Genomic DNA, 57671 nt, shown 5'->3' on the forward strand with positions numbered 1-57671 from the left:
TCGAACGACGGGCAGCACCGAGGTGAGAGGCGGCGCTGAACAACCCTGAACTTGACGCAAACTGAAAACTGATCCCTAGAAGGAATACAACATGACTAACTTCATCAAAGCATTCGCACGTGACGAAAACGGCGCAGTAACAGTTGACTGGGTTGTTCTTACAGCTGCAGTTGTTGGCCTTGCAGTTGCTGCATATGGCTCGATCCAGACTGGTGCGTCCAGCTTGACAGCGTCTACAGACACAACATTGTCCGGCATGACTGTTGGTGCAGTTGCACTGCCAGCGGCTGAGTAATTAGTGATCGCAGCTTAGCTGCACGTTACTTAGACGGCTCATTCTTCCTTCCGAAGGATGGGCCGTTTTTGGTGAAGCCAGGTCACCTTGCTTTACTGGTACGGTCAACAACTCCCCCTGTTTCGACCCCATTCATGCCACATTTTGTCCTTACGGATATTTATTGTGACCCCCCCGGATTTGATATGAAGGTCCGCTTAACTAGACCCTCCAGTTTCGGAGGAACGGAGAATAAAATGCTGCACTCTTTTTCAAATTTCATCTCCCATGAAGACGGCGCTGTTACCGTTGATTGGGTTGTTCTTACAGCTGCGGTTGTTGGCCTCGCGGTCGCGGCCTATGCGACGATCAGCAGTGGTACTGGCACGCTCACCGCAAGCACAGATACGACGCTAAGCGGCATGACTGTCGGCAACGTGTCGATCAGCGAATAAGTTGAACTAAAATCAGCGCATCAGCGTGTCACCCAAAGTGAAATGCTGATCGCGAACCGCTCAAAACAGAAAAAGCTGCTCTTGCTGGGCCGCTCTTCTAACTGGGCGCATTAACTACGGTTGAACCACCCCCTACCCAATTTGGGGCTATAAGTTGAAAGGGTAATAACATGCGTATGATCTTTGGTGTCGTTTTGCTGATTGGAATTGCCCTAGCTGGCTTTGCGGTTCACATGACGCAAACCTATGTGAACGAGCAAAAAGATGCATTGCGCCTCGCTCAGGCCAACAAAACACCAACCGTGCCGACCGTTGGCGTTTTTGTCGCCAACAAAAAACTGTCTTACGGCGACGAATTGTTACTGAAAGACATTGTTGTCGCGCAATGGCCGCAAAACGCGTTGCCCGAAGGGATATTCACCTCTGTTGAAGAACTATTCCCGAAAGACAAAACCGGAAAGCGCTACGTTATGCGCGCCACAGAGAAATTCGAGGCTATTCTAGCCGTTAAAATAACCGAACCCGGTAAAGAAGTCGGCCTACAATCGCGCCTGGAAGAAGGGCAAAGCGCCTTTACGATAAAAGTTGACGTGTCTTCGGGCGTGTCAGGCTTTTTGCGCCCAGGCGACAGCGTGGATGTATATTGGACGGGTAAGGTTCAAGGCTCTGACAATCGCAACCAACGCACGGTGACTCGCCTGATCGAAAACGCGGTAAAGATCATCGCGATTGATCAAAGTTCGAACGAAGAGATCCAAACCTCCTCAATTGCACGTACCGTTACGGTTGCAGTGACCAAGCTACAAGGTGCCTCGCTCACGCAGGCTCAGAGCACGGGTCGCCTTAACTTGTCACTCGTCGGTCAAGGCGACACCAATGTCGCTGGTCTGATCGAAGTAGACCAGAAACAGTTGCTTGGCATCGAGGATGCACAACCTGTAGCGCAGCAACCTACGAAAAAGGTCTGCACCATCCGCATGCGAAAAGGCGGCGAAACCGTCAATATGCCGATCCCTTGCGCTGAAGGATCTTAAACAAATGAGCTCTGGCAACGCGGTCGCGATGCCAGAGCTTTGCACCTATGTTGCTTAAGACACACAGCAAGGACACATCAGAAGTCATTGATTCTTGCAATAAAAACCAAAGTCGCGCATCTTGCTGGTTAAAGCAGGCGATAGACCTGCTCCTGAGGCGTGATCGGAGAGGCAGGTCACATGAAAAAGTTGAACGCATTACGGGCAACCCTTTTGGGTTGCGCTGTCTTATTCACTGCATCCGTCGCACCAGCGCATGCGGATACTCTGCGCATTGTGCGATCTGGTAGCAGCTCTACGCTGCCCATCCCGATGAATCGCGCGGTCGTTGTAGAAAGCGACGTGCCCTTTGCGGAGCTGAGCATCGCTAACCCTTCCATCGCTGACATTTCCACGCTTTCTGATAGAACCGTCTATGTCCTCGGCAAGTCGCCGGGTCTAACGACGCTAACATTGCTGGATGAAGCGGGTCGTTTGATTACCAACGTTGACGTGCGCGTCTCGGCAGATGTGAGCGAGTTTAAAGAACGGTTGCGTCAGATTTTGCCTAACGAAAAAATCGAAGTCCGCACAGCAAACGACGGTATTGTTCTGTCGGGTACGGTTTCTAGTGCAGGCAAAGTTGATCGCGCTATGGACCTCGCGCAGCGTTACGCGCCTGAGCGTGTAACCAACTTGCTCACGGTCGGCGGCGTTCAGCAGGTGATGCTAAAGGTTCGCTTTGCTGAAATGCAGCGTTCGGTTTCAAAATCACTTAGCTCCTCACTTGCCCTTGGTGGCAGCAGTCTTGGTGGCAACCTCGGCGTGTCTGGCGGAACGGGAACATTGAATACAACAGGCGCGCAAACTGCGGGCCTAGCTGGCACACTGCCTACTGCGAATTCGAATAATGGTGCGACCTTGTTTGGCTTTAACGCTGGCGGCTTGGAAGTTGGCATTTTGCTTGAAGCCCTAGAAAGCAAAGGCGTCGTGCGCACATTGGCCGAACCAAACCTAACGGCCCTTTCTGGGCAAGAAGCAACATTTCTTGCAGGCGGTGAATTTCCGATTCCAGTTGTTCAGGCGGACGGTTCTGTTTCGGTTGAGTTCAAACCCTTTGGCGTTGACCTCAAATTCATCCCACGCGTTCTGGATGACAAAGTTATCAACCTTGAACTTGGCGCATCTGTATCATCGCTCGATCCGTCAAACGGCGTCACGACCAATGGCTTTAGCATCAGCGCATTAAAGACTCGCCGCACCACGACAACCGTTGAAATGCGTGATGGCGAGAGCTTTGCTATTGCTGGACTTTTGCAAGATGATTTCACAGACCTGAACGGACAAGTGCCGTGGCTTGGCGATATTCCGGTCCTAGGCGCACTTTTCCGTAGCGCCGATTATAGCCGTAGCCAATCTGAGCTGGTCATCATCATCACTCCACATTTGGTAACACCTACGCGCGGCGAAGCCCTTGCTTTGCCAACCGATCGGGTCAGCCCTCCGACAGAAAAAGATCTCTTTCTATTTGGACGGGTGACAGGAGACTCGCGCCGTCCTAAGAAGGGCGCAGCTGCTGAAGTTGCTCGACAAGACTTCACAGGCTCATACGGATACGTAATGGACTGATTATGGCAAAGCGCACCTCTCACACATACGCAGCCATCTTGATTAGCTCCGCCGCTTTGCTGGCGGGCTGCAATTCTGGTGACCCAGTCTATAGCTCCTTCGGCAACGAAGCAGGCTCCCTGCTCGATTCAGGAACATTCGGCAACGCCACGATGAACAACACGCAGATTATGAATGGCGAAAAGCAATACGCCTATGATCTGTCTTCCCGTTTTGCCAATGAAGTGCTGACAACTGTACATTTTGCCTTCGGCAGCGCCGAACTTGATGGCGGTGCGCGCGATACATTGCGTGAACAGGCGGCATGGATTCGTCAGTTCCCTGAAGTGCGCTTCCGCGTTTACGGTCATGCTGACGCAGTTGGTAGCAACAGCTCGAACAAATCACTTGGTTTGCGGCGCGCGCGCGCTGTCGTAAATTACTTGGCGTCTCAAGGCATTGGGAAAGCACGACTTGAGGCCGTTGATTCATTTGGTGAAGAACAGCCATTGGTCGTCAGCCAAGGTCGCGAGCGGCGCAATCGCCGAACTGTCACCGAAGTCAGCGGCTTTGTGGGCAGCCACCCAACGGTTATGGATGGCAAATATGCGCAAATTATCTATCGCGAGTATGTCGCCAGCGGAACCGCCAAATCGGTCTGGCAGCCAGGCCGATCCGGATCAACAAAATCCGAATAGACACTATAAACACCTCGACAGAAATCAAGCGGCCCTAGCGATAAGGCCGCTTGTTTTTTGTCTTCGCACAATCGCGCTCATTCGGCCCTAATGTTGCCTAGATTGACCTAGATATCTGTCTCAGCGGGGCAAGTGTGTCCTGCATAAGAAAGAGAGCGACACAGCATTTGCAAAACGCAAACTGCGATATCGCCAAACAGGATTTAGGTTATGTCAGGTAGTGACACACAGCATGTTGATGATACCGCGCTCAGAGCGTGCACCATCAGCAGAGACGTTCAGAATTTCGAGCTTCTTATCGAAGATATGGAAGCCGTTATGGGAGAAGCTTGGGGCGATCTGGGCTTTGCTGATTCCATTGCCTTTATCCAGCAACTTCAGCCACGTGGTCTCGAATTCATCGCTTTGACGATTGATTATGAGGACGAAGAGAACCTGCCGCTTCTTGAGCAAGTGATCACCGCGGCGAAATCGCGTGAGATCAAGGTTATCGTGATTGCCGAAGATGTAACGCCTGCCTCGCTTCACCAACTTTTGCGCGGCGGTGCTGATGAATTTATCCCCTACCCGCTTCCTGAAAACGAGTTGCGAAACGCTGTTGAACGCCTGCGCAAACCTGCGCCCGTGGCCAATGACGTCCAGCCTGATGCGCGCGCAAGTTTGCAAGGCGGCGGAGGTCAGAACGGGTCAATTATTGCGGTTCATGGCCTTGCTGGTGGAACCGGTGCCACGACCCTAGCGGTCAACCTTGCATGGGAATTGGCAACGCTGAACAAAGAAAAGTCACCGAAGGTCTGCATTCTCGACTTTGATCTCCAATTCGGATCAGTGTCCACCTTCCTCGACCTACAGCGCCGAGATGCAGTGTTCGAACTGCTGACCGACACAGAAAACATGGACGAAGAGAGCTTTGCCCAAGCCTTGCTGACGCACGATGAGGTGCTGCATGCTCTGACCTCTCCGGCGGATGTGATCCCACTGGATATGATCCGTCCTGAAGACATCGAAGCGATCTTGGATCTAGCAAAGGCCCATTTTGACTATGTCATCGTGGACATGCCAACGACCCTCGTTCAGTGGACCGAAACAGTCTTGAATGCCTCACATATCTACTTTGCGACGCTCGAAATGGATATGCGATCGGCCCAGAACGCCTTGCGTATGAAGCGCGCACTTCAATCCGAGAACCTGCCATTTGAAAAAATGCGTTTTGTTCTGAACCGCGCACCAAAGTTCACCGACTTGAACGGCAAGACCCGAGTAAAGCGTCTCGCCGAGAGCCTTGGCATCACGATTGAAGTGCAACTGCCGGATGGCGGAAAACAAGTGGTTAACGGTGCAGATCACGGTCAACCGCTCGCGGTGACTGCGGGCAAAAATGTGCTTCGCAAAGAAATTAACAAACTCGCGGCGTCTCTTCATGAGCTCAGCCAACAAACAGACACAGCCGCTTAAGGGGACACTTCGGGATGTTTTCCAGATATAAAAAACCAGAGGCCGCAACGCCAGCACCTGTCGAAGACGCAGCCTTAGCAGCGCCCAGTTCTTTAGAAGCCGCGCAGCCAACCCCCAGCGTGACCATGCGCCGCCCGGCGCCGAAAGCGCCTGCGCAAAGCGTCACTGCGGATAAGGACAAAAAGCGCAAAGAACGCCTCGCTGAAATCAAGCTAGAGCTACACCGCGAATTGCTCGACAACCTCAACTTGGCAGCGCTTGAGAATGCGACAGAGTCTGATCTTCGCAATGAAATCAATGCGATTGCCGCTGAGGTCTTGCAGGAAAAAGGCATTGTTCTTAACCGCGAAGATCGCACAAGTCTTAGCCAGGACCTCTTTGACGAAGTGACGGGCCTTGGCCCTTTGGAAACTTTGTTAAAAGACGATGACGTCAACGATATTCTCGTGAACGGGCCACAGCAGGTTTTTGTTGAAAAACACGGTAAACTGCAATTGTCCGATGTGACCTTCAAAGACGAAAAGCACCTACTGCGGATCATCGACAAGATCGTTTCCGCCGTTGGCCGCCGTGTCGACGAAAGCAACCCTTATGTTGACGCCCGCCTCAAAGACGGCTCGCGTTTCAACGCAATGGTGCCCCCTGTTGCGGTTGATGGAAGCCTTGTTTCCATTCGTAAATTTAAGAAAGACAAGCTTGGCATTGATGATCTGGTAGACTTCGGCGCGTTCTCCGAAGAAATGGCTGCCTACCTTCAAGCAGCTGTTGCAACCCGTCTGAATGTCATCGTTTCGGGTGGTACTGGCTCTGGTAAAACAACCACTTTGAACGCTCTCTCGTCGTTCATTGACGACGCCGAGCGGATTTTGACGATCGAAGACACCGCCGAACTCCAGCTTCAACAGACCCATGTTGGCCGAATGGAAAGCCGCCCACCGAACGTGGAAGGTAAAGGCGAAGTCAGCCCGCGCGACTGTTTGAAAAACGCCCTTCGTATGCGACCTGATCGCATCATCGTGGGTGAGACGCGTGGCGAAGAAGTGATCGACATGCTACAAGCGATGAACACTGGCCACGATGGATCGATGACGACGATCCACGCCAACTCTGCGCGTGATGGTGTGTCACGTTTGGAAAACATGATTGCAATGTCGGGTATTGAAATGCCCCTCAAAGCGATGCGTAGCCAAATTTCTTCCGCTGTGAACCTCATTGTGCAGGCATCGCGCCTTCAGGATGGATCGCGCCGCATGACCTCCATCACCGAGATCACGGGTATGGAAGGCGAAGTCATTTCCATGCAAGAACTCTTCCGCTTTCAACGCGTCGGCCTAACGCCCGAGAACAAAATCATCGGTCATTTTACCGCAACAGGCGTGCGTAGCCACTACGCTGAACGCTTCCGTATGTGGGGATATGATCTACCGACCAGCATTTACGAGCCCACGAAACTCGAAGGATAACCCTATGAGCCTTACAGCCGAACCGATTATCTACGGCCTTGTCTTTATTGGCGTTCTTGTCTTGGTCGAGGGCGTCTATTTGACCATGTTCGGGCGTTCTATTTCGCTGAACAATCGGGTAAATCGCCGTCTTGAAATGCTTGAAAAAGGCGGGAACCGCGAAGAGGTTCTAGATAAACTCCGCAAGGAGATGAACCAGCATATCAAGGGACGCTCTATCCCGCTTTATTCTATGCTTGCGGACAAAGCGAACAAAGCTGCAATCGCCTTTACGCCTAAACAGTTGATGATGATCATGGCTGGTCTTTGCGTGTTTGCGTTTTTTGGCCTGACGATTGGCACAGAAACCGGGCTGCCTATCCGCATTATTGCGTCGGTTGGCATTGGCGTTGGCGGCGTGTTCATGTGGGTTGGCCACAAGGCGAAAAAACGCATGGCGATGCTGGAAGAGCAATTGCCAGACGCTGTTGAATTGATGGTGCGCTCCCTTCGTGTCGGGCACCCATTTTCATCCGCCGTTCAGATCGTTTCCAAAGAGGTACAAGATCCGTTGGCTTCTGAAATGGGCGTGATCGCTGACGAAAGCGCCTACGGCCGTGATGTTGGCGAGGCGCTCAAATCAATGGCAGAACGTTTGGACAATCAAGATTTGCGCTTTCTTGCGGTTGCCGTGACCATCCAGCAGCAATCTGGTGGTAACTTGGCCGAAATTCTCGCAGGTCTCGCCCAAGTGATCCGCGCGCGGTTCCGTTTGTTCCGCCGCGTGAAAGCAATTACGGCAGAAGCGCAGTGGTCAGGCAAGTTCCTGTCCAGCTTCCCGCTGATGGCACTTGTTGCGATCAATCTTGGCGATCCGAATTATTATGATCCGGTTATCGACCACCCTTACTTCATCTATGGATGTTTCCTCGTAGCAGCATTTCTCGGCGTTAACCTAATCGTTATGCGTATCCTTGTGAACATTAAGGTTTAAGGCTCAGACTATGAACTTTTTCAACAACTTCATGGACATGATGTTCGCAACTTTCGGCGCTCAAGCGCAGCTTGTGCTGCTTGGGGTGCTGGGCGGTTTGCTCTTACTTCTTGCCATTCCTTTTATCATGTCGAAAGAGGCCGACCCCCTCGACAAGCTCAAGGAACAAGGCAAAAGCAAATTGGGTTCGGGCGAAGAGCGACAACGCTTGCGTCAGGCGAAGGGCAACAAACAGCTTGGTAAATACGCCAAGCTGCTTGAGCCAAAAAACGAAGAAGAATACTCCGCTATTCGTCTAAAGCTCATCCAAGCGGGCTATCGCGACAAAGATGCCGTGCGCATGTTCCACTTCATGCAATTTGCTTTGGGGATCGGCTTTCTTGTCCTCGGTCTTTTGTATTACACGCTGGCGATAAGCGGCGAGAACGTCAGCACCCAGAAAATGTTGATGTATGTGCTTGGCCCGGGCGGCGCAGGTTACATGCTGCCAAAATACTGGATCACCCGCCGTATCGATGCGCGTAAAGAGCAAATTGAAAGCGGATTTCCAGACAGCCTTGATATGATGCTGGTCTGTGTCGAAGCGGGTCAGTCACTTGATCAATCAATTGTTCGCGTTGCGGCAGAGCTACACCATTCCTACCCGTTCCTTGCCGATGAGTTTGAAATCGTGGCTCAGGAAATGAAAGCCGGCAAAGACAAGATCATGGTTTTAAACGATATGTCCGAACGCTGCGGCGTGCAGGACGTCGCAAGCTTTGTGACTGTTTTGATACAATCGACCAGCTTTGGCACCTCGATTGCCGAAGCCTTACGGGTTTATGCGGGCGAAATGCGTGACAAACGCGTGATGCGCGCCGAAGAAAAGGCAAACAAGTTGCCAACCAAGATGACCCTTGCCACAATGATGCTAACTGTGCCGCCGCTGTTGCTCATTCTTGTGGGCCCCTCAGCCGTTGGCATTATGGAATTGGGTAATATGGGAAAATAGGACATGTCGCATTCGCGTAGGGCAAACGCCCTGCTCTGCACTGTCGCAAGCCTTGCTTTGGCCGCCTGTTCTTCGGGCGGCTTTGGCACGTCATTGGGGCCAAACAAAGAAAGCCCCTATGCACCATCTATTAAGCGCAATGCAGAGGGCGAAGATCCACTGGTTGTCGGCCATCGCTTAACTGGCGTTGGTGAATATGAACTCGCGCTGAAGTCCTTTCGCCGCGCGGCTGCGGATCAAGGGTTAACGACCGAGATCATCTCGGCGATGGCGTCTGCCAACCTCGGTCTTGGGCGTTTAGGACAAGCCGAAAGCCTTTTGCGGCGTGCAACAAACGCCGAAGATGCGACCCCTGAAGATTGGAATAATCTTGGAGTTGTCCTGATGGAGCGCGGCAAAACCGCCGAAGCGACGCAGATTTTCCGCAAGGCCTTTGCGCTTGATAATGGCAGAAGTGACTCAGTCCGCGAAAATCTCAGAATTGCGCTCGCAAAATTGGAAAATACCGACTACGGTGATCCGCAAGAACAAGACTATAAATTGGTGCGACGGGGATCGAGTGACTTCCTGATCCGTAAGACACCATGACGAACAGAGGCAAGAGCAGTAAAAGGACGCAGAAAAATGCGCCACCCTTTCCTTTTTTCGCTGTGCATGTTGGGCATCGTTGCGACGGCAGCGTGTAACAAACACAGTGAAGATACCGTCAACCGCAAGGTTGCTGGAATAAACGTTATTGACGAGAGCAATCTCAACGACGTCATGTTGACCGTCGCTGATCCGAATGAGGCTGTCTCGTATTTCCAACGCGCTGTTGAAGATGATCCCAAACGGATTGATCACCAGCGGGGCCTCGCAGGCTCGCTTGTGCGCGCGCGCCGCGTGACCGAAGCCGTGGGCGCATGGGAAAACGTCGTCAAGCACCCTGATTCAAATGAAGCGGATCAAGTTGATCTTGCGGATGCAAAAATTCGTAACAATGACTGGCAAGGCGCAGAAGCTGTGCTTGACCAAATCCCGCCAACACATGAGACTTACAAACGCTACCGCTTGGAAGCGATGATCGCAGACAGCAATCGCGAGTGGAAAAAGGCCGATAGCTTCTACGAAACTGCGGTTGGCCTAACGACCAAACCTGCAGGCGTGATGAACAACTGGGGCTATTCCAAGCTCACACGCGGCGAATTCAAATCTGCTGAACGTTTGTTCGGGGATGCAATCCGACAAGACCAGCAATTGTTCACCGCAAAGAACAACCTGATGCTCGCACGCGGCGCTCAGCGAAACTACGAATTGCCCGTCATTCCAATGGACCAGATTGAGCGCGCGCAGCTGTTGCACACGCTTGGCCTGTCAGCGGTCAAACAAGGTGATATCGAAACCGCCAAAGCCCTGCTGCGCGATGCGATCGAAACACATCCTCAGCACTTTGAAGCCGCTGTGCGTTCCCTGCGCGCGCTAGAGCAAAGCTAAGAGCGCGTTAGATGCTATTGGATTTTCTGGACATCGACCTGACTAACTCCGCGCGCTTTGCGCTCTGGAGTCTGCCTTTCATACTTCCGATCTGCTTTTTGGTGGCTTGGTCAGACATGCGCGCTATGCGCATTCCTAACTGGTGCGTGTTAGTGATGTTTGGGGTCTACATCGTCATTGGTGTTTTGACCTTGCCATTCACAATGTTCCTTTGGGGCTTCGTAAGCTTGTTAGTCGTGCTCTTTATCGGCTTCTTCATGAACGCGGTTGGCATGATCGGAGCAGGAGATGCCAAATTTGCCGCCGCCGCTGCACCCTTCATTGCAATGAGCGATTTTCGCTTTGTCATCGCACTGTTCGCAGCCAATATCCTCGCGGCCTTTATGACCCACCGAATGGTTGCGAAAACCAAGATGACTGGCCTTGCCCCGTCTTGGGATAGCTGGGAGCGGACATGGGAATTTCCGATGGGTCTATCGCTGGGCGGAACGCTTGCGATTTATCTCATCCTGAGCGCGCTCACTGGTGTCTGATCTGGCCGCGCTTGCGCCATAATTTGCCCTAACTTATCCGCTATTCCTACCTGAACACGATCACGGTACGGGGCAACAAAATGAACATGCAAACCAGCACGGTTATGGCACCTCCTCCCCCTAAGGGGTTGGAAAACATGAAGCTTTCCATCGTTATGATGCGAGACATCATGCTAAAGACGATGTTTCGCAAAAATCTTGATGTGGCCACCGATATTGCCAAGGCAATCTGCCTACCCTTGCAAGTGACCCAAGAATTGATCGACATGTCGCGCGAGCAAAAGTTGCTGGAAGCAACGGGAACGCTCAACGCGAACAACGGCGGAGAGATGGGTTTTCAACTCACGGATCAAGGCAAAGCGCGTACAATGGACGCGCTGCAACAATCTGAATATTTCGGCGCGATGCCTGTTCCGCTCGAAGTGTATCGCGAGCAGGTCAAGCGCCAATCTATCCGCAATATCATGATCACACGCGGTCAATTGACCGACGCAATGGGGCATTTGATCTTGCCTGACGATCTTCTGAGCAACCTTGGCCCTGCCGTCAGCTCTGGCCGCTCAATCCTGATGTATGGCCCTCCCGGCAACGGTAAGTCCTCTATTTCAAACGGTATTCGCGATGCGATGGGTGACAAAATCTACGTGCCGCGCGCCATCGAATACGCAGGTCAGGTCATCACGGTTTATGATCCTATCGTTCATTCCGCCGTTGAAGAACAAGTCGATGATCCAAACCAACTGCGCCGGCGCACCAAATTCGATACGCGCTATGTAAAGTGTCAGCGACCGACAGTGATCACGGGTGGTGAGCTGTCGCTCGACATGCTCGATCTGGTCTACAATCCAACTGCGCGCACTTATCAGGCCCCTCTTCAACTGAAATCCACTGGCGGCATCTTCATCGTTGACGACCTTGGCCGTCAGGCCGAACCACCGCAATCTTTGGTGAACCGTTGGATTGTTCCACTCGAAGAAGCCAAAGACATCCTTGCGCTTCAATCGGGCGAGAAGTTCGAAGTGCCTTTTGATACGCTGGTGATTTTCTCCACCAACTTTCATCCGAATGAAATTTTCGACCAAGCCGCTTTGCGCCGAATTTTCTACAAGATCAAAATCGACGGTCCAAATCAGGAAAACTTCCTGAAGATCTTCGCACTTGTCGCAAACAAGAAGGGTGTGCCTTTGCAAGAAGATGCCCTGATCCACTTGCTACAGGACAAATACCCGACAATCGACAACATCTATGCGAACTATCAGCCAGTTTTCTTGATCGATCAGATGATCGCGATTTGCGAGTTCGAAGGCATCCCGAACCAGATGAGCCCAGAACTCATTGATCGAGCGTGGGCGAATATGTTCGTGAAAGACGAAACAATTGTGAAATAGAGGCTGGCGCGTCTGCACCTCTAGGGTAACTTACCCAGATGCAGGCGCTCCATCCTATCATTTCTGCTTGGTTCACCGATCAAGGTTGGTCCATTCATCCGCACCAACGCGATATGTTGGCGCGCGCAAATGATCCGGCGACTTTGCTTATTGCTCCAACGGGTGGCGGCAAGACGATGGCGGGCTTTTTGCCAACGCTGAGCGAGCTCGCAGATGGCGATCAGCACGGACTACACACGCTGTATGTCTCGCCCCTTAAAGCGCTTGCAGCCGACATAAAACGCAACCTGCGGCGTCCTGTCGAAGAACTAAGCCTACCCATCCGCATTGAAGATCGAACGGGTGACACCTCTGCGACGCGCAAGAAGCGACAGCGCGCTGACCCGCCGCATATCTTGCTCACAACCCCTGAAAGCCTTGCGCTGCTTATCTCTTACGAAGATGCACCACGCATGTTCAAAGGGTTGAAGCGTATTGTCGTTGATGAAATCCACGCATTGGCCGAAAACAAGCGCGGTGATCAACTGATGCTAGCCCTGTCCGCATTGCAGGGCATATGTCCGGAATTGCGTCGCGTGGGACTGTCGGCAACGGTAGAAGACCCCGCGGCCATCGCTCGATATCTCGCATGTCACCCTGATCCTTGCGACATCGTTCTCGCAGATCCCGGGCCTGACCCAGATATTTCAATGCTTCAAATCAATGAGCCGCCCCCATGGTCGGGTGGCAATGCTGCCTATTCCATTCCCGCAGTTCTTGAACAAATCCAAGCCCACAAGACCACGCTCATCTTTCACAACACCCGTGCGCAGGCAGAAATTTTCTTTCACAATCTATGGCTTGCCAATGAAGACAGCTTACCGATTGGCATTCATCACGGATCACTAGACCGAGAGCAACGCGCGCGCGTTGAAGCGGCAATGGTGCGCGGCGACTTGCGTGCGATCGTCTGTACGGGCTCGCTTGATCTGGGAATTGATTGGGGCGACGTGGACCTCGTGATCCAAATCGGAGCTCCGAAAAATGTTAAACGATTAGTCCAGCGCATTGGCCGCGCCAATCACCGCTACAATGCGCCGTCCAAAGCGCTTTTGGTACCCGCCAACCGCTTTGAGGTCGTTGAATGCGTCGCGGCATTAGGCGCTGTGAAAGAGCGTGAACTTGACGGCGATCCGCGTGGCCCCGGCCCGCTTGATGTGTTGTGCCAACACATTCTTATCCGCGCCTGCGGCGGCCCTATCATCACCGATCAGCTTTACGCAGAAGTCAAAAGCGTCGGTGCCTATCATGCTCTTTCACGCGCAACATTCGATGACTGTTTCGAGTTTTGCGCAACGGGCGGATACGCACTGCGGGCCTATGACAAGTGGAAGCGCTTGATGCAACGCCCTGATGGCGCTTGGATTTTACGCGATCCGCGAGCCGCTCAGAGAATTCGGATGAACATCGGAACGATTCAAGACAGCGACAAACTAAAGGTGCGGCTCAAGCGTTCGCGCGGCGGGAAGCCTTTGGGCGAGGTCGAAGAGAGTTTCGCGGCATCCCTCACGCGCGGCGATACCTTTCTGATCGGGGGGCAGATTGTCCGTTATGAGGGGTTGCATGAAATGACAGTCCAAGTCAGCCGCCGCGCAGACAAAAAACCGAAAGTCGCGACATTCTCTGGCACCAAGTTTGCAACATCGACACAGCTCAGCCTGCGCATCCTCGACATTTTCAAACGCGGCGATTTTGACGATCTGCCGGCGCACACAGTTGATTGGCTTAAGCTCCAACAAGAGGTTTCCGTGTTGCCACGCGCAGGCCAGCTTCTCATCGAGAGCTTTCCCCATGACGGGCGTGCGCACACGGTTCTTTATGGATTTGCTGGTCGAAATGCGCAGCAAACTTTAGGGCTTTTGCTGTCAAAGCGGATGGAGGAATTGGGCTACGATCCTTTGGGCTTTGTCGCAACGGATTACGCCACATTGTTTTGGGGACTTGAGCCCGTCACCGATGCGGCTGCTTTGATGGATCCTGCCAGCCTTGAGCAAGGGCTGGATCAATGGCTCGCTGGCAATGCGCTGATCAAACGTACCTTTCGCGCCTCTGCGACCATTGCAGGGCTGATTGAACGCAATCTGCCATCTCAGCGCAAAACGGGACGGCAAGCGACGTTCAGCTCTGACATCCTCTACGATACGCTGCATAAATACGACCCGGATCATCTTTTGCTGCGCATTACAAAGCAAGAAACGCTGCGCGGGCTTGTGGATTTTGGCCGCATTCGAGAGATGCTGGAACGCACGCAGGAGCGCATTGATTTTCGCAAGTTGGAGCGCGTTTCACCGCTCGCCGCTCCAATGTTTTTGGAAATGGGCCGCGTCCCAGTAAAAGGCGCGGCAGAAGAACGGATGCTGGCCGCAGAGACTGCCGCCTTGATGGAGGCCGCAGGTCTGGGATAGATGCACCGCATGAGCCAACATGCCTTCAAATTTCGTGGCGCAGAGCTGATCGCCCTTGCCTCTGGCGCGCTCTACTGGCCTGCGCAGGGCCTCCTTTGCGTCTCGGACCTTCATTTCGGCAAGGCCCAACGCTTTGTCGCCCAAGGCGCGGCTGCACTCCCCCCTTACGAAACTCACGACACGCTGTTGAGGCTGGATCAAGACATTACCGCAACGCAGGCAAGAACCGTGATTTGCCTCGGTGACAGCTTTGACAGTTTGCAGGCGGGCAATGATCTCGATGATAACGCGCGCTCATGGATCACGCGAATGCAGGCTGGTCGCCGATGGATCTGGATTGAGGGAAACCACGACCCCGGCCCTGTTGGATTAGGAGGCAGTCATCAAGCAGAGCATACCTGCGACGGCCTGGTGTTTCGACACATCGCAGATGATCCCGCATGCGGCGAAATATCAGGTCACTTCCATCCGAAAATTTCCCTAAAGCTCAAGTCTTCACGGATTACACGCCGCTGCTTTGCATTTGACGAACGCCGCCTCGTAATGCCTGCCTACGGGACATACACGGGCGGGCTAAGCGTATTGAAACACCCCTTAGCGACACTTCTAGACGATCCAGCAATTTGCATCTTGGTCGGTAACGGCAGCGCACACGCAATACCGCGCCCAAAGACTGCACCCACGTGACTAAAAGGGGTTAACTAACTTGCATGTCCGTGAGCTCAACCAAGTCCGCGTTAGCCACGCGTTCTAGATGCGGTTTGCTGATTGGAATTTGTTTACCATTTTCTAAAACGACATAGGGCTTCACATTGCTCGGAACCCATCCTCTAATGGCATCACGATGAACCCAATGAGAGCGATGAACTGTCAAGCCGACCGTTTCATCAAGCTCCGCGACCGCATCAGAAAAACGCATTCGCACGCGCCGCACATGCTGACAGGTATGCACCTCAACAAAATGACCATTTGCAGTCACGTGAATAATGCGCGTGCCTGGCGCGATTTCCAAACGCTGAGCTAATCGCGAATGCGCAGGCAGAGTTGCTTCTGGCAAGACAACTTTGGCAGCTTCGACGCTATGATCTTCTTTTAGGGTTGGTATCATCTCGCGAACGGCGATGATGATCAAGATTACCGCTGTTGTCTCAAGCCAAAGCTCAAACCGACCTGGGCGGAGCTCGCTTGGACTATTCACCATGAGCTCTAGCAAGCTCTCTATTACAATCGTAATTCCGATGCTTCCCACGACAATAAATGCTGCATTCGTTTGCTTGTAGGTAAGTTGCGGAAAAAGCGCGGCGCATAGTTCAAACGTCACAAATGCTGTAACAACCCCACCAGCGAGCAAAATACTCCAAACGATAAACAGTTCATCAAATGCTCTATTATCGTAGGTTCCAAAGGGGCCAGTAAGTGTCGCAAGTGCCGAGCATATCAGCCAAATGCTGATCACATACTTGTTGAATACCCGTGCCCAACCAGCCAGAAACCCGTAGCGCAATTTCGCAAGGATAGAAGATCTTCGTTCATCCGCCTGCGTCAATGAGTTGTCCTAACGTTAACTACCTGCTGCGCTTTTCTCCTGCACCTACGTCAAATTCTATGGGAGAAGTTCTAAAAATTCCCCGTAGACCGCTGAAAACGGCGTATTTGCTGAGTGATTCATCTAATTAGGAACGATGGGAGCGGAAATACAAGTTCGTATATCTAAATACTTTGATCGCACCCAAGCGCCCTTCACACTTCGCGTGTACTGAGCGCGTTGTAGAAAAGGCCCCGAGCACTCTCCGCGCCAGGGCCTTTTGACAATTCTTAAGCTGTTAAGCCTTCAGGCTCCACCAACCCATTGGCGCGGCAGCACGCTGTCACTGTGTTAGCGAGCAAACAAGCAATGGTCATTGGGCCAACGCCACCTGGAACTGGGGTAATTGCGCCCGCAACTTCGGCGCAGGAAGCAAAATCAACGTCTCCAACGAGTTTATTTTTGCCATCACGCTCGATGCGATTGATGCCCACATCAATGACGGTCGCGCCTTCTTTGATCCAGTCGCCCGGAACCATTTCAGGGCGACCCACTGCCGCGACGACGATATCCGCGCGTCGGACAACACTGGGTAAATCTTTGGTGCGAGAATGCGCAATCGTCACTGTACAGCTATCTCCAAGCAAGAGCTGCGCCATAGGCTTGCCAACGATATTGGAACGGCCAATCACAACTGCATCCATGCCAGACAAAGAACCATGATGATCCCGGAGCATCATCAAACATCCAAGAGGCGTGCAGGGCACCATGCTTTTTTGGCCTGTGCCAAGAAGTCCTACATTGGAGATGTGAAATCCATCGACATCTTTTGCGGGGCTAATCGAATTGATCACCAGATCTTCATCTAGATGCTTGGGCAAAGGCAACTGAACCAAAATGCCATGAATGCTCGCATCCGTGTTGAGTTGATCGATTAACGCCAAAAGATCAGCTTCAGAGGTATCTGCGTCCAGCTTATGCTCAACGCTTTTCATACCAACTTCAACGGTCATTTTTCCCTTGGAGCGCACATAAACCTGTGACGCGGGATCTTCCCCGACAAGAACAACCGCCAAGCCCGGCGTTATTCCATGCTCCTCTTTCAGACGCGCAACATGCTCACCAACTTGACCTCGTACTTTGGCGGCAAACGCCTTGCCATCGATTATCTGTGCGCTCATCTCTGCGTCCTCTTCTTTGGTCGTAAAATATCTCGGGGGAAGTCCATTTCAATGGACGGGGGCAGAGCCCCAATACGATTGGTGCGTGTTACCACGCATCCCACAGAGCGTCAGCCCCGTAAGGTGTGTGGTTTCACGCACCGCTCTCTTTTTAGAACAAGCCTTCGATCTGCCCTTCATCATTCAGATGAATGCTTTCAGCGGAAGGCACACGTGGAAGGCCTGGCATGGTCATGATCTCACCGCAGACGACGACAACAAATCCAGCACCTGCAGACAGGCGAACTTCACGAACTGGCACCGAATGTCCGCGCGGCGCACCGCGCAGGGTCGGGTCCGTGGAGAAACTATACTGCGTTTTCGCCATACAAATCGGCAGATCACCGTAGCCTTGCTCTTCCCAGAGCTTCAGCTGGCTGCGGATTTTCTGGTCCGCCAGCACCTCATCCGCGCGGTAGATACGCTTGGCGATGATCTCGATCTTCTCCATCAATGGCTTGTCATCGCGATAAAGTGGCGCGAACTGGGACACACCGCTGTCCGCGATCTCCGCCACGCGCGTTGCAAGCTCTTCAGAGCCTTCCGAGCCAAGTTCCCAGTGACGCGACAAGATCGCTTCGGAGCCTTGTGTTGCAACGTAATCCTTGACCGCTTGCACTTCTGCATCCGTGTCTGTGACAAAGTGGTTGATCGCCACGACAACAGGCACACCAAAGGATTTCAGGTTGCCAATGTGCTGACCAAGGTTTGCACAACCTTCGTTCACCGCATCAACATTCTCTTCCCCGAGGTCCGCTTTCGCCACGCCGCCGTTCATTTTCATCGCGCGCACTGTCGCAACCAGAACAACGCAATCAGGTGCAAGACCTGCTTTGCGGCATTTGATGTTCATAAATTTCTCAGCGCCGAGGTCCGCGCCAAAGCCTGCTTCGGTCACAACGAAATCAGCAATCTTAAGCGCGGTTGTCGTCGCGATCACAGAGTTACAGCCGTGCGCGATATTCGCAAATGGACCACCGTGAACGAAGGCTGGGTTGTTCTCCAGCGTTTGAACGATGTTCGGCTGCATTGCATCTTTCAGCAGAACCGTCATCGCGCCTTCCGCCTTGATATCGCGGCAGTAAACTGGGCTGCGATCGCGCTTATAGGCCACAATCATATCGCCGAGACGCTTCTCAAGGTCTTTCAAATCTTTTGCCAAGCAAAGGATCGCCATAACTTCAGACGCAACGGTGATATCGAAGCCACCCTCACGCGGGAAGCCGTTGGCAACGCCGCCAAGCGAGACGTTCACCTGACGCAGCGCGCGGTCGTTCATGTCAACGACACGTTTCCACTGAACACGGCGAATGTCGATTTCCGCTTCATTGCCCCAATAAATGTGGTTGTCGAGCATCGCAGAGAGCAGCGAGTGCGCGGAAGTGATCGCGTGGAAGTCACCTGTGAAGTGCAGGTTCATGTCCTCCATCGGAACGACCTGAGCGTAACCACCACCCGCAGCGCCGCCTTTCATGCCGAAGTTTGGCCCAAGCGAGGCTTCGCGAATGCAGACAGCCGCCTTTTTGCCAATGCGGTTCAGACCATCACCAAGGCCAACAGTCGTTGTCGTCTTGCCCTCACCCGCAGGTGTCGGGTTGATCGCGGTCACGAGGATCAACTTGCCATTCTTGTTGCCCTGAACACCGTTGATGAACTCTTGGCTCACCTTCGCTTTGTCGTGGCCGTATGGCAGCAGGTCTTTGCTCTCGATGCCGAGCTTCATACCGATCTCTTGGATCGGCTTTTTGTCAGCTTCGCGAGCGATTTCGATGTCTGATTTATATCCCATGGGTCTTGCTTTCCTGTTGAAAAGTGGGGCTGCTTACTGCGCAGCGATTGTTTGGATGGCCTCGACGCGGACGGCCGAGAATTTGAATTCGGGAATTTTCCCGTAGGGGTCGATTGCGGGGTTGGTCAGCACATTGGCCGCCGCTTCCACGTAGGCGAATGGAACGAAAACCATGTCTTCCGCGACTGCGCGGTCCGCACGGGCCATGATGTCGATAGAGCCGCGACGTGTCGTGAGGCGGATCATATCGCCCGGCTCAACACCAAGCGCGCGCAGCGTTTTAGGATGGAGCGAGCAGTTCGCCTCAGGCTCAACCGCATCCAGAACGCTGGCGCGGCGGGTCATCGACCCTGTGTGCCAATGCTCAAGCTGACGGCCCGTTGTCATGATCATCGGATAATCCGCATCAGGCGCTTCATCCGGTGCAATCACGGAGGCCGGCGTGAACTTTGCGCGTCCACCTGCGCGCGGGAAACCGTCGCCAAAGACCACAGGCTGACCCGGGTCCGTTGGGGACAGCGACGGATAGGTCACTGTTTCGGTCTTTAGGCGCTCCCAAGTGATGTTGTCGAGCGATTTCATCACCTGCTTCATCTCTGCAAAGACTTCGGAGGCATCCGTGTAGGTCCAACCAAGGCCCAAACGCTGCGCCAATTCAACCGTAATCGCCCAATCTTCGCGCGCCTCGCCGGGCGGCGTCACCGCTGGGCGCACGCGCTGGACTTGGCGGTTGGTGTTAGACACAGTGCCGTTCTTTTCATAAAGCGCTGAGGCCGGCAGGATCACATCCGCGAAACAGGCGGTTTCCGTCAGGAAAATGTCCTGCACGACCAGATGCTCAAGCTTGGCGAAAGCATCACGCGCATGTTCTACGTCAGGGTCGGACATCGCGGGGTTTTCGCCCTGAATATACATGCCTTTGATATTGCCCGCGTAGGCTTGGTCCACGATCTCGGTGACGGTCAAGCCGCGTTTGTTCGACCAGTCTTCATCGCGCCCCCAGACACCAAAGATGTCCTCGCGTACGGCGTCATCCTCAACCGAGCGATAATCCGGCACAAACATCGGAACAAGACCCGCATCAGATGCCCCTTGAACGTTGTTCTGACCGCGCAGCGGATGCAGGCCAGAGCCTGGACGACCGACTTGCCCTGTCATCAGTGCCAGCGAAATCAGGCAACGAGAATTATCCGTGCCGTGAATGTGCTGGCTGACACCCATGCCCCAGAAAATCATCCCCGCTTTGGCCCCAGCAAAGGTGCGCGCAACGTCGCGGATCACATTTGGCGCGATGCCGCAGATCGGTTCCATCGCTTCGGGAGAGAAGGCTTTTAGATGCTCTTTTTCGGCTTCCCAGTTCTCGGTGTAGGCGTCGATATACTGTTGATCGTAAAGGCCTTCTTCGACGATCACATGCATGATCGCGTTGAGCATGGACACATCCGCGCCGGGGCGGAATTGCAGCATGTGGCTCGCAAAGCGGCGAAGGCCAACACCGCGTGGATCCATCACGATCAGCTTACCACCGCGTTTGGTGAACTGCTTGAAATAGGTCGCCGCGACGGGGTGGTTTTCGATCGGGTTAGCCCCGATCACAATCGCCACATCAGCGTTTTCAATCTCGTTAAACGTCGCCGTCACCGCGCCAGAGCCAACGTTCTCAATGAGCGCCGTCACAGACGAGGCGTGACACAGACGCGTGCAGTGATCGACGTTGTTATGTTGGAACCCTTGGCGGATCAGTTTCTGGAACAGGTAGGCTTCTTCATTGGTGCATTTGGCGCTGCCAAAACCTGCAACGGACTGTCCACCATGCGCTTGACGCAGTTTGGCAAGGCCACCTGCCGCGCGCTCCATTGCCTCTTCCCACGTCGCTTCGCGGAAATGGGTCATCACGTTGCCCGGATCTACATTGAGCCCCTTCGCGGGCGCATCATCACGGCGGATCAGAGGTTTTGTGAGGCGGTGATCGTGGTGAATATAATCGAACCCAAAGCGGCCCTTAACGCAAAGACGCCCCTCATTTGCAGGGCCATTGATGCCCTCAACATACTTAACTTTACCGTCTTTCACTTTGAGCGAGACCTTACAGCCAACGCCGCAGAAGGGGCAGACGCTTTCAGTTTCGCTGTCGAAGTCCTTGCTGTCACCAACCTGCGCGTCGTCCACCACAGTGGAGGGCATCAAAGCACCTGTCGGGCAGGCCTGAACGCATTCGCCGCACGCAACACAAGTGCTATCGCCCATTGGATCAGCCAGATCGAAAGTCGGATAAGCGTTCTGACCACGACCCGACATGCCAATCACATCATTGACCTGAACCTCGCGGCAGGCGCGCACGCAAAGACCACATTGGATGCAGGCATCAAGGTTAACGGACATCGCAACATGGCTGTCATCGAGCAGCGGGATGTGACCCTCTTCCATTTTGGGAAAGCGGCTCTGATCGATGCCATTCGCATCGGCCATATCCCAAAGATGCGCGGATTTATCGTGGGCAACATCGCGCTCTGGCTGGTCGGCCAGCAGCATTTCCACAACCATCTTGCGCGCGCTTTCCGCGCGGTTTGAATTGGTGGTGACGACCATGCCCTCATTCGGTTCACGAATGCAGGAGGCCACGAGCGTGCGCTCGCCTTCGACCTCAACCATGCAAGCGCGGCAATTGCCATCGGGGCGATAGCCCGGCGCAGGTTTGTGGCACAGGTGCGGAATAACAAGGCCGCGACCGTTAGCGACTTCCCAGATGGTCATGCCTGCATCGGCTATGACTGTCTCGCCATCGAGCGTGAATGTGATTTGATCGCTCATGCTCTACACCTCATCCGCAAAGTGTTTCATCGTCATCCGAATGGGGTTCGGAGCCGCCTGCCCCAGCCCGCAGATCGACGCATCGCCCATCGCCGTGCAGAGTTCTTCGAGCAGCGGTTGATCCCATTTATCGGCCTGCATCAGCTTGACCGCCTTTTCACAGCCAACGCGGCACGGCGTGCACTGTCCGCAGCTTTCATCTTCAAAGAACCGCAGCATATTAAGCGCTGCGCCGCGCGCGCTGTCTTTGTAAGATAGGATCACAACGGCAGCAGAGCCGATGAAGGTGCCAAGAGGCTGCAACGTGTCGAAATCCATCGGGACGTCATTGATCGAGGCAGGCAACAGGCCAGCGGATGGACCGCCGGGCTGATAGGCTTTAAATGTGTGACCGTCGAGCATGCCGCCTGAGGCTTCGATCAGGTCCGTGATCGTGGAACCCGCAGGCAGAAGATGAACGCCGGGGTTCTTCACACGGCCAGAAATGGAATAAGAGCGCAGGCCCTTACGGCCGTTCTTTTCAGTGCTGGACAGAACTTCAGGCCCTTCACGCACAATGCGCGCGACCCAAAGCAGGGTTTCGACGTTATGAACCAGCGTTGGTTTATTAAAGATGCCGACCTGAGCAACAAACGGCGGGCGATGACGCGGCAGACCGCGCTTGCCCTCAATGCTCTCGATCATCGCGCTTTCTTCTCCGCAGATGTATGCACCTGCGCCGCGTCGCAGGTCAATGTAGCCCTTTTCGACGAGACCTGCGTTCTCAAGCTTGGCGATTTCGATCGCCAGAATGTGAAGCACCGCAGGATATTCATCACGCATATAGATAAAGCACTTTTCGGCCTCGACGGCCCAAGCGGCGATTAACATGCCCTCAAGGAAAAGATGCGGCGTGCGCTCGAGGTAGTATCGGTCTTTGAAAGTGCCCGGCTCGCCCTCATCACCGTTCACGGCAAGGTAACGCGTACCTTCATTGGCGCGCACAAAGCCCCATTTCTTGCCAGATGGGAAACCCGCGCCGCCAAGACCACGCAGGCCAGCATCAAGCACGGTTTCCTGCACCTGCTCCCAATCGCCGCCCTCGCGCAGCTCTTTTAGCGATGCATAGCCGCCCTTAGCCTCATAGGCTGCAAAATCTTCGTACTCAGGAATATCCGCATGCGTATGGTTTGCAGCAATCGCTGCCTTAACCTTTTCGGGCGTGGCGTGATCAATGTGGTGATGACCAAGTTCTAGCACAGGCGCAGTGTCGCAGCGCCCCATGCATGGTGCGCGCAGCACACGAACTTCGGAGGCATCCAAGCCGCTTTCCAAAGCAGACTTCAACGCTTCAGCGCCCGCCAATTCGCAAGATAGCGATTCGCAAACGCGAATGGTCAAGGCTGGCGGCGGCGTCTCGCCCTCTTTAACCACATCGAAATGCGCGTAGAAGGTCGCGACTTCGTAAACTTCGGCCATGGACATGCGCATTTCTTCTGCCAATGCACGAAGATGAGCCGCGCTCAAATGACCGTAAGCGTCTTGAATGAGATGCAGGAATTCAATCAGAAGGTCAGAACGGCGAGGTCGATCTCCTAAAAGCGCGCGCACTTGCTCCCAAGCAAGATCATCCAACTGGCGACCTTTCGGCGTATGGCGACCCTTGCCTTTGCCTGATTTCCAGACGCCCTTGCGATCATCCAGTGCCATAGATATCCCTTCTCTAAAAGCAAGATCATGCTGAGTATCTGCACATACCTAATTTAAGAACGAACACTCAGGCTCTCGTTTAAGACGGGTTTTCCATCAAAAACGAACAACGCTATCCATTTGCTCGAAGGAGTTTCGCTTCGGAAACGAAAAACGCCCCGCAAACCAAATTGCGGGGCGTACAGAACAGTCTTTTTTAAGCTGCGAAATTACTCAGCTACAACTGATTCCAAATATGCGGCTACATCCTCCGCGCCTTTTTTCAGCCTGTAAGACATCTTGGATTTGGCCGCGCCATCATCAAGGTACTCTTTCAAGAATGCTTTTGGATCAGCCGTGTAAGCTGCAAATGTTTCGGCATCCCAAACCAAGCCCTTTTCACCGGCTTCGACCAATGACTTGCCATATTTGAAGCCTTCTTCAGCGCCAGCCACGCGACCCATTACACCATAAAGGTTTGGGCCCGTTTTGCCGCCCTTAAAGATCACATCATCGCCATTCTTGATCATGTGGCATGATTTACATTTCTTGAACGTTTTCTCGCCTTTGCCTGCATCGCCTTCCGCAAATGCTGGCGCCGCAAAAACCGTGGCGACAAGGAGTGCTGCGTATTTGAAGCTCATGATAGTTCTTTCTTTGGTCAGACTAAAATTCTACCTGAAGATAGATAAGGAAATACACTTGGGATCAAGGCGTCCAATAGTCCCATCTTGCCGCAGGTGGCGGATTTCGTCCTATAGCCTAGCCTGTTTGCAACTCGGCCCAAGCAGGTTGATCAGGGATGTGAAGCCTTAGGCGCATGCCGATCGTCAAACTGCCAACCTGCTCAACTGACGCGGTCACGCCGCGCCGCCCCTTTGCCGCAGCCTTGAACGCTTTGCCATGGCCCGGGTTTTCAGCATCAATAAAGCGCGCAGGTAAATGGCATGGACGGTTTTCCATATCAATAACAAGCCCCGGACCCTGCTCTCCTATCAATCTTGAAGACGGGGGAACGTGGCTCCAATCGGGTATCCCTTCGATCATCAAGGAGGCACCGATCAAATGCGGAGAAAGCGTTGCAAGCCCCATTTCTTTTGCGATCAAGTCCATCTCTTCGCGAGAAACAATAGAGAGCTGGCGTGCATTCTTGATTTCCGTATCGCGGGGGTATTGCTGTTTGACCCGACTACAGGAAGCGCGCGTCAAACCTGCGTGGAATTCGTTTTCATGTCCAGCAAAACTGAGCTTCATCTCGTTGGTGGATACCGAGGTCAAGTTTTCTTGGCTATCCGCGACGGCGCCAAGCCAAGTGACCGTTGCGAAGTAGTCGGTGGGTTTGAGGGCAGGCATGATCTCTCCTTGGATACTTACCGTAGATGTGCCGATTTAAGCCATCCTGATCAATCCAGAATTTGTGATTTGTTAACTCACAACAAGCAACAAAAAACCCCGGCGCTTGGCCGGGGTTCAATCATTTACGCTGTTGGTTCAGGCTCCATCCCGCCAGTGGGCTTTGCCCGCGGTTTGGTTTTGGGAATGGCCGTCACGCTGGGAGCGCTGCCTTGATCTGATGAATCGTCCTCATCCGGGCCTTCGCTCGGTGCATCGCCATTCATCACGCGCTTGATCTCATCGCCCGTAAGCGTTTCATATTCAAGCAAGCCTTGTGCCAAGCGCTCCCACTCTTCGTTCTTTTCCGTCAGGATGCGATGCGCTGTTTCATAGGCTTCATCAATCATGCGTTTGACTTCACCCTCGATCAGCTCTTTCGTTGCTGCGGAGATTGAGAAACCGCCGGCACCATTGCCATTGTAGCCTTCATGGGCTTGCTCATAGTCAATGTTGCCAACTTTGTCAGACATGCCCCAACGCAGAACCATCGCACGCGCTAGGCCAGAGGCTTGCTGAATATCACCTGCAGGTCCGTTGGACACATTGTCCTCGCCGTACTTGATGATTTCAGCGGCCTTACCCGCCATGGTCATCGCCATTTTCTCTTCGCACTCAGAGCGATGCCAGTTCAGGCGATCAATCTCTGGAAGGGAAACAACCATGCCCAAGGCACCACCGCGTGGAATAATCGTCGCCTTATAGACCGGATCACATTGCGGCAGAGCTAGACCGACAACTGCGTGGCCAGCTTCGTGGTAAGCTGTCTTCTCTTTCTGATCCTGTGTCAGCACCATGGATCGACGCTCTGCGCCCATCATGACTTTGTCTTTCGCGCTCTCGAAATCTTCCATCGTCACGAACCGTCGCCCAACGCGCGCCGCCATAAGCGCCGCCTCGTTGACAAGGTTCGCAAGATCCGCACCAGAGAAGCCCGGCGTTCCGCGCGCGATGATGCGCATGTCAGCATCAGGACCGAGCGGCGTTTTGCGTGCGTGCACGTTGAGGATTTTCTCACGGCCTTTGATGTCTGGGTTCGGAACAGTGACCTGACGGTCAAAGCGGCCCGGACGCAGCAAAGCAGGGTCAAGCACGTCACGACGGTTGGTCGCAGCGATGATGATCACGCCTTCATTGGCCTCAAAACCGTCCATTTCAACTAGAAGCTGGTTGAGCGTTTGCTCACGCTCGTCGTTTCCACCACCATAACCCGCGCCACGATGGCGACCAACGGCGTCGATTTCGTCGATGAACACGATGCAAGGCGCATTCTTTTTCGCCTGCTCGAACATATCGCGCACACGGGATGCACCAACGCCGACAAACATTTCAACGAAGTCAGAACCAGAAATGGTGAAGAAAGGAACACCCGCTTCGCCCGCAATCGCACGCGCAAGCAAGGTTTTACCTGTGCCGGGAGGGCCAACAAGCAGAGCGCCTTTCGGGATTTTGCCACCAAGACGGGAGAATTTCTGAGGGTTACGCAGAAATTCTACGATTTCTTCCAGCTCTTCTTTGGCTTCGTCAATACCAGCAACGTCGTCAAACGTGACGCGGCCAGATTTTTCGGTCAGCATCTTGGCTTTGGACTTGCCAAACCCCATTGCACCACCTTTGCCGCCACCCTGCATACGGTTCATGAAATAGACCCATACGCCAATGAGCAGCAGGAAGGGCAAAAGCGATAGAACGAATGTCTGAAAGCCCGATTGTTCTTGCTGCTCAGCGCGAACACTCACGTTCTTTTCGATCAAGAAGTCAGACACATTCGCATCTGTTGGCTTAATGGTGACATAATCGCTGCCATCCGATCCGCGGAATCGAATGCGTTCACCATCGAGCGTCACGTTCGTCACGCCCCCGCTTTCAACAGATGAAACAAATTCTGAATAGCTGATTTCACGGCTCTGCAATGCGGTGTTGTTACCGCTGAAGAGATTGAATAGCGCGAGGATCAGAAGAAACAGTACGACCCAAAATGCTATGTTGCGTGCGTTGCCCAACGACACTCTCCTTAATATGACTTTGCCGCGTGCCCTAGCACGGTGGCGTTGGACTTGAAATAGTTACATTGCATCGTTGTTCAATGAACCTAGACGCCATTTACTTACGATTTCCTGAATCAAGGGGAAAATTCACCCCTTTACGTCACAGTAACTTGGAAGAAATGACACCTGTCGCAAATCCGCCCATCCGCAATTCGCCGAACAAGCGCTGATATTCGATCTTTGGGCAACGGTTTTGGATCACATCTATCCCTTTAGCTTCGGCTTTGGCTGCGGCGGCCGCGTGCTCCACCCCAATCTGCATCCAGATCGTTTGCAGATCTGGCAAAACACTCAATGCTTCATCCACAATTTCGGGCACCGCATCAGAGCGACGGAAAATGTCGAGCATATCAACTGGCTCGGAAATTTCTTTCAAAGACGCGCGAATTGTTTGACCGAACAGCGTCTTACCCGCATGGACAGGATTAACGGGGATCACCTTAATCCCTCTTAGGCCCAGATAGCGCGCTACGAAGTAGCTCGCTTTTACTGGATTGGTCGACACGCCAACAACTGCGACCACTTTGGTTCGTTGCAAGACATCTCGCAAAAATTCATCTGAATAGCTCATTGCGCCATTGAGCCTAAAACTTTCCTAATTTCAAAAGAAAAGTGCGCTCCGGGTGGGACAACCCGAGAGCGCAAGGGGGGAACGAGGGACAGTGAAGTGACGCTTAGTGTTCCGTGCTATGCGTCTCTGCTATTCGATTTAGGGCTCAAAACGCGTGATTAAAGGATCGCTCCAGAATTCGTGATCGCTCGGCGGAAAATTGCGCAAACGCCTATACTGAAAGGTAGGTATCGCGAATTTCTGGATGCGCTTCGAGGTCTTCAAGCGTGCCTTGGTACTTGGCGCTGCCGCTTTCGATAATGACAACGCGGTCCGCAACTGCTTGCGCAAAATGCAGGTTTTGTTCCGAGAGCAAAACCGTCAGCCCATCTTTTTTGAGACGCAAAATCACCCGCACCATTTCTTCGACAATAACAGGCGCAATACCTTCGGACGGTTCATCAAGTAGAATCAGGCTAGGGTTACCCATAAGGGTGCGCGCGATCGTCAGCATTTGTTGCTCGCCGCCAGAAAGCTCTTTGCCGCGGTTCGTGCGACGCTCTGCAAGGTTCGGGAACATGTCAAAGAGCATGTCCTCACTCCAGGTCACTGTCCCCTCCCGCGCGGGCTGACGCCCAACTTCGAGGTTTTCCATAACGGTAAGATCGGTAAAGATGCGCCGCTCTTCGGGAACGTACCCCAAACCCATCTTCGCAACTTTATGCGACGGCGATCGGGTTATATCCGTATCCAAGAACGTGACACGCCCCGTTTGCGGAACAACAAGTTGCATCACCGATTTCATGGTTGTCGTTTTGCCCGCACCATTGCGTCCAAGCAAGGCGACCACCTGACCACGTTCTATTTCAAAGCTAAGATCATTAAGAACATGGGCTTTGCCATAGAAACTATTAATGCCACTGATCTCAAGCATGTGCGCTCTCCCCGTCATTCTTGAACAAGGTTCCGCCACCAAGATACACTTCGCGCACGCGTTCATCGTTGCGGATATCATCCACAGTACCATTGGCGATAAGCTGGCCACGGTTCAACACCATCACCCGGTGTGCGTGGGCGAAAACCACGTCCATGTCATGCTCGGTGAACAGAACGCTCACACCCCTGCTTGCGACAATATCTGCCGTTAATTGCATAAGCGCGATCCGCTCGGTCGGTGCCATACCTGCTGTCGGTTCATCCATCAGCAAAAGCGTCGGCTCGTGAGCAAGGGCAATCGCAAGTTCGAGGCGCTTAAGATCACCATATGCCAAAACCGCGCAATGACGCTCGGATTGCTCTACCATGCCCACAAGAGCGAGTAACGCGAGCGCGTCTTCCCGGTACATTTCATGCGCTCTTGGCAGCAGAGAATATATCTTTCGATGGTGCGAAATAAGCGCCATTTGCACATTCTCGATTACCGTCATGGAGGCATAGGTTCCAGTAATCTGGAATGTGCGCCCGACTCCCAAACGCCAAATTTGACGCGGCTTGAGACCTGCAATGCTTTTGCCGTTTAGCTTTACGGTGCCAGCAGTCATCTTTAGCTGGCCCATAAGCATGTTAAAACAGGTGCTTTTGCCAGCGCCATTAGGCCCGATAAGCGCGAGCAACTCGCCTTTTTCCAGAGAGAATGACACATTATCAACTGCTTGAATCGCGCCGAACTCTCGACTTAAGCCAGTGACTTCGAGAACCGCACTCATGCCTGATCCTCCCGTTTCATCAACCCGATGCGTTCGGCGACTTTGCGCGCGGTTCCTGCGATTCCGTCAGGCGCAAGGATCACGACGAAGATGATCAAAAGCCCCAGCAACAAACGCCAGTATTCAAACCGTGTGATATAATCCTTCGCGCCTTCCAAAGCGGCGCCGCCCACAACGCCCCCAGCGAGCGTTTTGACACCGCCCAGAAAGACCACAATCAGTGCGTCAAAACTGCGCGCAATTTCTAACTCGTTTGGGAAAATTGACCCCTTCGAAAAGACAAAGAGCCCACCAGCAATGCCTGCTAATGCGCCTGCAAACCCAAATGCGACCCATTGCACATGTTTGGTATTTATCCCCGTTGCCTCGGCCTGTCGTTGGCTGTCGCGCGCTGCGCGCAAAGCATATCCGAAGGGCGAATGCGCTGTGTGACGCAGAAGAATAATGCCACCGATGCAAAGCACCATTGCAAGGTAGTAAAACGTCGTCGTGCCAGACGCCCACTGAGACGGCCAAATATCAACCAACCCGTCGTCACCGCCCGTGAAATCACCCCATTGGAACACCAAGGACCAAAGAAGCTGCGCAAACGCGAGCGTGAGCATTGCGAAATAGACCCCTGTCAAACGCAAACACACCCAGCCAAAGATGATAGCAGTAAGGCCCGCAGCGAGCGGCGCAAGGATGAGGGCCAGTTCCATCGGCGTGCCTGCGTAGGTTACGAGCAGCGCCGCCGCGTAGGCTCCGCCGCCAAAATAGGCCGCATGACCAAATGAGACGAGCCCGCCAAGCCCGAGCAGGAAATGCAAGGAGGCAGCAAAGAGACAGAAAATCGCTATGTCAGTCAGCAGCACAAGGATAAAGCTATCGCCGAAGATGGGCACCAGTGCGAGCAAAAGTAACGCCCCAGCAACGATCATCCGCGCGGTTTGCCCCGCTGGCTTTATCGGACGCTCGGGCTCCCCTACCTGACCATGCTCACCTGCGACTTCTTCACGTCCAAACAATCCAAAGGGCCGAAAGATCAGGACCACGACCATGACGACAAACATTAAAGCCAACGTCGATTGCGGTAGATAATTCACGCCAAAAACATTCAGCACGGAAATCAGCACCGCCGCCACATAGGCCCCCGGCAAAGATCCCATACCACCGATCACGACAACAACAAAAATCGCAGACAGGATGTTGAAGTCCATCAATAAATCAGCGCCGCCTTTGGGCAGTTGCACAGCTCCACCCAGACCCGCCAAGGCGCAGCCAAGAAAGAAAACGCCCGTGAAAAGCCACGCTTGATTTACCCCCAGTGCCCCGACCATTTCGCGATCTTGCGTTGCGGCGCGCACCAAAATTCCAGTGCGGGTTTTTGTGATCAGCCACCAAAGGGCAAAGGCGACAAAGGGTGTCAAAGCAATCAAAGCCAGATCATACTTGGGAACGGGTTCGCCCATAATCCGAATGATCCCTTTCAATCCGGGCGCGCGCGGACCAAGCACATCATCTGCGCCCCAAACCAGCAAGGCGAGATCTTGAATAACGAGAATTACACCGAAAGTTGCAACCAATTGGAACAATTCAGGCGCTCTGTAGACAGGTCGCAGCACGAGCACTTCTACAATCATGCCAATGACGCCGACGATCAATCCAGCAAGCAGAATTGATGTCCAAAACCCCCAAGCCCCTGGCAGCACTTGCATGAACGAATAGCCGACATAAGCACCGAGCATGTAGAATGACCCATGGGCAAAATTCACAATGCGCGTGACACCAAAAATCAAAGATAAACCTGAGGCAACCATGAACAACGCACTTGCGTTGGCCAAACCAGTCAGGATTTGAGCGATGAAAAGGCCCATGAATGTTCCAATCAAATCTTTAGGAAGAACGGCCCGCTCATCAGCGGGCCGCCAAGTTCTTAAAAGATGCGATCCGGATTAGTTCCCTGAACCACGCAATTTCATGACTTCTTCGTCAGGCAACGTGTAATCGGCACCGTCTTTATAGACCCAATCAACCATCGTGCCCTTGCCATCTTTCAAAGCGATCTTACCAACATAAGCGCCCATCGTTGCTTGGTGATCAATCGCTCGGAACGAAATATCGCCGACCGGCGTGCTCACAGGCAAATCGGCAAAGGCCGCACGAATGGCTTCACTGTCGGTGCTGCCAGCTTTTTCGATCACTGCAGCGATAGACTGAACTGTCATATACCCAACGAGCGAGCCAATCCGCGGATGATCATCGTATTTCGCGATGTAAGTATCGACAAAGGCCTTGCCTGGACCCTCTGTGATTTCTGCCCATGGGTAGCCAGTAACGGTCCAGCCCTCGGGGGCCTCATCGCCAAGCGGATCAAGATACTCAGGTTCGCCAGACAACAGACCGTACACATGGCGTCCTTCAAACAAACCACGCGTTCCACCCTCGCGGACAAACTTCGCGAGATCACCGCCAAATGTTACGTTGTAAATCGCGTCAGGCTTTGCGCGTTCAATCGCTTGAGTTTCGGCACCAGCATCAATTTTGAATAGCGCAGGCCACTGCTCTGCAACAAACTCAACATCAGGTTTCAAAGCGATAAGCGCTTTTTTGAACGCGGCAACCGCATCCTTACCATAGGCGTAGTTCGGCGCGATGGTTGCGTAGCGAACCGCGTCGGTTTTTGCGGCCTCTTCTGCCAGCATCGCAGCTTGCATGTAAGTCGAAGAGCGCAGACGGAACGTATAATCATTGCCCTTTGACCACGTTATCGCATCTGCAAGCGGCTCTGCGGCGAGGTAGACGTACTTCTTTTCCGCCGCGAGCGAAGAAATCGCCAAACCAACATTCGACAAGATCGTGCCTGTGAGCATCACAGCACCGTCACGAGTCATAAGCTCTTCAGCGATTTTCACAGCCTCGCCCGGCTTGCCTTGGTCATCGCGGAAGATAAATTCAAGCGGTTTGCCCAACACGCCACCAGCAGCGTTTACTTCTTCCAGAGCAAGCTCAATGCCTAGCTTATAGGGGCCAGCAAATGCCGCGAGCCGCTTGTAGTGATTGATCTCGCCAATCTTGATCGTATCCGCGGCAAAGGCAGGTAGCCCCACAGCCGCGATCGCCGCAGCCCCTACGAGGCTTTTCAAAAATGTCTGTCTTTTCATATCTTTCCCTCTCTGTTGGCTCTGACCCTAAACGGTTTAGTCGTGCTGCACAAAAGTTGGATGTACAGGCGCACCTAAATCTTCGGTCGCCTCAGCTTCGATGAGGTCGCGTATTCTTTTGCGATACACGTTTGGTCCTTTATCGATAGCAATTCTAATGGGTTTACGCTTTTGCGGGCGTTGCTCTTCAATGTGAATGGCTTCCAACACCTCTTTGTCTTCCGCAAAAGCAATGCGAAACATTGCGTCCATTTGATCAGAGGCCTCTTCATCGCCAACCGCCGTGTTGCGCAGATGCATCCAGTGATCAATCGTATAGTCTTCGGTAACAGGCGTTACGAAATGTAGCGCAAAGATGCGCACGCCTTTGTCGCGCTCGTCTTCTGAAAGATTTGCATCAACCGCTGCGCTGCCGAAGTCGATGACCGCAGTGCTAGGCAGGTGCAGATAGTAATAGTGCCAACGATCTACGTTCGCATCAAAGCCTCCGAAGTTTTGAAAAAAACCAACCGGAGGCGCATCTTTGATCCAGCGCCACGCCAAGATAACATCGCCCGAAGTCGAAACGTGAACCGGAACATTTTCCGAAGCCGCACTGCCAAGAGTTGTCGGGTGCACGAAACTTACATGCGCTGGATCCACAAGGTTTTCCGCGACATTGAGATAATTGGCCTTCAGATGCAGCCCGTCGCCGTGATGCACATGCCAAGTCGGGTCAGAAAACTCTGGCATATCAAATACAGGCGCATCCGCAGCCTTTTCCGGATCACCGGGCCAAACCCACACAATGCCATGCGCTTCGCGCACGGGAAACGTGTCTACATAAGCAGAGGCTGGTAAATTATCTTGCCCCGGAACGCGCACGCATTTCCCATCACGCCCGAAGGTCATTCCGTGATATCCGCATTGCACCGTATCCCCAATGCGCTTGCCCTTTGAAAGCGGCAAAAGCCGATGTGGGCAGCGATCTTCGAGCGCAATCAATGTGCCGTCCGATGCACGAAACATCACCATGTTTTGCTCGGTGATCGTAATTGCGCGCAAATCATCGCCAAAGTCTTTTGACCAACCTGCGACGTACCATGCATTGCGAACGAACGGCATTTCAAGCAATCCTTTCAGGTGCTTCCGATCTCATCATTCGGCACCAAAAACTTGTTCGTTGTCAAACAAATTTTTCACGCATATCCTTATATTACGAAAAGAAAGCAAACAAATGAGCAACAGCGATCAAACAGTGATCCCCGTCAGTGCATATCGCCTGGAAAATCAGATCGGTTTCAAGTTGCGTTTGGCAAACCAAAAGCACCTCGAGCTCTTTGGCGCGATGATGCCAGAGGCGACGCCGACGCAATTCGCCATTCTTTCTCGGCTCTTCGCCGATGGCCCTCTGTCGCAGAACCATTTGGGGCGCCGCGTGGGCATGGATGCTGCGACCACCAAAGGGGTCGTTGATAGGTTGCGTTCACGTGGCTGGGTTCAAAGCGCGCCGTCAAAAACCGATCTAAGGCGGCTGGAAATCTCGTTAACCCAAGACGGCAAAGATTTCACTGTGCGCGCAATCGAAATCGCGAAAGATATTTCAGCGAAAACAACCAAGAACCTCAGCACACGAGAGGCTGAAAGATTGCTTGCATTGCTCGACAAACTCTAGCCTGAACCGCCGCATGCGCTTGAGATCAAAGCGAACTACCGCAGCCCATCTTTACCTGTCGCATCTTCATGCAATAACCCACCAACCCGCGGCAGTGGGCGTCCGCTATCGGTCACAGCAATCGCCACCAAGATTTCATTCGCGCGCGGCGCATCATTCATACGCACTTCGACCCCGTCAAAATGCGAACGCACATAAGCTGCATCCTTGTGGCCGAGCGGAACGTCCAAGTCCTGCCCCGGTCCACCCATTTTCTTTGACGACGGGACAAGCGCAGCGCCTTTTTCAACTTCTTTACGCAAAGGCGCGCCCATTTTCGGATGCAATAGCGCAGCGGCATGCTCCAATTCGCCATTTTCACCGACCATCGCGGCTTTGCCATAGCTTTCAGCCGCAGACGGAGAGAGGCCGAGCGCGTCAACACATCGCCTCCCAAGCAATTCACCAAGCTCGGCACCTATATCCATCAACGGCGTTAAGTCTTCGACAAACTGCCCCGCAAATGGATTGGCGATAACGGCAACGGCGACGGCCTTTCGCGTCGCAGGGGATATTTCCCGACCCGCTTCGCGGTGTGTTTCTTCGACCCAAACAGCAATTTTACGAATGTCAGCGCTCATCGTAGACCATCCTCTCCCTTAATGTCTTTCGCGGCCAATCCACCCGCACGGTCATGCACGCGCGCGCCGGTACTCATGACCAGAGCGAAAGCCAACTCATTTGCACGCGGCGCATCGTTCATCCCCACTTCCATCGTATCAAAATGTCCCCGCACATAAGAGGCATCAATATGAGTAATCGGAACATCCAACCGCACTCCCGCGGTGCCGACTTTCTTGGTCGATGGCACAATCGCCTTCGCCCCGCCTAGCAGTTCGCGCATGGCATAACCGCCCGGCGCATGCCAAAGAGCGCCATGTTCCAATTCACCAGCGGTGCCGACGATCGAGCCTTTCCCATAGCCTTCGATCAACGATGCATCTGCGCCCAACGCGTCAATCAGCTTTTGTGCCATCTGTAGCCCCAAAGGCTTTAAATCCTCCATGAAGGGTTGAATATCTTCCACATACCCCCCCGCATATGGGTTCGCGATCACCGCAACCACCGCTGCCTTTTTCTGCGGAATGTTTGCGCGCGGACCTCCTTCGTGAAAGACTTCTTCAACGAGAGTCATGACTTTGCGAACCTCAACTTTAGGCATGTTCCAGCACCTTTTTTGTATTCATTTCAATTTGTTTGCTTTGCCCGCGCAAATGCAAACTCGCAGCGTGGATCAATCCAAGCCTCAGCATTTTATGGGCCAAACCTTGGCCAGCATCCAATGCCGCCGAAACCTCCGCCTCCGTCAACGCACCAACATGCGTTACGACGCGGCGCGCTCCAAGATCGCTCGTATCATCAATTTCACACGCCTTCCTCCGCTCGATGGCGGGATGATCGGGTAGGTTCACCGCTCCAGCAATCAGCGTTGCAGCTACGTCGGCTTGACTTGCGGTCGCGGCCAAAACGGTCACGCTGTCAGCAATGCCAAAGGACAGGCTGCGCCCGCCCTGCCCACTTGTCGCTATGCCGCGCACATCGTGATGCGCATTCAGTGTCAATTTGCCAAGCCTTTGGCCAGACAACCCCGACATCGCGACGCTATACTCAGCAGTGCCCGCCAAATGAAGCGCGATGTCTCCGCCGTTGTTAACATACGCGCGTTTCATTGAAGGTGCGGCTTTAAGCATGGCTTCCAAAACAGTTTCCGCCACTGAACCTGCGACACCTGCCATGGGCGTAACGAAACCTAGCTGCCCTTGCGCGGCGTGCCACATCTTTAAAGCAACCCTGCCTTTCGGTGCGGGACCATTCGCACGGCGAAGCAATTCAATGTCATCCATCACCTCAGCCAGAATAGTAGACAGGCGCGCCTTAGCCGCTGCGAAGGCACGCTCTTTCTGGGCATCGCAACCGATCACCAAATCAATCGGCCCATGCTGCAAATGAAGCCGATCGCCTGAAAGCAGTGCCGACTGAACCCCGTTCATTTGCGCCCCTCGCGCTTGTCGCGTTGCGCTCTGTGTGGGTCAGGTTGCAATGGCGCAGGCATGACTTTTCTCACCGCATCGTGCACGACATCTTTGGCGTTCTGGATGTGATTAACATGCCCACCTAATGCGCCATAGTCTTCGCGCCGAAGCGTGAATTCTATTGGCGCAACGAGCGCAGGTGTCGGCACATAACCAAACGAGTTGCTTGGCATATCCATCACATCAACCATAACAGTGATGCCGCCGCCTGGCCAAACATAGGCTTCCGCCCCACCGCAGGACACATAAGTTAAAGCATCCTTAACCGAGCGCGTCAGCCGCACGGGGTTTTCCGTAACACCTGCGCGAAGCGATCCACCTGCGCCGCCCATAAACAAAACCGAACAAAGCGAAGGTTCACAGTTTTCCGCGATGCGATCCGCGCTCACACGCAAGGCATCCGAGATTTCAGCAGGCTGCGGGATCAGGTCTTCATCAAGCTCATAATAAGCCCATTGCTCCCCTGTGGTGGACACCATCAAAAGCCGCAGGCCGGGCCACGCCTTTTTCGCATCTGCTGGCTTTAAAATCGTTAAGGGATCATCAACGTCGGTGCCGCCCCAGCCCGTTCCCGGCTCAGCAACCTGAAAATAGCGACCGGGCGTTGAACGACGTCCGTTTATTTTTATGCCAGAGGGCCGCATATCAAGCTGCTTGCCTGCTTCGTGCTCGCTTAGAACGCCTGTGATGTGATCATCAACGACAATCACCTCATCTACATGCGGCTCCCATTGTTTGGCGAACATTCCAATCGTCGCCGAACCACACCCAACGCGCATCAGCTTTTCTGGCGCGCCATTGATGATCGGGGCTTTGCCCGCCTGCACGACTATCTCGGCGCCCTGATCAATTTGCATGGTCACCGCTTCGCGATTGCAAAGATTCATCAACGCGTCACAGGTCACGCGGCCTTCTGCTTTGCTGCCACCTGTCAGATGCTCGACGCCGCCAAGAGACAGCATCTTTGAGCCATACTCAGAAGTCATCACATGACCAATCGCCTCGCCCTTCACCCGCACAACGGCGCGTTCATGGCCTATAAAGCGATCCGTATCGATCTTCACCTTCACGCCGCAATAGGAATAAATGCCCTCTGTGACGACGGTGATCATATCAACGCCTTCAACTTCTTGGCTAACAATAAACGGCGCAGGCTTGTAGTCAGGATAGGTCGTCCCCGCCCCAACAGCCGTCACAAAAGTGCGTGCGCCTTGCAGCACATCACCATCCCAATCCTGAGCGTTTTCGCCCTGATCCAGAAACGCGACCGCAGGCGCGCCGCGCTCTATCACGGTAAGCGGGTCAAGGCGCACCAATTCGCCTGCATGATTGGCGTAGCGATCGCAAGCGCCTGCTTTACCCTCTGCAATGAAGCACATCACAGGGCAGGCATCGCAGCGAATTTTTTCAGGCTTCACACGAGTAGCTTCAGACATATCCAGCCTCTTTCAGTGCTGCGCGCACACGGTGAGGAAGCGCAGGGACATGGCGCATGCGCACGCCAGTGGCGAAATGCACCGCATTGAAGATTGCAGGTGCAGTTGGGATCAACGCGTGCTCACCGAGCCCTTTGGCACCAAAGGGGCCATGCGCATCTGCCTCTTCTACGATCAGCGTCTCAATAGGAGGAACATCACCAATCGTTGGGATCAAATAGTCGTGCAAATTCTCGGTACGGCCTGGAATATACTCTTCCATAAGCGCCATCCCCAAACCTTGAGCGACGCCGCCTTGCACCTGCCCTTCCACCAGCAAAGGATTAATTGCCTGTCCCACATCATGCGCGGCAACGATACGAATGGGCCTAATCGTTCCAAGCTGCGTGTCCACTTCGACAACAGCGAGATGCGCCGCATACCCAAACTGAGCATAGGGCACGCCCTGCCCGTTTTCATCCAGCGGTTCCGTTGGAGGATCATAGCTTGCAACAGCGCGAAGCACATACCCATCATCGCCCTCGTCCATGTCCGATAGTTCAATTCGGTGCTCAGCGCCGATCAACACAGCGCCGCCATCAATCGAAATCTCGGCATCCTGCGCTGCATTGACCATGCTGAGAACCTGACGTCGAAGGCTTTCTCCTGACAGTTTGGCTGCGTTCCCCGTCACAAATGTTTGTCGCGAGGCAGAGGTCTTGCCCGCATCAGGCGTTAAGTCCGTATCCGCGCCAACCAGAGTCACCTTGCTCAGAGAAATTCCAAATGCCTGCGCGAAGATTTGTGTAATGACCGTGTTCGAACCTTGGCCGATGTCTACAGCGCCTTGATGCAAAACAAGGGTGCCGTCGCGGCGCAACCCGCTTTTGATCGTAGATGGGTTGGGCATGGATGTATTTCCACAGCCATACCATCCCGCCGCCAAACCGACACCGCGCCTCACATGAGGCGATGTGGAGTTGAAGCGCGCACACCCTTGTTTTTCGCGCTCCCATGCCGGCCGCAGCCCTTCCAAACAAGCTTTTATGCCAACGCCTTGTTCAAACACCTGTCCAGAAATCGTTGGCACGCCGTTGTCGAGCGCATTTAATATCCTGAACTCCAGTGCATCCATCCCCACCTTTTCGGCAAGCTCATCAAACAAGGTCTCTTGCGCTATCGCTGATTGGGGGACTCCGAAACCACGAAACGCGCCCGCGGGAGGACAATGGGTGTAAACACCTTTCGCTTCAGCGCGATAATGCGGCACGCTGTAGGGCCCCGAGGCATGAAGCGGGACACGATTGGCAACAGTCGGCCCCCAACTGGCATAAGCGCCTGTGTTAAAATCGCCATCAAATTGAAGGCCGGTGATCTTTCCATCGCGCGTAACGCCGCCCTTAATCGAAATCTGTGCAGGATGCCGTTTCGTTGACGTCGCCATGCTTTCCACGCGCGAGTAAGCCATACGCACAGCCCGCCCTGTGACCATCGCGCCCAACGCAAGAAACGGGTGAACCGTTAGATCGAGCTTGGAGCCAAAGCCGCCGCCAACCGCTGTCGGAACAATGCGAATATCCTCTTTGGCGATGCCCAAAACCCCCGCAAGCGCTTCTTGGTTCATGACGGGCGCTTGGGTGCAAACATGCACATGCACGCGACCGTCGAGCATTTCGGCAAACCCTGCTTCGGGTTCGATATAGGCATGTTCCACAAAAGAGGTTTCAAAGCTTGCACTACAAATGGCGTCAGCTTGCGCAAGCCCTTCGCTCACATTTCCATGCGCAACAAAACCCTTGCACATAACGTTGCCATTCGCGCCAGTATGAAGCTGCGGTGCATCTTCACGCTGCGCCGCGCTTACATTTTGCGCGCTTGGCAGCTCACGCCACGTGATCGGGAAATTTCCCACATCATAGGACGTAATTGCCTCTGCACTGCCAATGAGTGCGGCAACGGCTTCGCCTTTAAACCGCGTTTCTGTTTCTGCAAACACAGGTTGATCAAGAAAGCCGGGAATGGTGCCAAACAGATTGGTCCCCGGAATGTCTTGGGCTGTTAGAATTGCCTCAATCCCTTCCAGAGGCCCCAGTCCATCAAATGATCCAAACTCAAACGACGCGTGAGCGAAAGGCGATCTGATCACTAACACCATCAATGCATCATCGGGCGCGACGTCATCGCCAAACCTTTCGCGACCATCAACCTTTGAAATGCCATCAAGCCTTGCAATGCCATCTCCTACGACACCTTTGGCATCGATCTGCCTGATCGGTTCACCCGCTGCGACCACTGCATCAATGATTTTGCGGTATCCCGTGCAACGGCACAATACGCCGCCAAGCGCGTCTTCGACCTGTTTTACGCTCGGTTTTTCCACATCGCTTAAAAGCGCAGCTGCGCTTACCAACATCGCAGGTGTACATATCCCGCATTGCGCTGCTTGGTGGGCCGCGAAACTTTGCTGCAAGCGATGAAGTATATCGGGTTTGATCCCCTGAAGCGTTCGCACGTCACGCCCTTCAACTTGCGCAACCGGCGTTAAGCACGCGCAAACGGGCGCACCATCAATGAGCACTGTGCAAGCGCCACAATCACCTGCATTGCAGCCGACTTTGACCTCTTTTGCCGCCAATTCCTCACGCAAAACAGCGCTCAAACGTGTTTGCGGGGCCTGTTCGCTCTGAACGGGAGCGCCATTCAATTCGAACCGAGTCTTGGCGATATTCTCAAGCTTACCCATTGACGGCTTCCTTCAACGCGCGCGAAATGAGAGGGCCAACCACATCTAGTCGATAAACATCTGTGCCCCGCACATCGCTGATTGGGCTCAACGTGGAAAAATCCGTAACGCCTATCGTCTCTATCGCTTGCTCTAGAGTTTTTCCCTTCAGTTCATCTTCAAGCTGAGGCATCCGTTTCGCCACAGGAGAACAAGCGCCGACGGCAATACGAAGGCCCTCCAGAGCGCCATCTTCGATACGGCAAGACACAGCGACCATTGCAATAGAGATCACCAAATACTTGCGCGCACCAAGCTTTACAAAGGCGCTTTTTCTGTCGGGCGACACATCGGGAATTAAGATCGCAGTCACCAATTCATCTGTGCCCAATGCAATTTTGCGCACGCCCTGCACGAAATCAGGCAAATCTAAAACTCGCGTTCCCTTTGATGAGGTAACTTCAACCCTTGCATTCAGCGCAAGCAACGGAGGGACGCCATCAGCTGCTGGCGAGGCATTGCAAAGATTGCCTGCAATTGTTCCAGCGTTTTGAATTTGCACCGAGCCGACCTCAAGCGCTGCCTGTTTCAAACAATCAAACGCAGGCGGTAGTTTGGCATGAGCTATATCGCTCCAAGTCGTGGCCGCGCCAAAGCGCCAGCCGTTCTCAGCCTGTGTGATGCCGCGCAAACCTTGCACACGGGTCACATCAAGCATGGCGCATTGGGTCGGCCGCTCACCTTGGGCCGGGAACCAATCAGTTCCACCAGCAATCACCGAATACTCAGTCGTCGCTAATTTTTCTAGCGCGTCATCCAGTTGCGTCGGAGCGAGGTAGGTCAAATTTTCCCTTTCAGGCGGATGCAAAAAATTGTTTGTATACGAATAGAATATCTAGAAGCAGATTCTGTCAAATCCTTTCGGCAAACCTCTTGATCGAGATTGCGCTTCTGTTAGCGTTCAAATGAATTTGAAAGGATCCATCATGTCAGAGACCCCGCAAAAACTCGTCATTCGCAATATCGGCCTGATGCTATCTGGCAAAATGGAAGCGCCCATTTATGAGGCAGATTGCATCATTTGCTATGGCGGCAAGATTGCAGAATGGGGCCGCGAGAAAGACATGAATCTCGAAGATGCGGATACCGTGATTGATGCCGCTGGCGTCACACTCGCGCCTGGCTTGATTGATAGTCACATCCACCCAGTCGTCGGTGATTATACGCCGCGCCAACAACAACTTCATTGGATTGACAGTACGTTGCACGGCGGCGTGACGACGCTGATTTCTGCTGGTGAAGTTCACATGCCGGGCCGCCCAAAAGATGTCGTTGGCCTAAAGGCGATGGCGATCGCCTCGCAGCGTTGGTACGAAAATTTCCGCCCATCGGGGATGAAAGTCCATGCTGGGGCACCTGTGATTGAACACGGCATGGTCGAAGAAGATTTTAAGGATTTGGCAAATGCAGGCGTGACTTTGTTGGGCGAAGTCGGGCTGGGAACAGTGAAAGACGGAAAGACCGCACAGCAAATGGTAAGCTGGGCGCGCAAGTACGGCATTCAAAGCACGATCCATACGGGTGGCCCTTCTATACCAGGCTCAGGACTGATTGATGCAGATATGGTGATGGAGACTGGGACAGACGTGATCGGCCACATAAACGGTGGCCATTCGGCCCTGCCTGATGATCAAATCATTTGCCTTTGCGAAAGCTGCAAAGCAGCGTTTGAGATTGTCCACAATGGCAACGAACGCGCGGCGGTTCTGACTGTAAACACAGCGCGCGAGTTAGGAAAATTGGATCAGGTCATCCTAGGAACCGATGGACCTGCCGGCTCTGGTGTGCAGCCCCTTGGCATTTTGAGAATGATCGCAATGCTCTCTGCCTTTGGAAATGTACCTGCTGAAATCGCGTTCTGTTTTGGCAACGGCAATACATCGCGCCAGCGCAACCTTGATACGGGTTTGATCGAGAAAGGCATGTGCGCAGACTTTGTCCTAATGGATCAAGCGCAACACGCGCCTGGTAAAAACATCTTGGAAAGCGTTCAGCTCGGAAATCTGCCAGGTGTCGGCATGACCGTCATTGATGGTGTCGTCACCTCAATGCGCAGTCGTAACACGCCGCCTGCAAATCGCTTGCCGCAGGTAGTTTGATCCCAAGAGTATTCTGCGAATACTCTTAAACAGTTGTTTTTCTGCGAAAAACAGATGTGTGTTTTCGCAGAAAACGCCCTGACCTAAAACATTCGCAGAACGTTTTAGGTCGTTGGATGCAAATAAGCTTGTATCGCCGGTCGGTAAAACTCCAACTCGTCCACAACAGGCGCAAAAGAATTTAGCCGATCACGATACGCGATGACGAGGTCGGGCCATTGTAGTTTTAGTTGTAACGCACGCTCCAAGGATGCGAGCCACTCGAAAGTTACCGCAAATCCAGCATCGCACAGCAGCAACGAGCGAGTGGGCAGCCCATCGGTTCTAAGTAGCAACTCTAGAGCATTCAAATGTCTGTTTACTTCGGCAAAACCTGCTTCAAGCGCACTGAGTTCGCGTGCTTTTAGAAGGGGGTAGAGCCCACGCAAAGCAGGTTCTAACCGCGTATCATGAAAACGCCCCCTTTCGCGTGCCTTCGCTCGCGCTACCAAACCTGAAGGCAACATTGCAGGATCCGGATGTTTTTCTTCTAAATATTCCGCAATTGCCTCGCTATCAGAGAGCATCACCTCTCCGTCGATCATCGTAGGAATATTGCCCGAAGGGACGATTTTTCGATAGGCATCGGAGCGATACCCTCCAGGTGGAAGGCGCTCTTCCCAATCTAGCTCTTTGTGGCGCAACACGACGCGAAGTTTGGCCGTATAAATGGAAACGGGGATCGTGTAGATTACAAGCATAACACCCTCAGACACCAAAAAGGGGGCAAAAGCCCCCTCTTACCTCAACTATTTAAACGGTCTCAATCAACAGAAAGCGCCCATTTATCTGCGAGGTCATCAAAAAACCCACGCTCGGACTTGAGAGCAATCCATGTGTTCACATAGTTGATCCAAACCTGATCAGCTTGCGGCAATAGCATTGCGATTGGCGTTGGCGCGCGCCCTTCAGAGACAGGGACAATCATCAACTGATCGTACTTCGCGACCAACTTATTTGCCTCTACGTTCGACGTGATATTCGCATCTGCGCGGCCGGACAGCACTTCTTGAAAATCACGTGCGGGGGCCTCTACGATGCGATGCTCTGCGTCAGGAAAAAAGCGCTTCACTTGCTGCTCTTGCGTTGTGCCAAGCGTTGCCGCTACTTTGACATCCGCAGCATTTAGGTCATCCCAATCTTTAAAGCGCTCTGCGTTTTTCTTTTGTGTCAAAGGCACGGTGAATAGCGCAAAATAGCTATCAGAATAACCGGCAGCTTTGGCACGTGCTGGAGAGACCGACGCGGAGCCCGTAATATGGTACTGCCCAGAGGTCACACCACTTACCAGTGTTTTCCAATCTGTTGCCACGAATTCAAGCTCTACACCCAAGTCAGACGCAAGTTCGGTCATCACGTCGATGTCATAGCCCTTGTAGGTGTTTGTTGCCGGATCACGCACGGACATTGGATCCCAATCGCCCGTCGTTCCTACTTTGAGAACGCCAGATGACAGGATTTCGCTGAGCGCGGATTGCGCTTGGGCGGCCATTGTGGAGCCAGCCAGCATGGCGGCGGTTGCAGCGATCTTAATTATCTTCATGGTCATTCCTCACAACATTGGATGGGCAATAGATCACACTGCATCGCACCAATGTGCAAGCCGATAGTGCTTGTCATGAGGCGCGCATCCTGATTTGCCTAAAGCTGCAAAATGGAGCGCACGATGCAAGAAACCGCAAATGGCCCAGTAATCAAAATGCAGAATGTGTCGAAGTTTTTTGGCACATTTCAAGCACTGAACGATGTCTCGTTAGAGGTCTCTCAAGGCGAGCGTTTGGTAGTCTGTGGCCCTTCTGGATCTGGCAAATCGACACTTATTCGGTGCATCAACCGACTGGAAAAACACGAACAAGGTGACATCGAAGTCGACGGCGTGCGCTTGAATGATAGCGCAGCGTCTTTGAATGCCATTCGAAAAAACGTCGGCATGGTGTTTCAGCAGTTCAACCTCTTTCCTCACTTAACTGTGATCGACAATTTGACCCTCGGTCCAATGCGCGCCTATGGGCTAAGCCAAGCCGACGCGCGTGCCCGTGCGATGCGCTATCTAGAACGGGTGCGCATTCCAGATCAGGCCGAAAAGCTTCCAAAGCAACTTTCTGGTGGTCAACAACAGCGCGTTGCCATTGCTCGCTCGCTTTGCATGGAGCCGCGAATTTTGTTGTTTGACGAGCCAACCTCAGCACTTGATCCTGAAATGATCACTGAAGTTCTTGATGTAATGGTCGAGCTTGCAGAGACGGGCATGACAATGATCGTTGTCACCCATGAAATGGGGTTTGCCCGCAAAGTCGCGGATCGCATGGTCTTTATGGACGCGGGTGAGATTGTCGAAGTTGCAAAGCCAGACACGTTCTTTACCTCACCAAAGTCCGAACGCTGCCGAGATTTCTTGCAAAAAATCATTAACCACTGAGGGCTGTTATGAAACGATTTATTCTTCTTGCCCTGCTTGGATTAACACTGTCGGGCTGCACTGGCCAAAACTGGGGCTGGTACGTAATTGACCCGCGCACTGTTGGCGGCATGAACAATTTGAAATTCCTTGCCTCTGGCGCTTGGAACACGATCCTTTTGTCGCTCACGGCAATTGCGATTTCCGTCGTTGTTGGCTTGCTCGTAGCGCTACCGGGATTGTCAGAGCGTAAAGGGCTGCGTGCCATAAATCGCGTATACGTGGAATGTGTGCGCTCGGTCCCTATTTTGGTGTTAATCCTTTGGGTTTATTACGGCTTGCCTGCTCTGTCGGGCATCACACTGAACGTGTTCTGGGCTGGCGTTTTGGCACTGGCCCTTTCAGACAGCGCATTTCAGGCGGAAATTTTTAGAGCCGGCATTCAAAGCATCGCGCGCGGGCAATATGAAGCGGCTCAATCTGTTGCACTAAATTACCGCGATACGATGCGCTTTATCATTTTACCTCAAGCAATCCGCCGCATTCTTCCTGCGCTTGGAAACCAATTGGTATACATGTTGAAAATGTCATCATTGGTGTCGGTAATTGGCATGCAAGAACTGACGCGAAAGGCAAATGAGCTGGTAGTCACTGAATATAGGCCACTCGAAATATACACAATTTTGGTCGTTGAGTACTTGGTTCTGATTTTGATTGTTTCACAAGGCGTGCGTTGGCTAGAGCGCAAAATGCAAACCGATGAGTCCTGAAGTCGGCTTCCGATCCGTTGGATCGGACCAAAGCGAGGGGCTCGCCCCTCGCGCTCCCCAGGATATTTTTGGAGAGAGGAAAACCAATGGCCGCGACACGAGATTTTGATCTAACGACGGGTTCTATTGCGTCTCACTTTAAGCGATTGGCAATTCCTGCGGCTTTGGGGATGCTGTTCACAACGCTTTACAATGTCGTCGATGTCTATTTCGCAGGCCAACTTGGAACAGAGGCGCAAGCTGGATTGGCCATTGGATTTCAAGCATTCTTTGTTTTGATCTCCGTCGCTTTCGGTTTGTCTTCTGCCATGTCCGCTTTGGTCGGAAACGCGCGCGGCGCAAAAGATATCCGGTCGGCGCGACGCCTTGCGGTGCAGGGCATTGCTTTTGCAATCTGTGCAACTTTGATCCTAATGGCTTTTGCAATTTGGTTTGGTCCGCGCGCGATCGCACTGATTTCAGAACCCGGTGCATATCGCGATGCCGCAACGGGTTATTTCTACTGGCTGATCGCGGCGCTGCCCGGCTTTATGCTTGCGTTTTCCGCGAATGGTATCCTTCAAGCGCATGGCGATAGCGTAACGCTTCAGCGCGGTCAAATGGTGGCGTTTTTTGCGAATATAGTCCTCAATCCCTTGTTCATTTACGGGGTTTCTAATGTGATTCCGGGGATGGGATTCAACGGTATCGCCCTTGCAACGATCCTAAGCCAAACGGGCGTGATGATCTGGATACTCTTGGCGGTGTTTCGCTTGGAAATAATGCAAGATGTCGCGCTGCGCCACATACGCCTAGAGTGGACCACAGTTCGCGAAATAATGGCGCAAATGCTACCGACCACGACCGCGATGATGGTCATGTTTGTCTCTGGCTTTGTCGTTCAATTCGCGTTGAAAGAATTTGGGCAAGAAGCAATCGCAGCCTACGGCATTGCGCTAAGAATAGAACAGATCCTGTTGCTACCAGTCCTTGGGATGACGGGCGCGCTTTTGCCTATTGCCGCACAGAATTTTGGTGCCAAGGATCATGCGCGCGTACGGGAAGCCCTGTGGTTTTGCTGGAAACTTGGCTTCGTTATGACCGCGCTGGCGGCCCCGATCTTATGGTTTGGCGGCGCTTTGGCGATGCGCATTTTTACCGAGGATGAACACGTCATTCCCATTGGCCAAAGCTATCTTCGCGTGGATGGCTTTCTGTTTCCGCTCTACATGATGCTATTTGCGATTAATTCGCTCCTCCAAGCGCTGAAACGACCCATTTTCACCCTCTGGATAAGCCTATACCGACAGGGGTTTGGCGTTGCATTTTTCATCTGGCTCTTGATCAGCGTTTTTGGTTTTGATGTTTGGGGCGTGTGGCTTGGAATTGCCGCAGCGGTGAGTTCCGGTTGGCTGATTGCCTTGTATCTTGCGCAGCGCATCGCACGCGATGAAATTGGCGGATTGAGGGGATAATAAGGGCCCGCGCACGGAGAGACTAAAAACCTTCGAAATTCAAAGTTAAATCCGCTTTCACGCTATGGCTGAAGCCCCAACCACAAATTTCTTTCTTTTTTAACGCTGACTTTGCGAAAGAGATAAATTGCCCTAAGCTGATCGAAATTCAGTCGTCGCCGGAACCAATTATGCCTGCTCTTTATCGCGTACAGTTTTACGGCGCGTTTACGTTGACCGCCCCTGACGGGCGAGACATCACACCAAAAGGGAGCAAAGCCAAAGGCTTACTTGCTATGCTGTGCGATGTGAACGAAATGCGCAGAGCGCGGCGCTGGATCGAAGGGCGTCTTTGGTCAAACCGATCCCCCTCTCAAGCAAGTGGCAGTTTGCGTCAAACTTTATCAGAAATCAGGGCGGCATTTGGCGAAGACAAAGACGTCTTCGGCGCAGATCGGTTGAACATCTGGCTCGACGCCGCCCTTGTAGAAACTGATTTGGACGCTGAAAACGAGGCAGAAACCAATGACCGGGAATTGCTAGAAGGGTTGGTCATCCGCGACCCCGAATTCCAAGAATGGCTACGCGCCTTTAGACGGCGCCATGGAAAGCCGCTGCATGCTGAACCTGTCGAGCAAGTATCCGAGCGTAAAACCGACATCAAAATTCGTGCGTTTCAAACCCAAAGCGGGTCTGCAGCCGAACGGATTGCAGGTGACATCCTCGCTGATCAGGTTGCCAAAAGCATCGAAGAACGGCTTAGCGCCCAACGGCATTCTGAAACCGTTATCAGCGCGAGTAAGTTAGATTCGGACTTGGAAATTCGATGTAATGTGGCTCAAGACAGGAAAAAGGGGATCGTGTTTCTGCAAGTTCATCGGGGAACGGACAAGCGCGTTTTGTTTTCTGACCATCGCCATGTACCCGGGGATATTTCAGACGCGATTTCAGCAGATGTGATCCAGCAGCTCGTGCATTCAGCCGTTTCAAAAATCACCCACCGAATGCCCAGCGCCTTTAGCTTGGATCGACCTGAGGTTGCGGCTTCTGGCTTCTCGAGCTTGGGGCTAAAACAGCTATCTCGCTTTGATAACGAAGGACTAATCGCTGCCCAAGGTCATTTCAGGCAAGCTCATGCGACTGATCCAAATGGCGTTTATCTCGCGTGGCGCGCGTTTGCTCGAATGGCGCAATTGATTGAAAGCGCGAGCACCGATTGCGCCGCTGAATTGGACGAAATTCAAAGCCTAACCGACAATGCCTTGCATGTTTCCAGCGACAATGGGCTTACCCTTGCGTTGGTCGCTCTGACCCGAATAATGCTTGAGGATGATTTTGACGCGCCAGCGGAACTCGCCCAGCGCGCAATATTGTGGAACAAGAACAATCTGTTTGCCCAACAGACCCTTGCAGTTGCGTATTGTGCTGTTGGCGACACCGAAAAAGCCTATCAGATTTCGCTTTCGTGCCAGAAATCTGCGCCCCAAGACGACATCGAGCACCTTTGGGATTTATATCATTCGCTGGTCTGCATCAGTTCAGGCCGTTTGGAAGAAGCGAGTGCCGCGGCCGCGCGCGCATCCGCCGCCGCACCGACATTTGTTGCACCGCGCCGCCAACTCGTTGCCTTATGTGCGCAAGCAGGCGATATGGCAGGAGCGCGCGAGCAACTCAAAGCGCTCCGCGGCCTTGAAGCCGAGTTTTCCTTAGATAGGTTTCTGAACGATCCGGACTACCCAGTGCTCACGCTGCGCAAAGCCGGCCTTTTGGATGATCTTAAAACGGATGATTTCGAAGATTAGCGCCCGTTTAGTTTAGCGTATTGATACGCGCCTGTAGGTCTTGCCTGCGCCAGACAACGTGCAAGCGGCGCTCATCCGTTTGCTTGATCCGCAACAAATGCTCGGTCTTCAGCCCCTTCAAGCCGCTGAATGCATCAAACAATGCATCGCTCCCTTCTGCGCTAACTGGAATTTCCAGAGCGTTTCCTTGATCAGGCACCAACAGCCAATGCGCAGGTTTCGAGCGTCCATCAAGGCTAAGCGCGGCCAGTTCAGAGATCGCAACAGCGCCGCCACTCAATGGCCCATAATAGGTGACTTGCCCTTCGATCACTTGAACAACGCCCTGCCCGCCGCCACGCCCCCTGAACCGCGCACGTTGAATACCTGCTAGGACCACCAGAATGGTAAGTGCTAAAAAGAGAAGTGCGACAACGCGAACGAACCCAAAGCTCGACATGGCCCAAATTGCTGCGAGCACGGCAAGCAAACAGCCACTCAATACCTCGCGCCAACGCCATATCGCTTTGCGCGCCTCTGGGCGAATAAAGCTCATGCCCAATCTCCCAAAGCGGCCTGCCACACTGTCATTGCAGCAACCGCAGCGGTGTCAGCGCGCAAGATACGAGGGCCAAGGCTAACAACATGCGCTTCTGGCATAGCATGAAGGCGTTTGCGCTCGCTTGGGGAAAATCCGCCCTCAGGGCCGATCAAGATCGCCCATGGCCCGCGCGAGGCAGCGGCCAGCGATGTCGCAGCGCCAAGTTCGGTCTCATCGCAAAACATCAGCTGACGCTTGCTTGGCCAATGGTCCAGAAATGCACTTAGTTTCTGCAAGCTTGTTACTTCGGGCACATAGGTGCCGCCACATTGCTCTGCCGCTTCAACCGCATGGGCCTGAAGGCGCTCTTGCTTGATCCGCTCAGAGTTCGTGTAGTCGGTTTGGATAGGGCAAATTTTCGCTGCCCCCATTTCGGTGGCTTTTTCGACGATGAAATCCGTGCGCGTTTTCTTGATTGGCGCAAAACAAAGCCACACGTCAGGCGGCATTTGCAAAGGTTTACTTTGCAACGTGCACTCCAATACACCTTTGCGCTTGCCAGCCTCTATGATTTCCCCGCGCCATTCACCGTCACGTCCGTTGAACAGCGCAACTGCGCCGCCAACCGCGAGGCGCATCACGCCAAACAAATAGTGGGCTTGTGGCTGGGTGAGCGAAACGCGGTTCCCCTCACCAAGAGGCTGGTCTACATAAAGGCGGGTTTTGACAGTCATAAGGCACTACATATGCAAGGCGGATCACAAGAACCAGAGGGCGCGCCGCTGATTGCGGATGCAGTGCAAGATAATTGGGTCGACACGCGCGCGCCAGAGTGGCTGCGCCCCTATCTTCGCCTGAGCCGGTTTGATCGCCCGATTGGGACTTGGCTTTTGCTGTTGCCTTGTTGGTGGGCACTTTTACTGGCAATGCTCCACTCAGGAACCGCCAGCTGGTTCGATGCTTGGATCTTCATCGGCTGCGCGATTGGCGCGACGTTGATGCGCGGCGCGGGCTGCACATGGAATGATATCACTGATCGCGATTTTGATGGCGCGGTCGAGCGCACGCGCAACCGCCCGATCCCCTCTGGGCAAGTGAGCGTAAAACAGGCTGTCGTTTGGATGATCCTGCAAACGCTCGTGTCTTGCGCCGTCCTACTCACATTCAATTGGGTCGCGATTGGCTTGGGTGTTCTCTCGCTTGTCCCCGTGCTGATCTACCCATTCGCCAAGCGTTTCACTTGGTGGCCGCAGGTTTTCCTTGGTCTCGCTTTCAACTGGGGTGCTTTGCTCGCTTGGACCGCGCATACTGGATTACTTGAATGGCCCGCCCTGACACTTTACGCGGCGGGTATTGTTTGGACGCTTTTCTACGATACGATCTATGCCCATCAAGATACCGAAGACGACGCTTTGATCGGCATAAAAAGCACCGCACGCCTTTTTGGCGAAAGCACCCCGCAATGGTTGATGTATTTCTTGATTGGCAGCGTCACGCTCTTTGCGTTTGCGATCATTCAAGGCGCAATTGAGCGCTCGTTCGTTTCGCTGATAATCGCGCTTGGAGGCGTCTGGGCCTTTGGCTGGCACCTAAACTGGCAACTCAGGCGGTTTGACCCTGACAATCAGGCAGGATTGCTAAAACTGTTTCGCTCTAACAGGGATGCCGGACTGCTTCCTGTGCTGTTTTTCGCCATCGCGCTATTGCTGTGATTGTAACCGAACGCATCAACGCGTATCACGAAACCAACTTCACTGATCTTGGATGCAAATGCGCCTGTCTTCTTACGTTACAATAGCGGCTACGTTTCTAAGCGCAGCAGGCCTATGCTTTGTCGCAGCGGGCTTTTCAGTTACGCTTATTGAGGAAAACTCGACCAAAGGCGTGCGACGCGCGTTGGATAAGGCGAGCCTGACATGGGCGGATGCTGACGCCAATGGCCTGCAACTGTTCCTGATTGGAACCGCTCCCTCGGAAGCAGAACGCTTTAAAGCGGTAAGCCTCGCGGGAAGCATCGTTGATGCCGCCCGGGTTATTGACCAAACCGAAGTCGCAGACCGCGAAGCCTTTGCACCGCCCCGCTTCTCCATTGAAATTCTGCGTAACGACAGCGGCATTTCGTTGATCGGATTGATCCCCGAGGCCAGCTCTACCGATGATATGTTGAAAGATATCAACAGGTTTGCCGGCGGCGATCGCGTCAGTGATTTCCTCGAAAGCGCCAAATATCCTGCGCCGCAAGGCTGGGCCCCAGCGCTAGAGCTAGGCCTTGAAGCGCTACGTTTGTTACCACGGTCAAAAATCTCCATTGATGCGGGGAATGTGGCGGTTACAGCAATGGCAGATAGCCCTGCTGAAAAACGCCAGTTTGAAACAAAGCTGCGCGGACGTGCCTCACAGGACGTGAATCTCGCATTGAATATTTCCGCGCCGCGCCCGGTGATCAGCCCATTTACCTTGAGGTTCTTAAGTTCGGGCGACGATGTCAGGTTTGACGCGTGCAGCGCCGACACGCTCGAAGCGCGTGACAAAATCAGCAAGGCCGCACAGGCCGCTGGTATGACCGCTGAATTTGAGTGCCGCATTGGCTTGGGCGTGCCGTCGCGCCGCTGGTCAGATGCGGTCGCACTTTCCATCGAGAAGCTGAACGAACTTGGTGGTGGCTCCCTTACCTTTGCAGACGCCGACATTACGCTGACAGCGCTAGAAGGCACCGAGCAAGTTCTGTTTGATCGCATTGTCGGAGAGTTGGAAACATCCTTGCCAGATGTTTTTGCTTTGGACGCCGTTCTCCCTATTCCCGAGGACGCGAGTGAAGGCCCGCCTGAATTCGTCGCAACGCTTAGCCCGGAAGGGCAAGTGCAGTTGCGTGGGCGTGTCGGTTCCGAACTGGCACGTGAGACCGCAGACAGCTATGCCAAGGCGCGCTTTGGTTCAGGTTCAGTTTATACCGCTGCGCGCATTGACGAAGACCTCCCGCGCAATTGGTCCGTGCGTGTTCTTGCTGCGCTTGAGACACTCTCACAGCTTAACAACGGCTCGGTCACGGTCAGCCCTGATCAGTTCCATGTTTTTGGCGATACAGGGCATGTGTCCGCAAAATCTGATATTGCGCAGTTGCTTGCAGAAAAGCTTGGAAGCTCCGAAGATTTCAGCATCAAGGTCACCTACAAGAAAAAGCTAGATCCTGTGCTCGGCCTGCCAACGCCGCAAGAATGCGAAAGCCAGATCAGCGAAATTCAAACTGGCCGTAAAATCGCGTTTGAACCCGGTTCGGGGAATTTGGATAGCTCTGCGGAGAGCATTCTTGATGACATCGCGGAAATTCTCAACAAATGCCCTGACGATATGCGGATGGAGATTAGCGGTCACACAGACAGCCAAGGTCGTGAGTCGATGAACCTTGAGCTTAGCCAAACCCGCGCACAAGCCGTGCTAAGTGCGCTTCGAGATCGCCGCGTTCTAACATCCCGTTTTGCTGCGCAAGGATTTGGAGAAGCCAACCCAATCGCCGACAATGGGACCGCAGAAGGTCGCGAAGCCAATCGGCGCATTGAATTTAAAGTCATTCTCCCACAAGCCACAGTGGAAGAAACAACAACGCTGGATGCGTTAAGCGACGCAACACAAAGCGATGCAACGCAAGAGCAACAGGGCGAAGAAGGAAATACCGATGAACAGAACTGAGTTCGTCATCGCAACAGCGATTATTCTATTTGTTGCATTTTGCATGGGTTGGTTTGCGAATTGGCTTATTCATCGCTTTACCCGCGTATCCCGCTCTGATGTGGGTGAATTGGAACGCATGGCCCAGGAACTGCACGAAGCAGAAGAAACCCGCGATCAGGCGATTACCTATTTGCAACAGCGTGAAGCAGAATTGACCAACCAGCTTTCGCAGGGCGAAGCAGAGCTAAACGCAGCAATGGAAGGGCTACGCGATGCCCGTCATGAAGCCGAAGAGCTGCGCGCTTATATCGAGCGGGTGCATCAGCAGGGCCAATAAAGCGGGATCGCCGCGTTTGCCGTTTCGCACTTAACTTAAAGCAAAGAGATAGCACCAGCATTCGCTTTGACGACCCCAGTCCCGTTGATCCGCAACGCGATGGATGGGCACTTTATGACAGCGCTTTTGACTAGCTCACCAGCGCTTTAACGCGTCTTCATCATCTTGCTTAGAAGCAACCCATTCTTTTGAGGTTGCGGTTTGTTCTTTCTTCCAGAACGGCGCTCGCGATTTGAGGTAATCCATAAGAAAGTCTGCCGCTTCGAAGGCATCCTTTCGGTGCGGCGACGCGGTCGCCACCATCATAATCGTGTCCTGAGGCGCAAGAGGGCCATAGCGGTGGATCACCAGAACATCCCCCAAATCCCAACGCGCCAGCGCATCGCGCGCAATCTTTTCCAAGGCGCGTTCTGTCATGCCAGGGTAGTGTTCAATATCCATCTGCTGCAACCCGCCACCGGGCAGATCGCGTACGATACCCGAAAAGCTCACAATCGCGCCCATGTTGGTTTGCGCTGCGGTAAAGTCGTTCAGCTCCGCGCCTGCGTCAAACGGCTCTGCTTGGACAAGAATTTTCAAAGGGTCACCCCCCTGTCATTGGCGGAAAGAACGCGACCTCGCGCGCATTTTCAAGCGACGCATCAAAGTCAGTAAGATCCTGATCAACCGCAACGCGCAGCGCGCTCAGATCGGAGAACGCCAAAGCGTAACGCTCTTCACGCGCCCTTAGTTCTTCGACCAGCTCCATCACTGTGCCTGCCGAGGTTTCGAGCGTCTCTTTCGGCGCGCCAATGCGCTCACGCACCCATGCAAAATAGAGGACATCCATCACGTTTCATCTTTCAGATGCGGCAGCGACTTTCTGAAATAGTCCCAACCTGTAATCAAAGTTAAAGCCGCCGCGATCCACAAGAGCCATAGCCCAACGCGCCCTGACCAGATCATACCTTGATACTTCCAACCCAGTCCCAACAGGTCTTCCTCTGCCCCGCTGAGAATGGCCTCGAACATTGCTTGATCCATGCCATATGCGGACATGCCTAGGTAGTGCTCAAACACACCTTGGCTAAAGAGAACGGCAATTGCCACCATTTGAGCAGTCGTTTTCCATTTGGCCAATCTAGTGACTTTGAGCGTTCCTGCCGTGTCACCAAGGAATTCACGCAGGCCCGAAACAAATACTTCCCGAAAGAGGATCATCGTTGCGGGCAAAACCAACCAAGCCGACCACGACGAAAACCCGATGATCACCATCAAGGCAATCACAACCATCGCTTTGTCGGCGATCGGATCCAGCATCGCGCCTAATTTGGTTTCTTGCTTCCAAATCCGCGCTAGATAGCCGTCCACCCAATCCGTCAACGCAGCAAGCACAAAGAGGCAAAGCGCAAACCAATCGGCATAGGGTCGGGTGAAATACAGAAACATCACCGCCACACCGGGCGCAGCAAGCAACCGGAGGATCGTTAGAATATTTGGGATCGTCATCGTCATGCGCAACATCTAGGCGCTCACCCCAATACTCGCAAGCCTACTTAAGGCTTGCGGCTTGGTTTACGCATTGGCCGCGCATCAGGTCCCTTACCAGCGCGCGTTTTCACCTTATAAGGCTTGCTCTCGCCACCTTTGGGTTTCGCTGCCGCTGCTTTTCCGCGTGCTTTACGCGCACCCATTGGCTTGGACGGATCCATTGCGCCCTTGCGTGTCGTGGGTTTCGCGGCGACAGCCCCCGTATCAACAGCGCTTGGTGCGCGTGCAGGTTTGTTTTTGTTCGGCGTGCCAGATTTCGCGGCGTGTTTTGGCGGACGCGGATCATTCTTTCCGGGCTTGTCAGCCTTGTAAGGCGCTTTGCCCTTTGGCTTGTCAAACTTCGGCTTGTCGCCTTTGGGTTTGTCATACTTAGGTTTGTCATAACTCGGCTTATCACCGCGCGGCCCATCGTGACGGGGCTTGTCATAGCGCGGTTTGTCCCCACGCGAACGATCCTCTCGCGGACCTTTGCGGTGCGGGCGCGCTGGCCCGTCAGCGGGTGGTCCCTTAGGGGATGCATCAAAGTCTGGCTTGCCGGGCAGCTCCGTCAGACTAGCGCCTTGCTCAAGATTAAGCCCCTCGCCTAGCTCTTTCTTCATAGCCGCAACCGCTGAGGTTTGAACCTCAATGAACGTCTCTTGGTATTGCACACGGATCGCGCCGATATCATCCTTGGAGATATTCGCATTGCGGCACAGCATCGGCAACAGCCAGCGCGGCTCTGCCTTACCTTTGCGGCCGATCGAAAGAGAGAACCAAGAGCTTGGCCCAAAATCACGCGGAGCGCGGGGTTCGCGCTTGTCACGCTTATCGCGCGGCCCGCTTTCTTTAACTTCCCCCAATTGCTCAGGCGCAGAATGCTTGGAGCGGTGCAGGCGCAAGAACGCTGCAGCGACCTGTTCAGGCTTGTACTGCGCAAGCAACTTACCTGCAAAACTTAGCTCATCTTCGCTCAACGCCTCCGACCAAGCAGGATCATTCAGCATACGCTCTTCATCGCGCGCATTGACCTCATCCGCGGATGGTGCATTGCTCCACTCAGCGCTTAGCTTAGCAAACCGCAGCAAACGCTCGGCCTTGGATTTCTGACGACCCGGCACGATCAGCGCGGAAATACCTTTGCGACCCGCGCGACCCGTACGGCCAGAGCGGTGCAACAACGTCTCTGCGTTTGATGGCAAGTCCGCGTGAATCACCAAATCAAGGTTCGGCAGGTCAATCCCGCGCGCCGCAACATCCGTCGCCACACAAACCCGCGCACGACCATCGCGCATCGCTTGCAGGGCGTGCGTGCGCTCGTTCTGGGATAGCTCACCAGACAGCGATACTACAGAAAATCCACGATTGGAAAAACGCGCTGTCAAACGCGCAACCATCGCGCGGGTATTGGCAAACACAATCGCGTTCTGCGCCTCATAAAAGCGCAACGTGTTAATGATCGCATTCTCTGTATCAGATGGCGCGACAGTCATGGCGCGATAGGTAATATCGGCGTGTTGCGGGCCTTCGCCAATCGTCTCAACGCGTTTCGTGTCGCTACGCTGATACTTCTGCGCCAACTTCGCAATGCCGCGTGGCACGGTCGCGGAGAACATCAGTGTGCGGCGGTCCTCAGGGGTGGTGTCCAGAATGAACTCCAGATCCTCAGAGAAACCCATGTCGAGCATCTCATCCGCTTCATCGAGCACAACAGCGCGCAGGCTAGAGAGATCAATCGCGCTGCGCATGATGTGATCGCGAAGACGTCCAGGGGTCGCCACAACAATATGCGCACCGCGCTCCAACGCGCGTCGCTCAGTGCGCGAATCCATGCCGCCAACAGTCGAGGCAACAACAACGCCCGCAGGCGCATAAAGCCAATCAAACTCGCGCTTCACCTGCAACGCCAATTCCCGCGTTGGTGCAATCACCAAGGCAAGCGGCGTCGCGGCGCGCTCGAAATTTCCATCTGCCTCCAAAATGCTCGGCGCAATCGCCAAACCAAAGGCAACCGTCTTACCAGAACCGGTCTGAGCAGAGACCAGCAAATCCTGATCCACGAATTCGGGCTTGGACACCTCGACCTGTACAGGCGTCAAGGTCTCATAGCCCTTCACCTTCAAAGCCTCATTGAGGGTTGGAATCACGTTTTCAAAATCAGTCATTGCATACCTGCCGTTCGAACAAGCCCCGCGCATAGGCCTATTCCTACAATAAGTATACCCCTCTTCGAGAAAATGCCGCAGCGCAGCAACTTCATTTTCCCCGATAAACTCCGGGGTCTGGGGCAGCGCCCCATCCCGCTCGCGTCAGCGAGCCATCAAGCGCGCGCTTGCGCGCACATTCTAATTACCCGCGTTCATGGAAAAAATCGTAGATCACCTGCGCCAACGCCGCTGATATCCCATCTACCGCCTTCAAGTCTGCCAAATGCGCGCGCGAAACAGCTTTGGCCGATCCAAAATGGGCGAGTAACGCACGTTTGCGCCCTGCTCCCACGCCAGGCACATCATCCAAAGGCGTCGCCCCTATCGCCTTACTGCGCTTGGCTC

The 57671-nt window shown here is 53.6% G+C and carries 53 protein-coding genes (1 of these 53 cut by a window edge); 24 read left to right on the plus strand and 29 right to left on the minus strand.

Annotated features, from left to right (window positions below; genetic code table 11):
* Positions 1-91 precede the first annotated feature (91 nt).
* The 15 genes from ACRBCU_RS13280 to pdeM all read left to right on the plus strand — a co-directional run bounded on the left by ACRBCU_RS13280 (position 92) and on the right by pdeM (position 15455).
* On the plus strand, positions 92-295 hold the full coding sequence (locus tag ACRBCU_RS13280; RefSeq protein WP_431365871.1) for a hypothetical protein: 204 nt from the start codon (positions 92-94) through the stop codon (positions 293-295).
* 236 nt (positions 296-531) lie between these two features.
* Positions 532-729, plus strand: coding sequence for a hypothetical protein (locus ACRBCU_RS13285; RefSeq protein WP_431365872.1), 198 nt, complete (start codon positions 532-534; stop codon positions 727-729).
* Between the two features lie 170 nt (positions 730-899).
* Positions 900-1763 carry a Flp pilus assembly protein CpaB gene (cpaB, locus tag ACRBCU_RS13290; protein WP_431365873.1) on the plus strand — a complete coding sequence of 288 codons (864 nt, stop codon included), beginning with the start codon at positions 900-902 and terminating at the stop codon, positions 1761-1763.
* 180 nt (positions 1764-1943) lie between these two features.
* On the plus strand, positions 1944-3371 hold the full coding sequence (locus ACRBCU_RS13295) for a type II and III secretion system protein family protein (protein WP_431365874.1): 1428 nt from the start codon (positions 1944-1946) through the stop codon (positions 3369-3371).
* A gap of 2 nt (positions 3372-3373) precedes the next feature.
* Positions 3374-4048 (plus strand): OmpA family protein, encoded by a 675-nt coding sequence (locus ACRBCU_RS13300; RefSeq protein ID WP_431365875.1) that lies wholly within the window; start codon positions 3374-3376, stop codon positions 4046-4048.
* Positions 4049-4258: 210 nt separating this feature from the next.
* Positions 4259-5503 (plus strand): AAA family ATPase, encoded by a 1245-nt coding sequence (locus tag ACRBCU_RS13305; RefSeq protein WP_431365876.1) that lies wholly within the window; start codon positions 4259-4261, stop codon positions 5501-5503.
* A gap of 14 nt (positions 5504-5517) precedes the next feature.
* Positions 5518-6966 (plus strand): CpaF family protein, encoded by a 1449-nt coding sequence (locus tag ACRBCU_RS13310; protein WP_431365877.1) that lies wholly within the window; start codon positions 5518-5520, stop codon positions 6964-6966.
* Between the two features lie 4 nt (positions 6967-6970).
* Complete coding sequence (locus ACRBCU_RS13315; RefSeq protein ID WP_431365878.1) at positions 6971-7939, plus strand: type II secretion system F family protein; 969 nt, start codon at positions 6971-6973, stop codon at positions 7937-7939.
* A gap of 10 nt (positions 7940-7949) precedes the next feature.
* On the plus strand, positions 7950-8930 hold the full coding sequence (locus ACRBCU_RS13320) for a type II secretion system F family protein (RefSeq protein WP_431365879.1): 981 nt from the start codon (positions 7950-7952) through the stop codon (positions 8928-8930).
* Positions 8931-8933: 3 nt separating this feature from the next.
* The gene (locus ACRBCU_RS13325; RefSeq protein ID WP_431365880.1) at positions 8934-9518 is read left to right on the plus strand and encodes a tetratricopeptide repeat protein; all 585 of its coding nucleotides are present in this window, start codon (positions 8934-8936) and stop codon (positions 9516-9518) included.
* A 36-nt stretch (positions 9519-9554) separates the two neighbouring features.
* Positions 9555-10403: a tetratricopeptide repeat protein gene (locus ACRBCU_RS13330; protein ID WP_431365881.1), complete on the plus strand. Its 849-nt coding sequence runs from the start codon at positions 9555-9557 to the stop codon at positions 10401-10403.
* Positions 10404-10414: 11 nt separating this feature from the next.
* Positions 10415-10936, plus strand: a complete 522-nt coding sequence (locus ACRBCU_RS13335) for a prepilin peptidase (protein ID WP_431365882.1) — start codon at positions 10415-10417, stop codon at positions 10934-10936.
* An 80-nt stretch (positions 10937-11016) separates the two neighbouring features.
* A complete protein-coding gene (locus ACRBCU_RS13340; RefSeq protein WP_431365883.1) occupies positions 11017-12324 on the plus strand; it encodes an ATPase in 1308 nt (435 codons plus the stop codon).
* 38 nt (positions 12325-12362) lie between these two features.
* Positions 12363-14768, plus strand: a complete 2406-nt coding sequence (locus ACRBCU_RS13345) for a ligase-associated DNA damage response DEXH box helicase (RefSeq protein WP_431365884.1) — start codon at positions 12363-12365, stop codon at positions 14766-14768.
* Between the two features lie 9 nt (positions 14769-14777).
* Positions 14778-15455, plus strand: coding sequence for a ligase-associated DNA damage response endonuclease PdeM (gene pdeM, locus ACRBCU_RS13350; RefSeq protein WP_431365885.1), 678 nt, complete (start codon positions 14778-14780; stop codon positions 15453-15455).
* A 10-nt stretch (positions 15456-15465) separates the two neighbouring features.
* Here the strand turns inward: pdeM and ACRBCU_RS13355 are convergent, their stop codons facing one another.
* The 14 genes from ACRBCU_RS13355 to ACRBCU_RS13420 form a co-directional block, all read right to left on the minus strand.
* Positions 15466-16314, minus strand: a complete 849-nt coding sequence (locus ACRBCU_RS13355) for a LytTR family DNA-binding domain-containing protein (protein ID WP_431365886.1) — start codon at positions 16312-16314, stop codon at positions 15466-15468.
* Positions 16315-16583: 269 nt separating this feature from the next.
* Complete coding sequence (gene folD / locus ACRBCU_RS13360; protein ID WP_431365887.1) at positions 16584-17474, minus strand: bifunctional methylenetetrahydrofolate dehydrogenase/methenyltetrahydrofolate cyclohydrolase FolD; 891 nt, start codon at positions 17472-17474, stop codon at positions 16584-16586.
* A gap of 151 nt (positions 17475-17625) precedes the next feature.
* Entirely contained in the window at positions 17626-19302 is a 1677-nt protein-coding gene (locus tag ACRBCU_RS13365; RefSeq protein WP_431365888.1) for a formate--tetrahydrofolate ligase, read from the minus strand.
* 33 nt (positions 19303-19335) lie between these two features.
* Positions 19336-22113, minus strand: coding sequence for a formate dehydrogenase subunit alpha (gene fdhF, locus ACRBCU_RS13370; protein WP_431365889.1), 2778 nt, complete (start codon positions 22111-22113; stop codon positions 19336-19338).
* Positions 22114-22116: 3 nt separating this feature from the next.
* Positions 22117-23802: an NAD(P)H-dependent oxidoreductase subunit E gene (locus ACRBCU_RS13375; protein ID WP_431365890.1), complete on the minus strand. Its 1686-nt coding sequence runs from the start codon at positions 23800-23802 to the stop codon at positions 22117-22119.
* A 209-nt stretch (positions 23803-24011) separates the two neighbouring features.
* A complete protein-coding gene (locus ACRBCU_RS13380) occupies positions 24012-24425 on the minus strand; it encodes a c-type cytochrome (protein WP_431365891.1) in 414 nt (137 codons plus the stop codon).
* Between the two features lie 118 nt (positions 24426-24543).
* The gene (locus tag ACRBCU_RS13385; protein ID WP_431365892.1) at positions 24544-25134 is read right to left on the minus strand and encodes an MOSC domain-containing protein; all 591 of its coding nucleotides are present in this window, start codon (positions 25132-25134) and stop codon (positions 24544-24546) included.
* A 125-nt stretch (positions 25135-25259) separates the two neighbouring features.
* Positions 25260-27176: an ATP-dependent zinc metalloprotease FtsH gene (gene ftsH / locus ACRBCU_RS13390; protein ID WP_431365893.1), complete on the minus strand. Its 1917-nt coding sequence runs from the start codon at positions 27174-27176 to the stop codon at positions 25260-25262.
* Between the two features lie 145 nt (positions 27177-27321).
* Positions 27322-27792 (minus strand): CoA-binding protein, encoded by a 471-nt coding sequence (locus ACRBCU_RS13395; RefSeq protein WP_431365894.1) that lies wholly within the window; start codon positions 27790-27792, stop codon positions 27322-27324.
* 211 nt (positions 27793-28003) lie between these two features.
* Complete coding sequence (locus ACRBCU_RS13400) at positions 28004-28705, minus strand: ABC transporter ATP-binding protein (protein WP_431365895.1); 702 nt, start codon at positions 28703-28705, stop codon at positions 28004-28006.
* Positions 28698-29477 carry an ABC transporter ATP-binding protein gene (locus tag ACRBCU_RS13405; RefSeq protein WP_431365896.1) on the minus strand — a complete coding sequence of 260 codons (780 nt, stop codon included), beginning with the start codon at positions 29475-29477 and terminating at the stop codon, positions 28698-28700. Before ACRBCU_RS13405 ends, ACRBCU_RS13400 begins: the two co-directional genes overlap by 8 nt.
* Positions 29474-31333, minus strand: coding sequence for an ABC transporter permease (locus tag ACRBCU_RS13410; RefSeq protein WP_431365897.1), 1860 nt, complete (start codon positions 31331-31333; stop codon positions 29474-29476). Before ACRBCU_RS13410 ends, ACRBCU_RS13405 begins: the two co-directional genes overlap by 4 nt.
* Positions 31334-31411: 78 nt before the next feature.
* On the minus strand, positions 31412-32620 hold the full coding sequence (locus ACRBCU_RS13415) for an ABC transporter substrate-binding protein (protein ID WP_431365898.1): 1209 nt from the start codon (positions 32618-32620) through the stop codon (positions 31412-31414).
* Positions 32621-32656: 36 nt separating this feature from the next.
* Positions 32657-33724: a Rieske 2Fe-2S domain-containing protein gene (locus ACRBCU_RS13420; RefSeq protein ID WP_431365899.1), complete on the minus strand. Its 1068-nt coding sequence runs from the start codon at positions 33722-33724 to the stop codon at positions 32657-32659.
* 112 nt (positions 33725-33836) lie between these two features.
* Between ACRBCU_RS13420 and ACRBCU_RS13425 the strand changes: the two genes are divergently transcribed.
* Complete coding sequence (locus ACRBCU_RS13425) at positions 33837-34274, plus strand: MarR family winged helix-turn-helix transcriptional regulator (RefSeq protein WP_431365900.1); 438 nt, start codon at positions 33837-33839, stop codon at positions 34272-34274.
* Between the two features lie 35 nt (positions 34275-34309).
* On the opposite strand, the gene ACRBCU_RS13430 is transcribed toward ACRBCU_RS13425, so the two are convergent.
* From ACRBCU_RS13430 to ACRBCU_RS13455, 6 genes are read right to left on the minus strand one after another with little or no spacing between them, the layout of a single operon-like run.
* The gene (locus ACRBCU_RS13430; RefSeq protein WP_431365901.1) at positions 34310-34894 is read right to left on the minus strand and encodes an amino acid synthesis family protein; all 585 of its coding nucleotides are present in this window, start codon (positions 34892-34894) and stop codon (positions 34310-34312) included.
* Positions 34891-35475 (minus strand): amino acid synthesis family protein, encoded by a 585-nt coding sequence (locus ACRBCU_RS13435; protein WP_431365902.1) that lies wholly within the window; start codon positions 35473-35475, stop codon positions 34891-34893. Before ACRBCU_RS13435 ends, ACRBCU_RS13430 begins: the two co-directional genes overlap by 4 nt.
* On the minus strand, positions 35468-36304 hold the full coding sequence (locus ACRBCU_RS13440; RefSeq protein ID WP_431365903.1) for a UPF0280 family protein: 837 nt from the start codon (positions 36302-36304) through the stop codon (positions 35468-35470). Before ACRBCU_RS13440 ends, ACRBCU_RS13435 begins: the two co-directional genes overlap by 8 nt.
* Complete coding sequence (locus ACRBCU_RS13445) at positions 36301-37782, minus strand: 6-hydroxynicotinate reductase (protein ID WP_431365904.1); 1482 nt, start codon at positions 37780-37782, stop codon at positions 36301-36303. The genes ACRBCU_RS13440 and ACRBCU_RS13445 overlap by 4 nt, the downstream gene beginning before the upstream one ends.
* Positions 37775-40504, minus strand: coding sequence for a molybdopterin-dependent oxidoreductase (locus ACRBCU_RS13450; protein WP_431365905.1), 2730 nt, complete (start codon positions 40502-40504; stop codon positions 37775-37777). Before ACRBCU_RS13450 ends, ACRBCU_RS13445 begins: the two co-directional genes overlap by 8 nt.
* On the minus strand, positions 40497-41327 hold the full coding sequence (locus ACRBCU_RS13455; protein ID WP_431365906.1) for an FAD binding domain-containing protein: 831 nt from the start codon (positions 41325-41327) through the stop codon (positions 40497-40499). Before ACRBCU_RS13455 ends, ACRBCU_RS13450 begins: the two co-directional genes overlap by 8 nt.
* A gap of 142 nt (positions 41328-41469) precedes the next feature.
* Between ACRBCU_RS13455 and ACRBCU_RS13460 the strand changes: the two genes are divergently transcribed.
* Positions 41470-42642, plus strand: coding sequence for an amidohydrolase family protein (locus tag ACRBCU_RS13460; RefSeq protein WP_431365907.1), 1173 nt, complete (start codon positions 41470-41472; stop codon positions 42640-42642).
* A 104-nt stretch (positions 42643-42746) separates the two neighbouring features.
* Here the strand turns inward: ACRBCU_RS13460 and ACRBCU_RS13465 are convergent, their stop codons facing one another.
* Both ACRBCU_RS13465 and ACRBCU_RS13470 read right to left on the minus strand, forming a co-directional pair.
* On the minus strand, positions 42747-43382 hold the full coding sequence (locus ACRBCU_RS13465; RefSeq protein ID WP_431365908.1) for a glutathione S-transferase family protein: 636 nt from the start codon (positions 43380-43382) through the stop codon (positions 42747-42749).
* A 62-nt stretch (positions 43383-43444) separates the two neighbouring features.
* On the minus strand, positions 43445-44224 hold the full coding sequence (locus ACRBCU_RS13470; RefSeq protein ID WP_431365909.1) for a transporter substrate-binding domain-containing protein: 780 nt from the start codon (positions 44222-44224) through the stop codon (positions 43445-43447).
* Between the two features lie 123 nt (positions 44225-44347).
* Here ACRBCU_RS13470 and ACRBCU_RS13475 point away from each other — a divergent pair, with 123 nt between their 5' ends.
* The 4 genes from ACRBCU_RS13475 to ACRBCU_RS13490 all read left to right on the plus strand — a co-directional run bounded on the left by ACRBCU_RS13475 (position 44348) and on the right by ACRBCU_RS13490 (position 49084).
* Complete coding sequence (locus tag ACRBCU_RS13475; RefSeq protein WP_431365910.1) at positions 44348-45100, plus strand: amino acid ABC transporter ATP-binding protein; 753 nt, start codon at positions 44348-44350, stop codon at positions 45098-45100.
* A gap of 8 nt (positions 45101-45108) precedes the next feature.
* Positions 45109-45849, plus strand: coding sequence for an amino acid ABC transporter permease (locus ACRBCU_RS13480; protein WP_431365911.1), 741 nt, complete (start codon positions 45109-45111; stop codon positions 45847-45849).
* An 86-nt stretch (positions 45850-45935) separates the two neighbouring features.
* Positions 45936-47303, plus strand: coding sequence for an MATE family efflux transporter (locus ACRBCU_RS13485; RefSeq protein WP_431365912.1), 1368 nt, complete (start codon positions 45936-45938; stop codon positions 47301-47303).
* A gap of 170 nt (positions 47304-47473) precedes the next feature.
* Complete coding sequence (locus ACRBCU_RS13490) at positions 47474-49084, plus strand: AfsR/SARP family transcriptional regulator (protein ID WP_431365913.1); 1611 nt, start codon at positions 47474-47476, stop codon at positions 49082-49084.
* A 7-nt stretch (positions 49085-49091) separates the two neighbouring features.
* Here the strand turns inward: ACRBCU_RS13490 and ACRBCU_RS13495 are convergent, their stop codons facing one another.
* Both ACRBCU_RS13495 and ACRBCU_RS13500 read right to left on the minus strand, forming a co-directional pair.
* On the minus strand, positions 49092-49619 hold the full coding sequence (locus ACRBCU_RS13495; RefSeq protein ID WP_431365914.1) for a hypothetical protein: 528 nt from the start codon (positions 49617-49619) through the stop codon (positions 49092-49094).
* On the minus strand, positions 49616-50338 hold the full coding sequence (locus tag ACRBCU_RS13500; protein WP_431365915.1) for a 16S rRNA (uracil(1498)-N(3))-methyltransferase: 723 nt from the start codon (positions 50336-50338) through the stop codon (positions 49616-49618). The genes ACRBCU_RS13495 and ACRBCU_RS13500 overlap by 4 nt, the downstream gene beginning before the upstream one ends.
* A gap of 12 nt (positions 50339-50350) precedes the next feature.
* Between ACRBCU_RS13500 and ubiA the strand changes: the two genes are divergently transcribed.
* The 3 genes from ubiA to ACRBCU_RS13515 are packed head-to-tail and all read left to right on the plus strand — an operon-like array spanning position 50351 to position 53610.
* Positions 50351-51316, plus strand: a complete 966-nt coding sequence (ubiA, locus tag ACRBCU_RS13505) for a 4-hydroxybenzoate octaprenyltransferase (RefSeq protein WP_431365916.1) — start codon at positions 50351-50353, stop codon at positions 51314-51316.
* A gap of 58 nt (positions 51317-51374) precedes the next feature.
* Positions 51375-53291 carry an OmpA family protein gene (locus tag ACRBCU_RS13510; protein ID WP_431365917.1) on the plus strand — a complete coding sequence of 639 codons (1917 nt, stop codon included), beginning with the start codon at positions 51375-51377 and terminating at the stop codon, positions 53289-53291.
* Positions 53278-53610, plus strand: a complete 333-nt coding sequence (locus ACRBCU_RS13515) for a hypothetical protein (protein WP_431365918.1) — start codon at positions 53278-53280, stop codon at positions 53608-53610. Before ACRBCU_RS13510 ends, ACRBCU_RS13515 begins: the two co-directional genes overlap by 14 nt.
* Positions 53611-53745: 135 nt before the next feature.
* Here ACRBCU_RS13515 and ACRBCU_RS13520 read toward each other — a convergent pair whose 3' ends face one another.
* The 5 genes from ACRBCU_RS13520 to uvrC form a co-directional block, all read right to left on the minus strand.
* Positions 53746-54189 (minus strand): molybdenum cofactor biosynthesis protein MoaE, encoded by a 444-nt coding sequence (locus ACRBCU_RS13520; RefSeq protein ID WP_431365919.1) that lies wholly within the window; start codon positions 54187-54189, stop codon positions 53746-53748.
* 4 nt (positions 54190-54193) lie between these two features.
* Complete coding sequence (moaD, locus tag ACRBCU_RS13525; RefSeq protein WP_431365920.1) at positions 54194-54442, minus strand: molybdopterin converting factor subunit 1; 249 nt, start codon at positions 54440-54442, stop codon at positions 54194-54196.
* Positions 54439-55104 (minus strand): CDP-diacylglycerol--glycerol-3-phosphate 3-phosphatidyltransferase, encoded by a 666-nt coding sequence (gene pgsA, locus ACRBCU_RS13530; protein ID WP_431365921.1) that lies wholly within the window; start codon positions 55102-55104, stop codon positions 54439-54441. Before pgsA ends, moaD begins: the two co-directional genes overlap by 4 nt.
* A gap of 41 nt (positions 55105-55145) precedes the next feature.
* Positions 55146-57284 carry a DEAD/DEAH box helicase gene (locus ACRBCU_RS13535; RefSeq protein ID WP_431365922.1) on the minus strand — a complete coding sequence of 713 codons (2139 nt, stop codon included), beginning with the start codon at positions 57282-57284 and terminating at the stop codon, positions 55146-55148.
* Between the two features lie 184 nt (positions 57285-57468).
* Positions 57469-57671 carry the end of an excinuclease ABC subunit UvrC gene (gene uvrC, locus ACRBCU_RS13540; RefSeq protein ID WP_431365923.1) on the minus strand. Its footprint extends 1675 nt past the window's final position, so the window shows 203 of its 1878 coding nt (coding positions 1676-1878); its start codon lies off the right edge, out of view; it ends in the stop codon at positions 57469-57471.

The organism is Planktotalea sp. (assembly GCF_050633725.1).
GTDB lineage: Bacteria > Pseudomonadota > Alphaproteobacteria > Rhodobacterales > Rhodobacteraceae > Planktotalea.

Excerpts from the sequence above, each read along its gene's own strand:
- ACRBCU_RS13375 (WP_431365890.1), bottom strand. The coding sequence starts at position 23,802 with ATGGCACTGGATGATCGCAAGGGCGTCTGGAAATCAGGCAAAGGCAAG.
- ACRBCU_RS13500 (WP_431365915.1), bottom strand. The coding sequence starts at position 50,338 with ATGACTGTCAAAACCCGCCTTTATGTAGACCAGCCTCTTGGTGAGGGG.
- ACRBCU_RS13470 (WP_431365909.1), bottom strand. The coding sequence starts at position 44,224 with ATGAAGATAATTAAGATCGCTGCAACCGCCGCCATGCTGGCTGGCTCC.
- cpaB (WP_431365873.1), top strand. The coding sequence starts at position 900 with ATGCGTATGATCTTTGGTGTCGTTTTGCTGATTGGAATTGCCCTAGCT.
- ACRBCU_RS13510 (WP_431365917.1), top strand. The coding sequence starts at position 51,375 with ATGCGCCTGTCTTCTTACGTTACAATAGCGGCTACGTTTCTAAGCGCA.
- ACRBCU_RS13495 (WP_431365914.1), bottom strand. The coding sequence starts at position 49,619 with ATGAGCTTTATTCGCCCAGAGGCGCGCAAAGCGATATGGCGTTGGCGC.
- ACRBCU_RS13320 (WP_431365879.1), top strand. The coding sequence starts at position 7,950 with ATGAACTTTTTCAACAACTTCATGGACATGATGTTCGCAACTTTCGGC.
- ACRBCU_RS13405 (WP_431365896.1), bottom strand. The coding sequence starts at position 29,477 with ATGAGTGCGGTTCTCGAAGTCACTGGCTTAAGTCGAGAGTTCGGCGCG.
- ACRBCU_RS13325 (WP_431365880.1), top strand. The coding sequence starts at position 8,934 with ATGTCGCATTCGCGTAGGGCAAACGCCCTGCTCTGCACTGTCGCAAGC.
- pgsA (WP_431365921.1), bottom strand. The coding sequence starts at position 55,104 with ATGACGATGACGATCCCAAATATTCTAACGATCCTCCGGTTGCTTGCT.
- ACRBCU_RS13380 (WP_431365891.1), bottom strand. The coding sequence starts at position 24,425 with ATGAGCTTCAAATACGCAGCACTCCTTGTCGCCACGGTTTTTGCGGCG.
- ubiA (WP_431365916.1), top strand. The coding sequence starts at position 50,351 with ATGCAAGGCGGATCACAAGAACCAGAGGGCGCGCCGCTGATTGCGGAT.
- ACRBCU_RS13365 (WP_431365888.1), bottom strand. The coding sequence starts at position 19,302 with ATGGGATATAAATCAGACATCGAAATCGCTCGCGAAGCTGACAAAAAG.
- ACRBCU_RS13300 (WP_431365875.1), top strand. The coding sequence starts at position 3,374 with ATGGCAAAGCGCACCTCTCACACATACGCAGCCATCTTGATTAGCTCC.
- ACRBCU_RS13515 (WP_431365918.1), top strand. The coding sequence starts at position 53,278 with ATGAACAGAACTGAGTTCGTCATCGCAACAGCGATTATTCTATTTGTT.
- ACRBCU_RS13400 (WP_431365895.1), bottom strand. The coding sequence starts at position 28,705 with ATGCTTGAGATCAGTGGCATTAATAGTTTCTATGGCAAAGCCCATGTT.
- ACRBCU_RS13485 (WP_431365912.1), top strand. The coding sequence starts at position 45,936 with ATGGCCGCGACACGAGATTTTGATCTAACGACGGGTTCTATTGCGTCT.
- ACRBCU_RS13335 (WP_431365882.1), top strand. The coding sequence starts at position 10,415 with ATGCTATTGGATTTTCTGGACATCGACCTGACTAACTCCGCGCGCTTT.
- ACRBCU_RS13490 (WP_431365913.1), top strand. The coding sequence starts at position 47,474 with ATGCCTGCTCTTTATCGCGTACAGTTTTACGGCGCGTTTACGTTGACC.
- ACRBCU_RS13450 (WP_431365905.1), bottom strand. The coding sequence starts at position 40,504 with ATGGGTAAGCTTGAGAATATCGCCAAGACTCGGTTCGAATTGAATGGC.
- ACRBCU_RS13315 (WP_431365878.1), top strand. The coding sequence starts at position 6,971 with ATGAGCCTTACAGCCGAACCGATTATCTACGGCCTTGTCTTTATTGGC.
- ACRBCU_RS13425 (WP_431365900.1), top strand. The coding sequence starts at position 33,837 with ATGAGCAACAGCGATCAAACAGTGATCCCCGTCAGTGCATATCGCCTG.
- ACRBCU_RS13410 (WP_431365897.1), bottom strand. The coding sequence starts at position 31,333 with ATGGGCCTTTTCATCGCTCAAATCCTGACTGGTTTGGCCAACGCAAGT.
- ACRBCU_RS13285 (WP_431365872.1), top strand. The coding sequence starts at position 532 with ATGCTGCACTCTTTTTCAAATTTCATCTCCCATGAAGACGGCGCTGTT.
- ACRBCU_RS13415 (WP_431365898.1), bottom strand. The coding sequence starts at position 32,620 with ATGAAAAGACAGACATTTTTGAAAAGCCTCGTAGGGGCTGCGGCGATC.
- ACRBCU_RS13385 (WP_431365892.1), bottom strand. The coding sequence starts at position 25,134 with ATGCCTGCCCTCAAACCCACCGACTACTTCGCAACGGTCACTTGGCTT.
- ACRBCU_RS13460 (WP_431365907.1), top strand. The coding sequence starts at position 41,470 with ATGTCAGAGACCCCGCAAAAACTCGTCATTCGCAATATCGGCCTGATG.
- ACRBCU_RS13465 (WP_431365908.1), bottom strand. The coding sequence starts at position 43,382 with ATGCTTGTAATCTACACGATCCCCGTTTCCATTTATACGGCCAAACTT.
- ACRBCU_RS13305 (WP_431365876.1), top strand. The coding sequence starts at position 4,259 with ATGTCAGGTAGTGACACACAGCATGTTGATGATACCGCGCTCAGAGCG.
- ACRBCU_RS13340 (WP_431365883.1), top strand. The coding sequence starts at position 11,017 with ATGAACATGCAAACCAGCACGGTTATGGCACCTCCTCCCCCTAAGGGG.
- folD (WP_431365887.1), bottom strand. The coding sequence starts at position 17,474 with ATGAGCGCACAGATAATCGATGGCAAGGCGTTTGCCGCCAAAGTACGA.
- ACRBCU_RS13310 (WP_431365877.1), top strand. The coding sequence starts at position 5,518 with ATGTTTTCCAGATATAAAAAACCAGAGGCCGCAACGCCAGCACCTGTC.
- ACRBCU_RS13345 (WP_431365884.1), top strand. The coding sequence starts at position 12,363 with ATGCAGGCGCTCCATCCTATCATTTCTGCTTGGTTCACCGATCAAGGT.
- fdhF (WP_431365889.1), bottom strand. The coding sequence starts at position 22,113 with ATGAGCGATCAAATCACATTCACGCTCGATGGCGAGACAGTCATAGCC.
- ACRBCU_RS13435 (WP_431365902.1), bottom strand. The coding sequence starts at position 35,475 with ATGCCTAAAGTTGAGGTTCGCAAAGTCATGACTCTCGTTGAAGAAGTC.
- ACRBCU_RS13480 (WP_431365911.1), top strand. The coding sequence starts at position 45,109 with ATGAAACGATTTATTCTTCTTGCCCTGCTTGGATTAACACTGTCGGGC.
- pdeM (WP_431365885.1), top strand. The coding sequence starts at position 14,778 with ATGAGCCAACATGCCTTCAAATTTCGTGGCGCAGAGCTGATCGCCCTT.
- ACRBCU_RS13440 (WP_431365903.1), bottom strand. The coding sequence starts at position 36,304 with ATGAACGGGGTTCAGTCGGCACTGCTTTCAGGCGATCGGCTTCATTTG.
- ACRBCU_RS13420 (WP_431365899.1), bottom strand. The coding sequence starts at position 33,724 with ATGCCGTTCGTTCGCAATGCATGGTACGTCGCAGGTTGGTCAAAAGAC.
- ACRBCU_RS13280 (WP_431365871.1), top strand. The coding sequence starts at position 92 with ATGACTAACTTCATCAAAGCATTCGCACGTGACGAAAACGGCGCAGTA.
- ACRBCU_RS13445 (WP_431365904.1), bottom strand. The coding sequence starts at position 37,782 with ATGTCTGAAGCTACTCGTGTGAAGCCTGAAAAAATTCGCTGCGATGCC.
- ACRBCU_RS13295 (WP_431365874.1), top strand. The coding sequence starts at position 1,944 with ATGAAAAAGTTGAACGCATTACGGGCAACCCTTTTGGGTTGCGCTGTC.
- ACRBCU_RS13535 (WP_431365922.1), bottom strand. The coding sequence starts at position 57,284 with ATGACTGATTTTGAAAACGTGATTCCAACCCTCAATGAGGCTTTGAAG.
- ACRBCU_RS13475 (WP_431365910.1), top strand. The coding sequence starts at position 44,348 with ATGCAAGAAACCGCAAATGGCCCAGTAATCAAAATGCAGAATGTGTCG.
- ACRBCU_RS13430 (WP_431365901.1), bottom strand. The coding sequence starts at position 34,894 with ATGAGCGCTGACATTCGTAAAATTGCTGTTTGGGTCGAAGAAACACAC.
- ACRBCU_RS13395 (WP_431365894.1), bottom strand. The coding sequence starts at position 27,792 with ATGAGCTATTCAGATGAATTTTTGCGAGATGTCTTGCAACGAACCAAA.
- ACRBCU_RS13330 (WP_431365881.1), top strand. The coding sequence starts at position 9,555 with ATGCGCCACCCTTTCCTTTTTTCGCTGTGCATGTTGGGCATCGTTGCG.